44 protein-coding genes and 1 other annotated feature are annotated in these 43,369 nt (G+C 43.0%); of the genes, 33 read left to right on the top strand and 11 right to left on the bottom strand.

What is annotated here, in order from left to right:
- Window positions 1–302 precede the first annotated feature (302 nt).
- The 7 genes from J7E32_RS16080 (at window position 303) to J7E32_RS16050 (ending at window position 7,258) form a co-directional block, all read left to right on the top strand.
- Complete coding sequence (locus J7E32_RS16080; RefSeq protein WP_214909228.1) at window positions 303–992, top strand: response regulator transcription factor; 690 nt, start codon at window positions 303–305, stop codon at window positions 990–992.
- A complete protein-coding gene (locus J7E32_RS16075; RefSeq protein WP_214909226.1) occupies window positions 992–1,993 on the top strand; it encodes a sensor histidine kinase in 1,002 nt (333 codons plus the stop codon). The genes J7E32_RS16080 and J7E32_RS16075 overlap by 1 nt, the downstream gene beginning before the upstream one ends.
- Window positions 1,994–2,092: 99 nt before the next feature.
- Window positions 2,093–2,854 (top strand): ABC transporter ATP-binding protein, encoded by a 762-nt coding sequence (locus J7E32_RS16070; RefSeq protein WP_214909217.1) that lies wholly within the window; start codon window positions 2,093–2,095, stop codon window positions 2,852–2,854.
- Window positions 2,844–4,784 carry an FtsX-like permease family protein gene (locus tag J7E32_RS16065; protein WP_214909216.1) on the top strand — a complete coding sequence of 647 codons (1,941 nt, stop codon included), beginning with the start codon at window positions 2,844–2,846 and terminating at the stop codon, window positions 4,782–4,784. Before J7E32_RS16070 ends, J7E32_RS16065 begins: the two co-directional genes overlap by 11 nt.
- A gap of 126 nt (window positions 4,785–4,910) precedes the next feature.
- Entirely contained in the window at window positions 4,911–5,573 is a 663-nt protein-coding gene (locus J7E32_RS16060; RefSeq protein ID WP_214909214.1) for a TetR/AcrR family transcriptional regulator, read from the top strand.
- Window positions 5,548–6,483: an ABC transporter ATP-binding protein gene (locus J7E32_RS16055; RefSeq protein WP_214909212.1), complete on the top strand. Its 936-nt coding sequence runs from the start codon at window positions 5,548–5,550 to the stop codon at window positions 6,481–6,483. The genes J7E32_RS16060 and J7E32_RS16055 overlap by 26 nt, the downstream gene beginning before the upstream one ends.
- Window positions 6,461–7,258 (top strand): ABC transporter permease, encoded by a 798-nt coding sequence (locus tag J7E32_RS16050; protein ID WP_214909210.1) that lies wholly within the window; start codon window positions 6,461–6,463, stop codon window positions 7,256–7,258. The genes J7E32_RS16055 and J7E32_RS16050 overlap by 23 nt, the downstream gene beginning before the upstream one ends.
- 82 nt (window positions 7,259–7,340) lie before the next feature.
- On the opposite strand, the gene J7E32_RS16045 is transcribed toward J7E32_RS16050, so the two are convergent.
- Window positions 7,341–8,426 (bottom strand): nitric oxide synthase oxygenase, encoded by a 1,086-nt coding sequence (locus J7E32_RS16045; protein WP_214909208.1) that lies wholly within the window; start codon window positions 8,424–8,426, stop codon window positions 7,341–7,343.
- Window positions 8,427–8,636: 210 nt separating this feature from the next.
- On the opposite strand from J7E32_RS16045, the gene J7E32_RS16040 reads away from it, so the two are divergent.
- The 15 genes from J7E32_RS16040 (at window position 8,637) to J7E32_RS15970 (ending at window position 23,026) form a co-directional block, all read left to right on the top strand.
- On the top strand, window positions 8,637–8,807 hold the full coding sequence (locus tag J7E32_RS16040; RefSeq protein ID WP_214909206.1) for a hypothetical protein: 171 nt from the start codon (window positions 8,637–8,639) through the stop codon (window positions 8,805–8,807).
- A 139-nt stretch (window positions 8,808–8,946) separates the two neighbouring features.
- A complete protein-coding gene (locus tag J7E32_RS16035) occupies window positions 8,947–9,165 on the top strand; it encodes a hypothetical protein (protein ID WP_214909204.1) in 219 nt (72 codons plus the stop codon).
- Window positions 9,166–9,365: 200 nt separating this feature from the next.
- Window positions 9,366–10,784 (top strand): hypothetical protein, encoded by a 1,419-nt coding sequence (locus J7E32_RS16030; protein ID WP_214909202.1) that lies wholly within the window; start codon window positions 9,366–9,368, stop codon window positions 10,782–10,784.
- A gap of 119 nt (window positions 10,785–10,903) precedes the next feature.
- Window positions 10,904–11,155 (top strand) — a binding site (T-box leader).
- Between the two features lie 104 nt (window positions 11,156–11,259).
- Window positions 11,260–12,927, top strand: a complete 1,668-nt coding sequence (gene ilvD, locus J7E32_RS16025; protein ID WP_214909200.1) for a dihydroxy-acid dehydratase — start codon at window positions 11,260–11,262, stop codon at window positions 12,925–12,927.
- A gap of 1,057 nt (window positions 12,928–13,984) precedes the next feature.
- Complete coding sequence (locus J7E32_RS16020; protein WP_214909224.1) at window positions 13,985–14,281, top strand: nucleotidyltransferase family protein; 297 nt, start codon at window positions 13,985–13,987, stop codon at window positions 14,279–14,281.
- 201 nt (window positions 14,282–14,482) lie between these two features.
- Window positions 14,483–14,614 carry a HepT-like ribonuclease domain-containing protein gene (locus tag J7E32_RS23220; protein WP_353654061.1) on the top strand — a complete coding sequence of 44 codons (132 nt, stop codon included), beginning with the start codon at window positions 14,483–14,485 and terminating at the stop codon, window positions 14,612–14,614.
- 390 nt (window positions 14,615–15,004) lie between these two features.
- The gene (locus tag J7E32_RS16010) at window positions 15,005–16,585 is read left to right on the top strand and encodes an L-lactate permease (protein WP_214909198.1); all 1,581 of its coding nucleotides are present in this window, start codon (window positions 15,005–15,007) and stop codon (window positions 16,583–16,585) included.
- Window positions 16,586–16,663: 78 nt separating this feature from the next.
- Window positions 16,664–17,371: a FadR/GntR family transcriptional regulator gene (locus tag J7E32_RS16005; RefSeq protein ID WP_214909196.1), complete on the top strand. Its 708-nt coding sequence runs from the start codon at window positions 16,664–16,666 to the stop codon at window positions 17,369–17,371.
- 38 nt (window positions 17,372–17,409) lie between these two features.
- The gene (locus J7E32_RS16000) at window positions 17,410–18,126 is read left to right on the top strand and encodes a (Fe-S)-binding protein (RefSeq protein WP_214909194.1); all 717 of its coding nucleotides are present in this window, start codon (window positions 17,410–17,412) and stop codon (window positions 18,124–18,126) included.
- An 18-nt stretch (window positions 18,127–18,144) separates the two neighbouring features.
- Entirely contained in the window at window positions 18,145–19,569 is a 1,425-nt protein-coding gene (locus J7E32_RS15995) for a LutB/LldF family L-lactate oxidation iron-sulfur protein (RefSeq protein ID WP_214909192.1), read from the top strand.
- Complete coding sequence (locus J7E32_RS15990) at window positions 19,566–20,267, top strand: LutC/YkgG family protein (RefSeq protein ID WP_214909190.1); 702 nt, start codon at window positions 19,566–19,568, stop codon at window positions 20,265–20,267. Before J7E32_RS15995 ends, J7E32_RS15990 begins: the two co-directional genes overlap by 4 nt.
- Before the next feature lie 233 nt (window positions 20,268–20,500).
- A complete protein-coding gene (locus tag J7E32_RS15985) occupies window positions 20,501–20,749 on the top strand; it encodes a type II toxin-antitoxin system prevent-host-death family antitoxin (protein ID WP_214909188.1) in 249 nt (82 codons plus the stop codon).
- A 5-nt stretch (window positions 20,750–20,754) separates the two neighbouring features.
- The gene (locus J7E32_RS15980) at window positions 20,755–21,081 is read left to right on the top strand and encodes a type II toxin-antitoxin system RelE/ParE family toxin (RefSeq protein WP_214909186.1); all 327 of its coding nucleotides are present in this window, start codon (window positions 20,755–20,757) and stop codon (window positions 21,079–21,081) included.
- Window positions 21,082–21,206: 125 nt separating this feature from the next.
- Complete coding sequence (locus tag J7E32_RS15975; RefSeq protein ID WP_214909185.1) at window positions 21,207–22,442, top strand: YecA family protein; 1,236 nt, start codon at window positions 21,207–21,209, stop codon at window positions 22,440–22,442.
- Between the two features lie 158 nt (window positions 22,443–22,600).
- Window positions 22,601–23,026, top strand: coding sequence for an ASCH domain-containing protein (locus J7E32_RS15970; protein WP_214909222.1), 426 nt, complete (start codon window positions 22,601–22,603; stop codon window positions 23,024–23,026).
- A gap of 9 nt (window positions 23,027–23,035) precedes the next feature.
- On the opposite strand, the gene J7E32_RS15965 is transcribed toward J7E32_RS15970, so the two are convergent.
- The gene (locus J7E32_RS15965; RefSeq protein WP_214909183.1) at window positions 23,036–23,983 is read right to left on the bottom strand and encodes a DMT family transporter; all 948 of its coding nucleotides are present in this window, start codon (window positions 23,981–23,983) and stop codon (window positions 23,036–23,038) included.
- 207 nt (window positions 23,984–24,190) lie between these two features.
- Between J7E32_RS15965 and J7E32_RS15960 the strand changes: the two genes are divergently transcribed.
- The gene (locus J7E32_RS15960) at window positions 24,191–24,667 is read left to right on the top strand and encodes an Lrp/AsnC family transcriptional regulator (RefSeq protein ID WP_214909181.1); all 477 of its coding nucleotides are present in this window, start codon (window positions 24,191–24,193) and stop codon (window positions 24,665–24,667) included.
- 78 nt (window positions 24,668–24,745) lie between these two features.
- Here J7E32_RS15960 and J7E32_RS15955 read toward each other — a convergent pair whose 3' ends face one another.
- Window positions 24,746–25,150, bottom strand: coding sequence for a hypothetical protein (locus J7E32_RS15955; protein ID WP_286183330.1), 405 nt, complete (start codon window positions 25,148–25,150; stop codon window positions 24,746–24,748).
- Between the two features lie 199 nt (window positions 25,151–25,349).
- Here J7E32_RS15955 and ilvA point away from each other — a divergent pair, with 199 nt between their 5' ends.
- On the top strand, window positions 25,350–26,555 hold the full coding sequence (ilvA, locus tag J7E32_RS15950) for a threonine ammonia-lyase (protein WP_214909177.1): 1,206 nt from the start codon (window positions 25,350–25,352) through the stop codon (window positions 26,553–26,555).
- Window positions 26,556–26,825: 270 nt separating this feature from the next.
- Entirely contained in the window at window positions 26,826–26,972 is a 147-nt protein-coding gene (locus tag J7E32_RS15945) for a hypothetical protein (RefSeq protein ID WP_214909175.1), read from the top strand.
- A gap of 128 nt (window positions 26,973–27,100) precedes the next feature.
- Here J7E32_RS15945 and J7E32_RS15940 read toward each other — a convergent pair whose 3' ends face one another.
- Entirely contained in the window at window positions 27,101–29,452 is a 2,352-nt protein-coding gene (locus J7E32_RS15940; RefSeq protein ID WP_214909173.1) for a TOTE conflict system archaeo-eukaryotic primase domain-containing protein, read from the bottom strand.
- Window positions 29,453–29,800: 348 nt separating this feature from the next.
- Here J7E32_RS15940 and J7E32_RS15935 point away from each other — a divergent pair, with 348 nt between their 5' ends.
- Window positions 29,801–30,787 carry a Gfo/Idh/MocA family protein gene (locus J7E32_RS15935; RefSeq protein WP_214909171.1) on the top strand — a complete coding sequence of 329 codons (987 nt, stop codon included), beginning with the start codon at window positions 29,801–29,803 and terminating at the stop codon, window positions 30,785–30,787.
- 104 nt (window positions 30,788–30,891) lie between these two features.
- On the opposite strand, the gene J7E32_RS15930 is transcribed toward J7E32_RS15935, so the two are convergent.
- Both J7E32_RS15930 and J7E32_RS15925 read right to left on the bottom strand, forming a co-directional pair.
- The gene (locus J7E32_RS15930) at window positions 30,892–31,752 is read right to left on the bottom strand and encodes a TVP38/TMEM64 family protein (RefSeq protein WP_286183329.1); all 861 of its coding nucleotides are present in this window, start codon (window positions 31,750–31,752) and stop codon (window positions 30,892–30,894) included.
- A 231-nt stretch (window positions 31,753–31,983) separates the two neighbouring features.
- Window positions 31,984–32,343, bottom strand: coding sequence for a winged helix-turn-helix transcriptional regulator (locus J7E32_RS15925; protein ID WP_214909168.1), 360 nt, complete (start codon window positions 32,341–32,343; stop codon window positions 31,984–31,986).
- A gap of 232 nt (window positions 32,344–32,575) precedes the next feature.
- Here J7E32_RS15925 and J7E32_RS15920 point away from each other — a divergent pair, with 232 nt between their 5' ends.
- Window positions 32,576–33,769, top strand: coding sequence for an MFS transporter (locus J7E32_RS15920; protein WP_214909166.1), 1,194 nt, complete (start codon window positions 32,576–32,578; stop codon window positions 33,767–33,769).
- On the opposite strand, the gene J7E32_RS15915 is transcribed toward J7E32_RS15920, so the two are convergent.
- A complete protein-coding gene (locus tag J7E32_RS15915; protein WP_214909165.1) occupies window positions 33,725–34,018 on the bottom strand; it encodes a hypothetical protein in 294 nt (97 codons plus the stop codon). The genes J7E32_RS15920 and J7E32_RS15915 overlap by 45 nt on opposite strands.
- Before the next feature lie 122 nt (window positions 34,019–34,140).
- On the opposite strand from J7E32_RS15915, the gene J7E32_RS15910 reads away from it, so the two are divergent.
- On the top strand, window positions 34,141–35,811 hold the full coding sequence (locus J7E32_RS15910; protein WP_214909163.1) for a hypothetical protein: 1,671 nt from the start codon (window positions 34,141–34,143) through the stop codon (window positions 35,809–35,811).
- Window positions 35,812–35,962: 151 nt separating this feature from the next.
- Here the strand turns inward: J7E32_RS15910 and J7E32_RS15905 are convergent, their stop codons facing one another.
- Window positions 35,963–36,322, bottom strand: coding sequence for a hypothetical protein (locus tag J7E32_RS15905; protein WP_214909161.1), 360 nt, complete (start codon window positions 36,320–36,322; stop codon window positions 35,963–35,965).
- Between the two features lie 349 nt (window positions 36,323–36,671).
- Between J7E32_RS15905 and J7E32_RS15900 the strand changes: the two genes are divergently transcribed.
- From J7E32_RS15900 to J7E32_RS15890, 3 genes are all read left to right on the top strand, one after another.
- Complete coding sequence (locus tag J7E32_RS15900) at window positions 36,672–37,748, top strand: GGDEF domain-containing protein (protein WP_214909159.1); 1,077 nt, start codon at window positions 36,672–36,674, stop codon at window positions 37,746–37,748.
- Window positions 37,749–38,083: 335 nt separating this feature from the next.
- Entirely contained in the window at window positions 38,084–40,141 is a 2,058-nt protein-coding gene (locus J7E32_RS15895) for a DUF4179 domain-containing protein (protein WP_286183328.1), read from the top strand.
- Between the two features lie 38 nt (window positions 40,142–40,179).
- Window positions 40,180–40,413 carry a hypothetical protein gene (locus tag J7E32_RS15890; RefSeq protein WP_214909152.1) on the top strand — a complete coding sequence of 78 codons (234 nt, stop codon included), beginning with the start codon at window positions 40,180–40,182 and terminating at the stop codon, window positions 40,411–40,413.
- On the opposite strand, the gene J7E32_RS22985 is transcribed toward J7E32_RS15890, so the two are convergent.
- The 3 genes from J7E32_RS22985 to J7E32_RS15880 form a co-directional block, all read right to left on the bottom strand.
- Entirely contained in the window at window positions 40,385–40,519 is a 135-nt protein-coding gene (locus J7E32_RS22985; RefSeq protein ID WP_286183327.1) for a hypothetical protein, read from the bottom strand. The two genes, J7E32_RS15890 and J7E32_RS22985, sit on opposite strands and share 29 nt — an antisense overlap.
- Before the next feature lie 133 nt (window positions 40,520–40,652).
- The gene (locus J7E32_RS15885; protein ID WP_214909151.1) at window positions 40,653–41,327 is read right to left on the bottom strand and encodes a DNA alkylation repair protein; all 675 of its coding nucleotides are present in this window, start codon (window positions 41,325–41,327) and stop codon (window positions 40,653–40,655) included.
- 152 nt (window positions 41,328–41,479) lie between these two features.
- Window positions 41,480–41,635: a hypothetical protein gene (locus tag J7E32_RS15880; RefSeq protein WP_214909149.1), complete on the bottom strand. Its 156-nt coding sequence runs from the start codon at window positions 41,633–41,635 to the stop codon at window positions 41,480–41,482.
- A gap of 153 nt (window positions 41,636–41,788) precedes the next feature.
- Between J7E32_RS15880 and yiaA the strand changes: the two genes are divergently transcribed.
- Together yiaA and J7E32_RS15870 are read left to right on the top strand one after the other, a co-directional pair.
- Entirely contained in the window at window positions 41,789–42,259 is a 471-nt protein-coding gene (gene yiaA / locus J7E32_RS15875) for an inner membrane protein YiaA (RefSeq protein WP_214909219.1), read from the top strand.
- A 127-nt stretch (window positions 42,260–42,386) separates the two neighbouring features.
- Entirely contained in the window at window positions 42,387–43,337 is a 951-nt protein-coding gene (locus J7E32_RS15870; RefSeq protein ID WP_214909147.1) for a S41 family peptidase, read from the top strand.
- The last annotated feature ends 32 nt before the right edge of the window (window positions 43,338–43,369 follow it).

Genomic DNA, 43,369 nt, shown 5'->3' with positions numbered 1-43,369 from the left:
CCAAAAAACTCAGAAACTGAAAAAAGAGGTCACCAATAAAGCCGATTGGTGCCCGAAAAACTCAGAAACTGAAAAAAGAGGTCACCAATAAAGCCGATTGGTGCCCGAAAAATCCAGAAACTGAAAAAAGAGGTCACCAATAAGGCCGATTGGTGCCCGAAAAACCCAGAAACTAAGAAAAAAGGTAACCAATAAGCCCGCTCCTAAACTATCTGCTCCTGTCACACCCCCTACTAATTCTGGTATATAGAAAATACTTCCTTTAAAATAAAGGTGATAGATGTGGAAGTGTGGTGGTAATGGTGTTGAAGCTTTTGCTGATTGAGGATGATGCGTCGTTGTTCAATGAGATCCGTGAGCGTCTGACGCAATGGTCTTATGAGGTGTATGGGGTTACGGATTTTGGTGATGTGATGAGTGATTTTAGCAAAATAAAGCCGGATCTGGTGATTATTGATATCCAGCTGCCGAGGTTTGATGGTTTTCATTGGTGCCGGATGATTCGGTCGCATTCGAATGTGCCGATTATTTTCCTTTCCTCACGGGACCACCCAACCGACATGGTGATGTCGATGCAGCTGGGGGCAGATGATTTTATCCAGAAGCCGTTCCATTTTGATGTGCTGATTGCCAAGATTCAGGCAATGCTGCGCCGTGCCTATAATTACAATTCGACGCAGAATCAGCTAAAAACCTGGTGCCGGGCGACGATTGATTATGATAAAAATACGGTTGAAAATGAAAATGGCCGGATTGAATTGACGAAGAATGAGATATTCATATTAAAATTGCTGATTGAGCAGAAAAACAAGATTGTCAGCCGTGATGAGGTGATGAACAGCTTGTGGGATGATAAGCGGTTCATCAGCGACAACACGCTGACGGTGAACGTCAATCGACTGCGGAAAAAGCTGGATGAACTCGGGCTGGGTCATAAAATTGAAACGAAGGTCGGGCAGGGATATATGGCTGTCGAAGAGGACAATGGATGATGTTCATGACATACCTAAAGGAACGGCGGAGCTGGATCCTGTTATTCTTGCTGCTTCAGTTCCTTGCTGTTTTCATCGCGTCCATAGATTCCGCAGTAGCGCTCACGTCGATTCTGTATTACATTTTTCTATCCCTGATCATTTTTGTGATTTTTTTAGTGATGCGTTATCAAAAGGAAATGAAATTTTATCAGGAGCTTGAAGAAGCAGAGGATATTCTGGATTTTTCAAACAGGGAATTCCTCAGTCCTTTTGAAAAAATAACTGCAGATAGCATTGCCCGCCATTTCAAGGGGCTGAAAAAATCAGTTTCCGAGAATGAACGGATACTGGACGAGGAAAAGGATGAATTGCTTTCCTGGATCCATGAGGTGAAAACACCGCTGACGGCTTTGAGTTTGATGATTGACCGGCTTGAGGACCTGACACTGAAAAAAGAAATGACCTATGAATGGCTGCGGATTCACCTTTTACTGGACCAGCAGCTGCATCAAAGACGGATTCCTTTCATGGAAAATGACTTATACATAGAGCAGGCCGATTTGGAGAGTGTGATTTTTGGCGAGGTCAAAACGCTGCAGTCGTGGTGCATCCAAAAAGGGATCGGCTTTGATATCGATCTGCAATCGACAGAGGTGATGACGGATGCCAAATGGCTTGCGTTTATCATCAGGCAGCTGCTGACGAATGCCGTGAAATACAGTGAAGCATCGGATATTCAAATAAAAAGCGCTCAGCAGGATGGGCAAACCACCCTCGAAATTGCCGACACCGGCAGGGGAATCGATTCCAGGGACCTCCCGCGCATTTTTGAAAAGGGATTTACCTCAACAGTCCATCACCAGGACCATGCAGCAACCGGAATGGGACTGTATCTGGCCAGGAAAGCGGCGCACACACTGAAAATCAGGATTGATGTGGAATCGGCACCAGGCAAAGGAAGCACGTTCAAGCTGACCTTCCCTAAAAGCAACGATTTTGTCCGGATAACAGGCATGTGACAAAAATGTCACAGGCCTTTGCTGATTTGTTACCTGAATCGAAGGAAGGAAAACAGGCAGGATTTTATAATGAATCTATCATAGAAAGGATGTGTGAACATGATTTTATTAGAAGCGGCCAAACTTCATAAAACATATGGAAACAAGTTCAATAAACAGGAAGTGCTGAAAGGGCTCGACCTGAAAATTTTCAAAGGGGAGTTCGTGAGCATCATGGGTGCCTCTGGATCAGGCAAAACGACGCTCTTGAATGTCCTCTCTTCGATCGATAAAGTCACCAATGGTTCGATCAAGATTGAAGGAAATGAGATTACCGGGATGAAGGAAAAGCAGCTGGCAGAATTCCGCAAGGAGCACCTGGGCTTTTTATTCCAGGATTACAATCTGCTCGATACGCTGACAGTGAAGGAAAATATCCTTTTGCCGCTTTCCGTCAGCAAGACGCCTAAGAAGGAAGCGGATCAAAAGTTTGAAGCGATTGCTACTGAACTCGGAATCCTGGAGTTGAAGAATAAATATCCAAATGAAATTTCTGGTGGGCAAAAGCAGCGTACGTCCGCTGCACGAGCTTTTATCCATGACCCGAGCATCATTTTCGCGGATGAACCGACTGGCGCGCTGGATTCGAAATCGGCTTCAGACCTGTTGAATAAACTGCGTGACTTGAATCAAAGACGGCAGGCGACGATTCTGATGGTCACTCATGATCCAGTTGCGGCAAGCTACTGCGGCCGGGTTATTTTTATAAAGGATGGTCTTATTTACACCGAATTGAATAAAGGTGACCAGACGAGACAGGAATTTTTCAAGGACATCATGAAGACCCAGAGCGTATTGGGCGGTGTGCATAATGAGCGTTAATCAGCTGATTCTTCGCAATTTGAAAAAGAACCTTAAAAATTACTATCTGTATGTTTTTGCCTTGATGTTCAGTGTCGCCCTGTATTTCGCCTTTGTCACGCTTCAATATGACCCGTCCATGCATGAAACGAAGGGTTCGATTAAAGGCGGGGCGGCCATTAAATCGGCATCTGTTCTGCTCGTCGGCATTGTAGCGATATTTCTCACCTACGCCAATAACATTTTTATCAAAAGAAGAAGCAAGGAGATCGGCTTATTCCAGCTGGTCGGGATGACGAAGGGCAAAATCTTCAGGATCCTGAGTGTGGAAAACTTCCTCCTTTACTATGGCTCCTTACTGGCGGGCGTTTTCCTTGGCTTTTCAGTTTCCAAGCTAATCATCATGATTTTGTTCAAAGTCACCCAGGTTGAAGGGATTGCCAGGCTACATTTTTCCGGAAAAGCCCTCGTGCAGACACTGGTCGTTTTTACGGTCATCTATGTGTTGATGCTGCTGTTAAACTATCTTTTCATCAAACGGCAAAGCATTCTATCATTGTTCAGGGTCGTTTCAAAGGCTGAAGGCCGGGCAAAAAAGATCTCTTTTTGGGAGATGTTGATCGGAATTCTTGGCATTACACTAATCGGGATCGGGTATTATGTATCATCCAAGTTGTTCGAAGGGGACTTCACTACAATGAACGAACTCTTCATCGCGATGGTGTTCATTTTAGCATCGGTCATCATCGGGACGTATCTGTTTTACAAAGGATCTGTCAGCTTCATTGCCAACCTCATCCGGAAAAAGAAAGATGGGTATTTGAATATTAATGAAGTGCTGTCGTTATCCTCCATCATGTTCAGGATGAAGTCGAATGCGTTGGTGTTAACGATCATCACGACGGTATCCGCGCTTGCGATTGGCTTATTGTCGTTAAGCTATATCTCCTATTATTCCGCAGAACAGAGTGCGAAAAATATAGTTCCCGAAAACTTTGCCTTTGTTGATGAAGGGTCTGCTGCTGACTTTATGGAAAAATTGGAGTCAAAGAAGATCGAGTATACGGAGAAAAGGATCGAGGTTCTTCAGGCGGTGATGAATGCAGAAGAAATCATCGGATTGAAGATGGAGGAGTACACCCAGGATCCTAAATCGATGGGCGTTTCGGTCATTAGCGAAAAGTCTGAAGGTCAAAGGGAAGTGAGCAAGGATGAAGCTTATCTGACTGGCTACAGTGATATTATGATGAAATTCATCTCCATGAAAGATTCGGGTCCGATTGAGATCATCGGAAAGGAACGTGGTATTCCTTTGCAGTACATTGGAATGGAAAAGGAATATCCGGTATCCCGTTATTTCGGCGGTTCTCCGGTTGCTGTAGTCGATGAGTCCGTATTCACGAAACTAAAAAGTGATCTGGACCCTTCCATCCAAATAGATCCTTCATTGTATATTGGAATTAATATTGAAAACGAGAATGAGTTAGTGAAGGCGAATGAACTGTTCAATGAAAACAAGTATCATGAAGCGGCTAGGAACGAATCACGCCTGGACAATGAAAATATCCAAAAGAAAAAGATGGGTCTTGTCATGTTCATTGTCGGTTTCCTCGGGCTGACCTTTCTCGTCACGTCTGGGTGCATCCTTTATTTTAAACAAATGGATCAGACAGAAGACGAGAAGCCGAATTATACAATCTTAAGGAAACTCGGTTTCACCCAGGGAGATTTGCTAAAAGGGATCCAGGCAAAACAGGCATTCAATTTCGGCATCCCCTTAGCAATCGGCCTTCTGCACAGCTACTTCGCCGTCAAATCCGGCTGGTTCTTCTTCGGCACCGAACTGTGGTGGCCAATGCTGATTGTCATGGGGCTTTATACAGCATTGTATTCGATTTTTGCGGTCCTTTCAGTCGTTCATTCGAAGAAAGTGATCCGGGAATCTCTTTAAGGAAGCACGGGGCACGCTCCCGTGCTTTTGTTTGTTAATCTGGTGTTTGTCTGGACAAGGGTTGATTCATACCGGAAAGTACAAATTGCATTCTTTATTGAGGATTGAACAACTCTGTGTTAATCTATGACTATAAAAACAAATTCAGTCATACAGTTTGGAGAGGTGGATATGGCGACTGCTTTTACCGAGAGTGAGAAGGAACAGATTAGGAAGAGGCTAATGGAAGCGGCGGCGGATTGTCTTGGCAGGTATGGTGTGAAGAAAACGACGGTTGATCAGCTTGTACAGCTGGCGGGTATTTCCAAGGGGGCTTTTTATCAGTTTTTTGCTTCGAAGGAACTGTTGTTCTTTCATGTTCTTGAGGATTTTCAGGGTTCTCTGATGGAAGAGGGAATGAGTGCCCTCGATGGATCAGGTGCAACGGATTCGGATGCTTTTACTGAATTTATCTTTGATCTGTTTCAGCGGGTGAGGCATTCTTTCATGATGAATCTCATCCAGAATGGGGAGTTAGAAGTGTTGATGAGGAAAATTCCCGAGGAGGAGATTGCCCGCCATCACTCGTTCGATGATCGGCTTGCAGAGAAACTGTTCAGTGATTTTTCCATCAAGGGTGATCCGCATGTTGCGGCGGCTACTTTAAGGGCGATTTTCCTGAGTATGCTCCACGTGAAGGAGGTTGGTGAGGAGCAATTCGACCAGGCTTTGAAGATGTTGATCCGTGGTGTTGCATTGCAGTTAATCGGGGAGGATTCAGAGGATGAACGATGTGATTGTCACGTCTGATTTAACGAAGGTGTATGGAAAAACGATTGCGGTCGACTCAGTTCATTTGCAGGTGAAAAAGGGAGAGGTTTTTGGCTTCATCGGCTTGAATGGAGCTGGCAAAACAACGACGATCCGCATGCTGCTTGGCATGATTGCCCCGACCAGAGGAGAATCTTTTATCATGGGCGAGAAGGTGAAGGCGGGAAATGTCGGGCTCTGGAATCATGTTGGCTATATGGTGGAAACGCCTTATTCCTACCCGGAACTGACGGTGAAGGAGAATCTTGAGATTGTCTGGAAGCTGCGAGGCTTGAAGGATCGAAGCCGGATTTCCTGGATCATGGATCTGCTGGAATTGGGTAAGTATGCTTCGGTAAAAGCAAAGCATCTTTCATTGGGCAATGGACAGCGCCTAGGAATCGCGAAGGCGCTGATTCATCGACCGGACATACTGATTCTTGATGAACCGACGAATGGTCTGGATCCGGCGGGCATTGTCGAAGTGAGGGAGCTGCTTAAGAGCCTGGCGGAGAACGAGGGAGTGACGATTTTGGTTTCGAGTCACAATCTTGATGAGGTATCCAGGATGGCGAGCACTATTGGCATAATCCATAACGGCAGGCTGGTCAGGAAGATGGACACCGCTCATCTTGAAGGCGAATTGAGAAAGACGCTGGCTGTCGACGGAAGGCAGCGGGAAGTGATGAAAGAGGTCCTGTTGAAAAGTGGATACAAACCTAAGGTGACTTCGACTTTGGAGGGGAGTTACCTGGAGTTGATGGAGGATGTGGCGGTCTTGCATCCTGACCGGGTCGCTGAGAGGCTCGTTGAGGCAGGATGTCCACCCACGCTTTTAAAAGTGAACAAAGAGAATCTGGAGGCCTATTTTTTAAGAATGATCGAGAATGGGGAGAAAAACCATGCGTGAATTGGCGATCGCTGTTTCGGTTGAGAGCAAGAAGTTCTTTCGGTCTAAGGTTCCGCTCATTACCATGCTTGCGCTCCTGATGATCCCATTTGTCGGCGGGCTGTTCATGTATATTTTAAAGGATCCCGACAATGCCCGGAATATGGGGATCATTTCTGCAAAAGCACAGCTGGCGGGGGCAGCAGATTGGCCATCGTTTTTTGGACTGATTGCCCAGGCTATTTCGATTGGCGGACTGATGGCTTTCGGCTTTGTGACCAGCTGGATTTTTGGGCGGGAGTTTTCCGACCGGACGATTAAGGATCTGCTGGCTTTGCCGATCTTGCGTGAGTATATCGTGATGGCAAAATTCATTGTGGTATTTATTTGGTGCCTGCTGCTTTCTGTTTTGGTCTTTCTTTTAGCATTGGGTGTTGGCTATCTGGTCGACATCCCCGGCTATTCAGCTGAGATCCTGAAGCAGGGCGCAAACGTCTTCTTTGTCTGCTCGGTTATGACCCTGCTGCTCTCTGCTCCAGTCGGATTCTTCGCGACGATTGGGAAAGGCTATCTCTCCCCTCTAGGGTATATCATCATCACGATGATGATCGCGCAAATCATCGCCACCACCGGCTACGGCCAATATGTGCCATGGTCCATTCCGGCGCTGGCAAGCGGGATCGATGGAAGCGGTGAAATCGCGGTCGAGCCCGTCAGCTATGCGATTGTCCTGGTAACGAGTGTGGCAGGTTTGCTCGCAACAGCATTGTGGTGGCGCTGGGCGGATCAGGGTTAGAAGGGGACATCGGTAAGTCATAATGTATAAAAAAGAACCACAAGCGGCTGAAAACTCCAGCTAGTGGTTCTCTTCTATCTCCCTAGTCATAAGGCTTCTCCTGATAAAAATAATTCGGCTTTATGATCTCATTTTCATATGATTTATGAAAAATATGCGTAGTAGCAGGAGATACTGGCGGAATCAGCCAGGTCCAGTCTCCAGTCAAATTCCTTCCAGCGTTCTTTTCCTTCTCTTCAAAAACCTTGAACTGCATTCCAGCAGTATGGTGGTCGACAATTGCCACTCTGTCTTCATTAAATGAATAGAGCACACTAGCATTAAGTTCAATAAGGGCTCGATCTTTCCATAGGGAAGCATTTTTCTTCATATTCAATCCCATGTGATCAGCGATTCTTGGCAAAAGATTATAGCGGTTTTCATCTGCCAGATTCCGTGCACCTATTTCTGTTCCCATATACCAGCCGTTGAATGGTGCTGCTGAATATTCAATTCCGCCAATTTCAAGCTTCATATCGGATATAAACGGGACGGCATACCATTTTAATCCCAAATCTTCGAACCATTCAAATTCCTCATGACGCAACGGGACCTCAAGCACTATGCTTTCGGGGATGCTATAGCATTTCGGCGGATTGCCGTCGACTTGAATAACCAATGGAAGGAGATCAAAATCTGTTCCCCCTCTTTTCCAGCCAAGTTGTTCACACACTTTTGTAAAATCAATAGAGCTAGAATCACCGAGAATCCCCAATTCCGTTTCATACCCAGCATACCGTACGAGCTGATGGTTCCAGATACGGACAAAATCCTTCTCGTTCTTTTTTTGCTTAAAAATGGTGATTGCCGGTCTGATTTTCCCCTGATTCGTTGCAAATTCTATATGATGGAACAGGGCATGGATTATTTCGTCTTCTTTTTGCAGACCGCGAGCATCAAACACCGTCAAGCTGTCCCAAAAAAGACGGCCGATACAGCGGTTGCTATTCCTCCAAGCCATCTTCGCTCCATGTTCAAGTTCCTCAAATGTATGCTCATAAATCCCGGTTTCAGAAATCTCCCGCTTTATTAAATCGATCCTTGCTTCGATTTCCTGCTCCGATTTTTGCAATTCTCCATAACAGTTCCGTATAAATCTTTCCGCTTCAATGACCAACTGATTAACCAAGTCTGAATCCTCCTGTTACTGTCATCTCATTATCATTTTAGCATGAGGGTCGCATGATCAATAATTAGAGTTAAATCGATCATTCCTCTCCACTTTGGGAGCATGGTGGAGCATTCGAACGCACTCTGTGGGCGTCGCCCCATTGACTTACCTGAATTCGAATAACCATTCACCCCCGAGAGAATACTACAAAATAAACTCTGGAGGCAAATGATGAAAGATAACAAAAAGGCACATCAAGATCCGCGAAATAAAAACGAGGTCCTCAACGAAGAGTTGCTGGAAATCAGCCAAACGGATCATGGACTGGAAGCAGTTGAAAAAGGCATGGATTACATGGAGGGAGATCAAAATAATTCGCCAAACTGTGGCGGGTTGTAGCGGAATCAATTTATATCAGACAAATGAGAGTCCATCTTGTATTAATAGATGGATTTTTCTTTTTAAAAGATGAAACGGTGAACAGCTTGTCATTATTAGATAATATGATTCATAAACTCTATCAAAAGGGGGTGTAGAATTGAACCGAGCACCAAACAGAGTCGATTATTATCTGAAAGACAAGTGTCTCTTAAGTGCCAATGTAAAGCATTGGGAGCAGTATGTTGCAGCATTGAGGGCCAGTAATACGGTCACGATCTACAAGAAAGAATATGTGGTGGATAAAATAAATATGGTTCATGATCCCGCAACCGTAGTCTTAAAAATCAACATTGAACCGCTTAAAATATATAAATAAGTATCCTTAGGGGTGCTTTTTTTATGTAATTGCAAATATATTCGAAGATTGTTCTGCCGATTGTAGGAATAGAATTTGAGTGGGACAGCATCACCGTCCCCATGTCCCCGCCATTCGAGTGTCGTAGCTTTTTTAAAAAGGGTAACGTATAATTAAACTATAGAAAACAATATACGATTCAATAGGAGGCTCAATTTTTCATGGGAAATGAACTAACAATGCCGACAAAAATATCGTTCAAATCTAATAGGGTCATGGTAAATGGAGAAATTGTGCGGGCAGCGATTTTTGCCAGATTCATGGTCGCCGAGGTCCAGAAGGAATTAACCGAAAAATACTATTTGATTTTCTACAAAAATGACCTGATCTATGGTGAACAACTCGAAAAGATTCAAAAAGGTTCATTTCTTGATAAAGTGCTGAATGAAGGGATCGTCTTAGAGCAAAAGCACCCGCTCTTGCCTGTACTCATTCCCGCGACAGCTTTAGCCATACCAGCAAAAAACAAGCTCTTCCATCATCTCCAGCGCAACTATTCCCTCCTTGAAATACCATGTATTGCCGCAGCGCTTGACTCGTTTTTCTCAACTGAACAGCTCTCCAAACTCATCGAAAAAATCTTTTTCCACTACAGAAGAAACGGCAGTTTTTCCAAAGCATATCAATCGGTCCATCTTTTGTCCGACATATCTCCTTCTTTGGAAAAAATCAGTGATCTCCTCCATTCAAGGGAATACAGCTCATATTCCAGTTTTTACACTACTTCAGCTTTACCGGCAATCCAAAAGAAGGACCCCATATTTGCAGAGTTCCGTTGCTTTATGAATCGAAAAAACCCCGAACATTATCAAATACTTTCAAAGATATTAAAAAACGAAGAAAGATACGCAGAAGGCCTGCTGCTTTGGATGGAAGACGAAAGGAACCTGACTTCTGAGTCCGTTAAGAGCCAGACAGAGTTGGCCTTGAAGTACATCCCCCTTGAAAATTGGATTCTGACCTTATCCTATGCAAAAATAAATCCATATAAATGGGTACCGGAATCCCGAACTTTCATTGAAGAATTGATGAGAGAAAAGCAATATGAGAAAGCAGCCGTTTATTTATTCCCATTCATAGAGGATCTGCCTGAGGAGTTTCATCAGATTCTTAATGAAATTTGGAAGCAGATGGATGCAGAATTTGTGGCATCTCACATGGATGAGTTTTTGCTGCTCCATCAGCAAGTTGCTCAGGAAAATGACCCGAAGCAATCTGAGCAAAGAATTCTGCAGCTGACAGCAAAGCTAATGGAGAGGTATGAGCTGCCAGTTGTTTGTAAAAAACTGAGACCGATTCAGAAAAACTTTCCGCATTCTATCACCCTCCGAAAACTCAATGAAATGGCCACTCTTATGGAGAATCCTGACAGAATGATGGAATTGGGGCAATTTTACGCAGATTTCCATCAATATGATCAAGCAATCGAATGCTTCTTCTGGGAAATGGAACTCAACCCGGCGGACCCAGCTCCGGTCAGGCAGCTGTGCAAAATGTACCAGCACAAGGGCATGGTCAACGAGGCGTCAGCTTATCAGCAAATTTATACACAATTAAGGAGCGACCAGGAGACAGGCTAATGACGGGATCTGGAGATGATTTCGACTTCTGATCAAGCAAATGAATTAATAAAAATTTTAAAAATAGTTTGACAAATTATTTGCCAGCTGATAGTTTTATAATTAATAATTTTTTGATAACAAAGTCGATGACGAGAAGAGTAAGATGAGTGCCCTGTTCTACAGAGAGTCGGTAAATGGTGCAAGCCGATGTTCAGAACTGATCCGAAAATCATCTCCGAGATGCGATGCTGAATCTTTTAGTAAGTATTGCCGGGTAGTCCGCCGTTAAAAGGAATGCGTATGATTGTACGTTGATGGAGTGCCGTAAAGTGGATTTTTCTTTCCATGACGGAACTAGGGTGGTATCGCGAGTTAAACTCGTCCCTATTTTAGGGGCGATTTTTTTATTTTTTTAACCGGAAACGAGAAATGGATGACGAAGACTTTTTGAATGGTCAGTTCGTCATAGAGATGAAAACTAGGGGGAATTCGTATGCGCAGTGACATGATTAAAAAGGGAGTCGATCGCGCTCCACATAGAAGCTTGCTTTATGCAACCGGCGTAAAATTAGAGGATCTTGAAAAGCCGTTTATTGGCGTTTGCAATTCGTATATCGATATTATTCCGGGACATGTTCATTTGAGGCAGTTCGCTGATGTTGTCAAGGACGCGATCAGAGAGGCCGGCGGAATTCCGTTTGAGTTCAATACCATCGGGGTCGATGATGGGATTGCGATGGGACATATCGGCATGAGATATTCTTTGCCAAGCAGGGAGCTGATCGCAGATTCGGCTGAAACCGTGATTAATGCCCACTGGTTCGATGGAGTTTTCTACATCCCGAACTGTGACAAGATCACACCCGGGATGCTGATGGCGGCAGTAAGGACGAATGTTCCTTCTGTATTTGTTTCTGGCGGTCCAATGGAGGCGGGTGTGTCCAGCAAAGGGGATCCTTTATCCCTCGTGTCAGTATTTGAAGGCGTCGGTGCCTATCAATCTGGAAGAATGTCTGAAGAGGAATTGCTGGATATCGAAAAGAACGCCTGTCCTACCTGTGGCTCTTGCTCGGGCATGTTCACTGCCAACTCGATGAATTCACTTATGGAAATGCTCGGAGTCGCGCTACCTGGTAACGGAACGCTGGTTGCGACCTCTGAAGAACGCCATAAATTAATCTATGAGGCAGCTCGTCATTTGGTCGATTTAGTAAAAAAGGATATTAAGCCGAGAGACATTATCACCAAGGAAACGATTGATGATGCCTTTGCGCTTGATATGGCGATGGGCGGATCGACAAATACGGTGCTCCACACGCTGGCAATCGCGAACGAAGCGGAAATTGACTATGATTTGAGCCGGATTAATGAAGTGGCTAAACGGATTCCTTATTTGTCTAAAATCAGCCCGGCTTCCCATTATTCGATGCAGGATGTCCATAATGCCGGCGGTGTCAGCGCGATTATCAAACAGCTTTGTGAAATGGAAGGAGCTGTACACCCGGACCGGATCACCATCACCGGTAAGTCCCTTTACGAGAATGTAAAGGATGCGGAAGTGTTAAATGGTGACGTCATCCGCAACAAGGAAACGGCGTATAGCCCTGTCGGCGGATTATCGATTCTGTTTGGAAATATCGCACCAGATGGAGGGGTCATCAAGGTAGGAGCGGTGGACCCGTCCATCAAGACTTTTAAAGGTGAAGCGATTGTCTACGAATCTCAGGATGAGGCTTTGGCTGGAATCGAAAGTGGCGATGTACGTGAAGGGCATGTGGTTGTCATTCGCTATGAAGGACCAAAAGGCGGTCCGGGAATGCCGGAAATGTTGGCGCCAACAGCCGCCATTGCCGGAAGAGGACTGGAAAAGAAGGTCGCCCTGATTACGGATGGCAGATTCTCAGGTGCCTCAAGGGGCATTTCCATCGGCCATATTTCCCCGGAAGCGGCCGAAGGAGGACCAATCGCGTTTGTGGGGAATGGAGACCCTATTTTCATTGATTTAGAGGAAAGAACCATTTCACTGGAGGTTCCTGAAGCAGAGTTGAATGATCGGAAAGCTCAATGGACACAGCCAGAGCCGAAAATCAAGAAAGGCTATCTGGCTCGATATTCAAAGCTGGTCACCTCAGCAAGCACAGGTGGCATACTGAAAATTTAATAGATCACTCGATGACGAGGTTCCTGGAAATTTAGTAGATAACTCGATGACGAGGTAGAGGAATGGGATTCCGTATTCACAGAGAGCTGGTCACGCGCGCTGGAAGCCAGCGTAAAGAGGCAAAAGCTATCAAGATTCCTCAATTATTTTGACAGCTTTTAAGGTTAAGAGCCCAAAGCTGTCAAGAAACAATCGTTATTTTGACAGGTTTGAGGGAGAAGAGGGTAAAGCTGTCAAGATTCCCACGTTATTTTGACAGGTTTGATGGAGAAGAGGTCAAAGCTGTCAAGAAACCATCGTTATTTTGACAGCTTTTAAGGTTAAGAGCCCAAAGCTGTCAAGAAACCATCGTTATTTTGACAGGTTTGAGGGAGAAGAGGGCAAAGCTGTCAAGATTCCATCGTTATTGTGACAGGTTTGAAGGAGAAGAGCCTAAAGCTGTCAAGATTCCTACGTTATTTTGACAGCTTTTAAGGTTAAGAGGCCAAAGTTGTCAAGAAACCACCGTTATTTTGACAGGTTTGAAGGAGAAGAGGTCAAAGCTGTCAAGAAACCATCGTTATTTTGACAGGTTTCAAGGTTAAGAGGCCAAAGCTGTCAAGAAAGCATCGTTATTTTGACAGGTTTGAAGGAGAAGAGGCCAAAGCTGTCAAGATTCCTACGTTATTTTGACAGGTTTTAGGGTGAAGAGGTCAAAGCTGTCAAGAAACCCTCGTTATTTTGACAGCTTTTAAGGTTAAGAGGTCAAAGCTGTCAAGAAACCACCGTTATTTTGACAGCTTTTAAGGTTAAGAGGTCAAAGCTGTCAAGAAACCATCGTTATTTTGACAGGTTTTAAGGTTAAGAGGCCAAAGCTGTCAAGAAACCCACGTTATTGTGACAGCTTTTAAGGTTAAGGGGCCAAAGCTGTCAAGAATAACAAAAGTGATTGAATGGCTTTAATTTTTTTAAAAAAGTCTTGCCATAGAGCAAGGCTTTTTTCTTCCTCTGGAGAATAAATAAAATGAGGGATGTTATAATGTAAGTAATTGAAAAAAGTAAAGATGGCGGTGATATGATGGTATCCCAACAAGAAATCCTTGATGTATTCTCTGAAAATTTAAGTTCATGGAGTGAAAAATACGGTGTTAAGCGTATTGGCCTGTTTGGATCGTATAGCCGTGAAGAGCAAAAAGCTGACAGTGATATTGATGTGATTGTTGAATTTAGTGATTCTCATTTATCCTTTGATAACTATATGGACCTAAAGTTTTATCTTGAAGATACCTTCCAAAAACCTGTGGATTTAGTTATTATCAACGATATCAAGCCTGCACTGAAGCCTAGCATCCTAAGGAGTGCTAAGTATGCATAGAGAGCCAAAAGTCTTCCTGGAAGATATAAAAGTCGCTGCTAATAAGGTGTTAAAGTATACAGAAGGATTAACTTATGACGACTTAATAGATAACGAATTAGTCTCCGATGCGGTGAAAATAATATTTTAGTGATCGGAGAAGCAACAAAGAATATCCCAGATGAAATTAGAAATGCCAATCCGCATATTGAGTAGAGATAGATGGCTGGAATGAGAGATATGATGATACATGGGTACTTCTCAATCAATTATCGTATTGTATGGGATGTTGTCCAAAATAAGATACCTGAATTAAAAAAACAAGTGGAACGATTATTAAAAGAAATCGAATAGGTATTGGTCCATGGGAAGATTTAAGTGTCCCTTAAAACGTAATAATGTGTTGTTTTGTGGGTTAACAAAACCTTCCCTTTGTCTCTCGTGACCGGCAACTGTTGTGCTAAAACCACTATTAATCAATTAGAATGTACGAATCCAGTATCCTGCGGGATGCTTTTTTTATTAGGGGGAAAAGATTTGCTCCTTTCCCGGAAGGTTTGTTCTTGTTTTAATATTTTAATGGGGCAAAATCACATCTTTCTGCCAATTTGTGATTTTTGTTATTGAATTCTTCTAAAATGTGTGAAAAAATAGTGAGGTCATCTGATGACCAGATATCTGTCAAAGTGTGTATGAAAACTATGAAACTATCAAGCTTATGAGCAACTAGGGGGAAGGAATCAAATGTTATTGTTGATTGCGTTAAGTGCGATTATCGCTCCGTTTTTATTCCTTGTGATCATGCGGATGCCGGCGGCCAAGGGGATGGCCTTGAGTTCTTTGATCGTCATTTTGTTAGCGCTTACTACTTGGGGGATGGAAGGACAAGTGGTGTTGGCGTCGATTTTTCAAGGGGTACATAAAACGCTGACTATTCTTTGGATTTTATTTGGTGCTTTGGTGTTGTTGAACACGCTCCGGAATACGGGAGCGGTTGTGCGGATTAACCAGGGATTTCAAAGTATTTCTGGTGACATGCGTGTGCAGGTCATTATCGTTGCCTTTTTATTTGGGTCACTGATTGAAGGAGCGGCAGGCTTTGGAACGCCGGCGATGGTTACCGGGCCGTTAATGCTGGCTCTAGGATTCCAACCGATCGCGGCTGCGACGATTGCGTTGATTGCTGACAGTACGGCGGTCATGTTTGGAGCGGTGGGAACACCGGTGGCAGTGGGATTGAGTAATATTCCAGGTGCTGACACTCCGTTTTTTCATGATATTGCCGTTACCGTGACGAGTCTTGATCTATTAGCGGGTTCGTTCATTCCATTCATTTTAATGGTCGTGTTAACGGTCTTCTTTGGAAGCGGTATCAAAGATGCGTTGCCGATGCTTCCATGGACACTGATGATTGGATTTATTTACACAGGCAGTGCGTTTCTGGTAGCTAGCCTTTTCGGGCATGAATTTGTTTCGATTCTTGCAGCGCTCATCACTCTGGCGGTAGCGACGGTTACTGCAAAAAAAGGATTCTTGCTTCCGAAGACTGAATGGAAAGCTGCGATGCGAAAAGACTTTGTTGTTTCGACGGAAAAGTCAAAGATGAGCATTGTCACAGCTTGGTCGCCATATGTTGTCGTTGTCCTTTTATTGCTGCTCACACGAATTGTTCCGGCGCTGAAAGAGTTTACGAGGACAGCGATTGATTTTACCTGGAAGAATATTTTAGGAGTAGAGGGCGTGACATCAGCCTGGGAATTCTTGTATTCTCCAGGAACCATCCTTACTGCTGCAGCAGTTTTAGCGTTCTTATTCCAGCGAAAATCGTACCAGACCTTTACCAATGCGTCGAAAGAATCGTTATCGACGATGAAAATGACATCAGTTGCCTTGATTGCGACGCTTTCAATGGTTCAAGTGTTTGTTAACTCGGGGATGAATCTCAATGAACTAGTCAGTATGCCGCAGTATATTGCGGAATCCTTTGCTGGCTCGCTGGGATCTGTCTGGATCTTCGTTGCTCCATTCCTTGGTGAGTTAGGAGCGTTCATAACTGGAAGTGCAACGGTTTCAACGCTAACGTTCTCGCCAATCCAATTCAATGTCGCGGATGCCGTTGGCCTTGAGTCGAATATCGTGTTGGCCGTCCAGCTCATTGGGGCAGCTGCAGGAAACATGATTTGTGTGCATAATGTCGTTGCGGCGAGTGCGGTTGTTGGAGTGTCCGGTAAAGAGGGAGAAATCATTCGCAAAACATTGGCGCCTGCGATTCTGTATGGAATTCTTGCGGGAGTGTCTGGTTTTATCTTCTTAAATTTTCTTTAAGCTGCCAAAAGGTCCCACTATCTTTCGGAGAGCTAAATTCTCTGTATAATAAAAAGGAATAGATGGGAGATGAAGGATATGCCATATAAACGAGTGCAAGCAAGAAAGGTTTATGAACAAGTTGCTGACTCGATCATTGAGTTGATTAAAACTGGTGAGTTAAAACCAGGTGATAAATTAGATTCAGTCGAAAAGCTGGCGAAAAGCTTCGACGTTGGGAGTTCCACGATCAGGGAAGCGTTAAGTGGTTTGCGGACAATGGGGCTGGTGAAAATGCGCCAGGGCGAAGGGACGTTTGTGAACTCCTTTGATCCTTCAAAATTCCAGTTGCCTGTTACCAGCGCTTTCTTAATGAAGCTTGAAGACGTAAAGGAACTATACGAAGTCCGTAAGATCTTAGAAATCGGCACCGCAGCACAGGCAGCTGCTGTGCACGAAGAAGAAGATTTGCTTGATATGGAAAAAGCATTGATCGTAATGGAACATGCCAATGGAAATGAAGACCTCGCTTCGCAAGCAGACCTTGATTTCCACGTGGCGATCGCGAATGCGACACATAACAAATTGTTGATTAATCTGATGAGCAGCGTTTCAGCGCTGAATTCACAAACGATACAGGAAACCCGAAAGGTGCTCTTGTATTCGGAAAATATCGTTGATGACTTGCAGTCCGAGCATCGGCGAATCTTTGAAGCAATTAAAAACCGACAGCCAAACGAAGCGCGGCAAGCCATGCTTGAGCATTTACAAAATGTCCAGGACCGACTTTTTAAATACATTGAGTAAAGCGCGCGTTTGCTGATTTTTACATGAGGTGAACAAACATGAAAGTTTCATTATTCAGTACGTGTCTAAGTGATATTCTCTTTGCGGATGTGGCGAGAAATACGCTTGAGATTCTGGAGAGAGTTGGCTGTGAAGTGGATTATCCGATGGAGCAGACATGCTGCGGACAGCCTGCTTATAACAGTGGGTATCTGGAAGAGGCGAAAGCATCGATGAAGCAAATGATGAAGGCTTTTCGTCATTCGGAATATATCGTTGGACCTTCAGGATCTTGCGTGAGCATGCTGAAGGAATATCCGCATATCTTTGCCGGAGACCCTCAGTGGGAAGAAGAAGCGAAAGCTTTTGCGGCTAAATGTTACGAAATTACCGAGTTCCTTGTCGATGTGTTAGACATTAACGATTTGGGCTCGACTTTTAAAGGAAGAGTGACCTTCCATTCTTCCTGCCATATGAAACGCCTTCTTGGTGTAAAAGAACAACCGAAAATCCTGTTGCGCAATGTTAAAGGTGTTGAGCTGGTTGACCTGCCATGGGAAGAGGATTGCTGTGGCTTCGGCGGAACGTTTGCAGTCAAAAACCCGGTGATTTCTCAGGAGATGGTGAGTGAAAAGTCTCGACACGTGGCAGAAACACAAGCTGAATACTTGGTGGGTGCGGATATGGGATGCTTGATGAATATCGGGGGCCGCATGGAGCGCGAAGGCAAAAAGGTAAAGATCATTCATATCACGGAGATTTTAAATACTCACTAAGAAACGGAGGGAAAAAAGATGAGCATCAAAATTGGCGAGGTTCCTTATAAAGAGCGTATCCAAAAAGGAATAAAAGATGATTTTATGCGGCAGGCTGTTTCCTCCGCGCAAGGGAGATTCCGAACTGGCCGGATCACTCAGGCTGAGGAGCTTGGCAACTGGGAGGACTGGCGCAACCTGGGTGAAGAAATCCGTACCCATACGTTGGAAAACCTCGATTACTATCTGCAGCAATTAAGCGAGCAAGTATCCAGACGCGGCGGCCATGTGTTTTTTGCTGAGACAGCGGAAGAAGCAAACCAGTACGTAAAAGACATTATTATAAAGAAGCAAGCGAAAAAAGTCGTGAAAGCGAAATCGATGGTAACCGAGGAAATCGGTTTGAATAAAGCGCTTGAGGAAGTCGGCGCTGAAGTGGTTGAATCGGACCTTGGCGAGTGGATTCTGCAATTGGATGAAGATCCGCCATCCCATATCGTAACGCCTGCGCTGCATAAAAATAAACAGCAAATCCGCGAGACTTTTGCGAAGAAAAAAGGTTATACCGGATCTGATACGCCGGAAGAACTGGCTGCCTTTGCCCGTGAACAGCTACGTCAGGACTTTTTAGCGGCTGATGTCGGCGTGACAGGCTGTAACTTTGCGATTGCAGAATCAGGGTCGATCACGCTGGTCACAAATGAAGGAAACGCCGAAATGGTAACCGCTCTTCCGGATACCGTGATTACGGTGATGGGAATGGAGCGAATCGTGCCGACATGGGAAGAGATGGAGGTCCTTGTCAGCTTATTGACACGTGCGGCAGTTGGCCAGAAGCTAACAAGCTATATTACCGCGCTTACCGGAGCACGCCTTGATGAAGAGGTTGATGGACCGGAAGAATTCCACCTGGTTGTTGTTGACAATGGCCGCTCTAAAATCCTCGGCACGGAATTCCAGTCTGCCTTGCATTGCATACGCTGTGCGGCTTGTATCAATGCTTGTCCGGTTTATCGTCATATCGGCGGACATGCGTATAACTCGATTTATCCAGGCCCGATCGGTGCGGTCATCACTCCGCTATTGGAGGGTTATGAGGATCATAAAGAGCTTCCATATGCATCGACATTGTGTGCGGCGTGTACCGAAGCTTGTCCGGTTAAAATTCCATTGCATGAGCATCTGATCCGCCATCGCCAAATCATTGTGGAAAAAAATATGGCCCCAACAGCTGAAAAGTTGATGATGAAAGGTTTTGCAGCGTGGGCTTCTAACCCGTCGATTTATAATATGAGTGCGAAAATGGCAAAACCAGCTCTTGGTCCATGGACAAAAGACGGGATGATTGAAAACGGACCGGGACCATTGAAAGCGTGGACGGATGTACGCGATTTTTATGCGCCACAGGGACAATCGTTTCGTTCATGGTTCAAGCAAAGACAGAAAGACGGTGAATCCAAATGAGCATCCAAAATCGAGAAGCCTTTTTAGATAAGCTGGCGTCCAGACTTGGGCGGGAGCGAAGGACAGCAGGAGTTGAGCGGCCTCAGTGGAGTGTCACCCCGCAGGATGAAGTGTTCAAAGGCATGAGCCAGGATGAATTGGTCGAGGTGCTTGAAAAACATTGCAAAGTCATCCATACCGATTTTAAACGGACGGACCGAGACGGGTTGGCAAAGGTGTTGAACGAAACGCTGGAGGCTTATGAAGGCAAATTAATCATCACGTCCAAAGATGCGCGTTATCAGGAATATGGAGTGACTGAGTTTTTTGAAGAACAGAAAGATCAGCTCGATGTCCATGTTTGGGAAGCAGCACTAGGCAAGGAAAATCAGAAGATTGCAGAACGAGCTGATGTTGGGATTGTATTCAGTGACATCACACTTGCCGAGTCTGGCACCGTGACATCGTTCAACACAAAAGACAATGGACGCTCGATCAGCTTGCTGCCGAGGACATTCATTGCCATCATACCGAAAAGCACCCTAGTGCCTCGGATGACCCAGGCGGCCAGACATATCCATCAAGCACAGTCCAATGGCGAAGACGTCCCATCCTACGTCAGCTTCATCACCGGCCCAAGCAACAGCGCCGACATCGAGATGAACCTGATCGTCGGCGTCCACGGACCGGTTAAAGCCACTTATATTTTGGTGGATTAGGAGAGTCGGGACGTGAAGACTGTTCTTGTGTCCCGTAAATCGTAAAATATGTAATCTTGTAAGACAGCGAAAAAGTTTCGCTGTCTTTTTGAAATGTCATTTGGAAAGCAGTCATTTTTTGTGCTTTAAATTGTAGTGCGCTGAATAGTCTTTTTGTCTAGAGTGTCGTAAAATTCACGGTATAATTTTAAGTAAAATAATGGTATAATAACATCAACTAAGGAGTTGATATTATGCCAAATATTAAACCTGTTTCTGATTTGAGAAATTACAATGAAGTCTTAAAAGATATTTCTATAGGTGAACCTGTTTTTTTAACGAAGAATGGCCGAGGGAAATATGCTATCATTGATATAGAAGAATATGAGAAAAGTAAAGCGACTATTCAATTGCTTTCAAAGCTAATGGAAGCTGAAAAAGCAATTAAAACTGGAGATGAATGGCTAACGGAAGATCAGGTCAGATTTGATTTGGGAGTATAGTTTCTATGTATAAGTTGAGAATTAACCCTGTCGCTAAAAAAGACATGCAGGAAATTAAAGAATATATATCTAAGGAACTCCTCAACCCAGATGCTGCTATAAACGTGATATCAAAAATTATAATGGGTTATGAACAGCTTAAAGAATTCCCGCGACTTGGTTTGGAGTTATCATCAAAGCTGAATATTATAACAGATTACAGATTTTTAATACTTGGGGACTATATTGTTTTTTACAAAATAGACGATGAATATGTTTCAATCTACAGAATTATTTATGCCAGAAGAGATTACCTAAAGTTGTTATTCACAGAAGAAGAGAACATTGAGTAAAAGCGCATCTCAAACGAGGTGGGCTTTTACTAGTTTATGGCTTCAAAACAGAATTTGAAATCGTTATAGTATTATTAATGAATAAGCTGCCCTTTTGCAAGAAAAATGGGGCAAAGGAGTTAGTTATGGACCAAAAAACAGTGAATCAATTGATCAATGCAATGGAACGTGCGAAGCAGCATCACCAGGGGCTAAAAATGAAACAGGATGAAAGACTCTGGAAACAGGTTGACCAACCGTACCGGCTGATTGATGCTTTGCCTATGCTGACAAAAATCGAATTAGACGATATCCGTAAGCAACTTGGACTGAGCGGAATGAGTTCTTTGAAAAAAGCGGAACTGGCTGTGGAGCTGGCCCGTATAATTCCTTCACGGCTCGACAAGATAATGTCAACTTACGACAAGGAAAGATACGATTTAATTAAAATGATCATCAAAAATGCCGGTTTGATGCCAGTGGATGATGGGTTCCCGATCTCCAAGATTACATCTCTCAGGGACGCTGGAGTGGTGTTTCCTGTTTTAAAGGATGGGGAAAAGCATTTAATGGTGCCGGTAGAAATTATTGATGTGTTCTCAGAAATTGACGAAGTGAAGTTGCAAGACACTATACGCAAAAATACAGAATGGGTTAAGCTGGTCCACGGAATGATTTATTACTATGGAGTAATGAAGTCTTCGGAAATGCTTGAAAAGGTTGAAGCATTTACGGAGGGTGATGTTGATATCAGGAAATATTATGCCGTCATTGCCTCAGCTGAAGACTATTATCAAAAAATAAGAATTTTGCCTTATTCATATGGTGGATATATCACCAATGACAGCATTCTTAAGTCAGGAGATATCATAAAGGAACACGAGGCGAGACCGGATTTAGATTACTATCCTTTTACAAAAAAACAGCTATTAAAAGCAGGAGAACCTGGTTTTATTGATCAATCTCCGGAAATGGTGAAGTTCTTGCGGTTCTTGTCGGAGTGCTATAACCTGACCGAAGAAGTACTTGAAGAAATCGCGTTACAACTTATCAATATCATCAATTCGGATGCCGACCCTTCAATGATGACGGATTATTTACAAAGCATGCTTGAGATTCCCTCCATGAAATTCATGCAGGAGTTAACCGGATACGTATTGAACGTCCACAACAATACACGCATGTGGATATTGAAGGGTTATACCCCGACAGAGTTACGAAGGAAAGAGAAAAAGCACCTAAATCCATTACCGGCTATGCCGTTCAATCACCCACAGATTCCGTCGAATGTCATTGATATGAACACTAGGAAAAAAGCCGGAAGAAACGATCCCTGCCCTTGTGGAAGCGGGAAGAAGTATAAAAAATGCTGCGGAAAATAGCTATTGGGGCATGGGAGGGGATTTCTGTATCACTCGAAACAATCTACCACCGACCCATAAATAGCTGAAATAGACATAGGAGAAACGTCCTGTGTTTTTTTGCGATTGCGGTGGAACGCTATAGAGAAAAAGTTGTTCTGAGGCAGGTGGTGATTGGAGTGAAGGTGTTATCGATGATTCAGCCCTGGGCGAGTCTGTTTGTCCTGCGCGAAGCTCAATATGAAACGAGGTCCTGGAGTACGAAGTATCGCGGTCCTTTTGCGATTCACACCAGCAAAAAGATCGATAAGGGAGTCTGCAGCCATGTGGCCATCAAGTCGCTGCTTTTAAAGCATGGCTACAAGACAGAGGATCTCCCAACTGGCGTCATCATTGCTGTCTGCGAGCTTAAAAATTGTTTGAGAGTAATGGAAAACAATGAGACATGGGCTGTGTTGGAGGATGGAAGGACGGTATCAGGCAATGACTACTTCCTCGGTGATTATAAAGTGGGAGGGTATGTCTGGGAAGTCCGCGATATGAAGATGCTGGACAGCTTCATTCCGGCAAAAGGAAGGCTTGGGCTATGGGAGTATGAGGTATAGAGTGCCTGTTCATCGGGGAACAGGCACTTTTTTCGTTTTGCTATTTTCACCGGATAAAATACGGACAGAAGCCGGAACCCTGAACCTGACAGGCTTGTTTTTCAAAAGTGTAAATAACAAGCAGCCTGCAATTACAATGACGCTGCCAGCGGCCTGGATCCAGGTCATGTTCTCTCCTAAAAAAGCAAATGCCAGGACAGCGGTAAAGATGGGGTTGAAATTAAGGAATAACCCGGAAGTGCTTGGTCCCAGTTTATTGACTCCGATATTCCAGAGAACCATACAAAGCACGGTCGAGACAAGGCCTGTGTATAAAATGCCTTGCATAAAGGAGGAATTCAAGTTGGTTACCGTGAAATCATCGATGGAAAAAGGCAGCAAGACGAGCAGGCCGAAAATACCGGAGTAGAGGATGGACATCATCGGTGTAACGGTCGCCATCGCCCACTTGCTGCTGACCGAATAAATCCCCCACATTCCCACAGCTGCCATCATATAAAGGTCGCCTTTATTAAACTGCAAGGAAAACAATACATCCAAATTCCCCTTTGAAAGGACGAGCAGAACCCCAAATAGGGAGAGAATCATTGAAAGGAATTGAAGTTTATTGATCTTTTCTTTTAAAAAAAAGAAAGAGAATGCCGCAATCGAAAACATATTCAATGTCGAGATCAAGCCAACGTTCGTTGCCGAAGTCTTTTCGAGTGCCATGAATTGCAATGCCTGAAATAAGGCAACCCCGGTGACTCCCATTATAAACAGTGGCAGAAGGGATTCTTTTGGCGGGATCAGCTTTTTTTCTTTCCACCAGACAAGCGGAATCAGACAGATGATCGCGATGGCCCATCGTAAAATAGTCAAGGTAATTGGAGAAGCATGGTCTACAAGCGTCTTCCCCACGATAAAATTTCCGCCCCAAAGAAAGCTCGTTAAAAGTAATAGTAAATAATATTTCATGTCATTTGGCCCCCTGATCAGAGCCATTGTGCACAATGACTTACGCTATATGAATTATTTTAACATTTTCCGCAAATGACAAAAGATAATTTTGTATAATTGATTTAATTCAAAATAAATAAAAGTATAATAGAAATATAATTTAATATATTCAAATTCTGGTCGTTGTTTCGCTGGGTTTTTAATTTTTAAAAAGGGGGTTCAACCGTGGAATCAGTGGTAAGCAAGGTTTTGGATCATGTGGATATTAAAATCCTGGATTTATTGCAAAAGGATGCTCAGTTAAGCAATCTGGAACTCTCGAAGCGAGTGAATTTATCTGCGCCGGCCGTTCACGCCAGAATCAAGCGGCTCGAAGGTGAAGGATATATCAAAAAGCAGGTCGCGATTTTGAATCACGAGAAGCTCGGCTTTGATTTACTGTGCTTTGTTTTTATGAGCACCAATATGCATCAGTTAGAAAAGCTGGAATCATTGGAAGAGACCCTCGATGGAATGGAAGAGGTCTTAGAGTGCCATTGCCTCACCGGGGAGTATGATTATCTGTTAAAGGTGGCCTGCAAAGATCGCAAAGGGCTGGAGATGTTCATCAGGGGGCTGAATGAACTGGGGATCACCAAGATCCAGACAAGTCTGGCTTTAAGGGGAATCAAAGACTCCACCGTGCTGCCTATTAGTGGGTAAATGTGAGACGTGGGGCGTTCTTTAGTAAACCTTAAAAAAGACAGCGAATCCGTTTCGCTGTCTTTTTACATATTATAGTTAGTCTTCCTTGGACATGGCATTATACTGCTTGAGGCTTTTAAACCGCTTTTTCTTTTTCAGATACTTTTCGTTCAGTACGAGTACTTTCCCGTTCTCTGCGGCTGAAAATTTGCGGTAGACGGCTTTGTATTTTTCAAAGGCTAAGTGACCGGAAATATAAACAGGTAAAATGATGGCGATGAGGATCAGTACATCCCTGATGATATGAAATGGCTGCTCGAAAACATATCTTATCATAACCGCCTGAGAAGCAAATGCCACCATCAAGATGATCAGCCCATTGCAGATGTGAAAAGCGAAAAACTCCTTTCCGCTAAGGAACATCCGCTCCAGTTCATTTTTAAAAATGAGGGAAATGAATACCGAAATCACAATGAATATAAAGGAAATGAAAAATGCCACTTTACCCGTCCTCCTCCATGGATGAACCCTTTTCAGCATTGTACCATACTGTTTGCGGTCAGTAATTGAGGAGAGGATTCTTGTTTAAAGCATATGAGGACTTGTGAGACAGTGGGTGATCCCGCGATTCCCCATTTACATACTTTTCCTCTCCCTGAGCAACATAAAAAGAAATTAAAGGGAATTAGGGGGACTGGAAATGAGCTTGGATGATGTCATTTTAGCGCGGGAAAAAATGAAGGGAATTGTACATACGACTCCTCTTGATTACTCTAAAACGTTCAGCAATCTCTCGAATAATGAAGTATATTTGAAGCTTGAAAACCTGCAAAAGACAGGGTCCTTCAAGGTTAGGGGTTCTTATAATAAACTAATATCTTTGCCTCCTGAACAGCTTCAAAATGGGGTTGTGGCAGCTTCAGCCGGGAACCATGCCCAGGGTGTGGCGTATTCCTGCCAGATGCTTGGCATTCGGTGCACAATTGTCATGCCGAAAGGTGCGCCTCTCAGCAAGGTGCTGGCAACACGGCAATACGGAGCTGAAGTCATACTCGAAGGGGCAGTTTTTGATGAAGCCCTTGCCTTTGCATTGGAGCTGAAAGAAAAAGTTGGCGCCACTTTTATCCATGCCTTTGATGATGAAGCAGTCATTGCCGGACAAGGAACAGTAGGTTTGGAAATACTTGATCAGCTGCCGGATGTCGAGGCGATTGTCTGCCCTGTTGGCGGGGGAGGGCTTATTGCAGGTGTCGCGTTAGCGGTGAAAGAGAAGAAACCGGACATTAAGGTATATGGAGTCCAGACGCTTGCATGTCCAAGCATGAAACAGTCGTTAACAGAGAACAGACCAGTCGCTGTTGAAGCAGCCCCAACGATGGCAGATGGAATCGCTGTTCAGAAGCCCGGATTAAAGACTTTTGAGATCATTAGAAATTATGTTGATGACATTTTCTGTGTGGACGAGATGGAAATAGCCCGAACCATGCTTCTTGTCCTGGAGCGAAATAAGCTGCTGGTCGAGGGATCCGGTGCAAGCCCGCTTGCTGCACTGCTTTACGATAAAGTGAAGCTTAGCGGTAAGAAGGTTGCCGTTATTTTAACCGGGGGAAATGTGGATGTCAATTTTATCTCCCGGATCATTGAGCGCGGACTCGTTGAATCAGGGAGATTCGCCCATTTTACGATCACTTTAAAAGATAAGCCAGGAGAGCTGCAAAGAGTGCTGAGCTCTGTAACTGAACTGAACGCAAACATCCAATCCGTCAACCTTAACCGGATCGGCAAGCATATCTATCCAGGGTTTGCTCAGCTGGAGTTATCAGTTGAAACGAAGGACCATGAACATATAGAGCAGCTGGAGAAGAAGTTAAGAGTTCAGGGATTTCAGCTGGAGATGGAAGAATGACCACATGAGCATGGGGATGTAGCGTATGCTTTCATTCTTTGTTGAAGAAGATTCGTCAATTCTTTCTTGAAATTCAGCCTGACTAATGAATTAAAAAAGTAGAGAAAGAGGAGGACAGCCCCTTATACGATTAGCGTCTTTATACGAAATTTGTCGAACAATGATAAAATTTCAGAGCGGTATATAGTGATAGAATATAAATGCAGCTGAATATTGTATGGGTGGTTGGTTGTCATTCTCCTCTCCTTAAAGGATAAGGAGGTGATAACTATGGAGACAATTCTCGATCTTCTCAAGGAAGTTTTAAAGGGGGTTGTGCGTGAGCTTAGTGCGCATGTCTATCGGAGAAAAGTTCTTGAGAAAGAGAAAACCACCCGCGGCCGTCGAAAGCAAAAGGGTGGTTCTCATCGAAGATAATTATGACAACCACCACCCTGACGGTAGAGGTTGCAGGGAGAAGTGTTGAAGCACTTCTCTCTTTATTTATATATCCATTATATAGGAAAATATTCTAAATGAGAAGGATATATGGTGTATTGAGTTTATTAAAACAACCTCATCTGCTCGTTATTCTCTTTATTTTGATCTGCTGTAACATATCCCATCGTTTTATATCCACTCTGTCTCTTGGCGAACATCCTTTCAAGTGTGGGGACTTTTTTATCTACATAATCATATACTCGTACTTCCTGCTTTTGATCATGTAGCCTGTGGAGGCGGCCTACATATTGTTGCAATGTGCCTTTCCAAGAAATTGGCATAGCAAGAAATAAGGTATCAAGCCGTGCATCATCAAATCCCTCACCAATATATTTTCCAGTTGCGATGACAAGGCGTTCTTCTGTATCAGAAGTGTTTACAAGCCTATCTAAAGCGACTTTTTGCTCCTTTTTAGATACATTTCCTGAGAGCATGATTATATTTTTAGCAAAGCCTTTGAACTTATCATGTAAATATTCCAGGTGTTCGATTCTCTCAGTCAAAATGATAGGAGAACGCTTTTCTTCAAGAGCATGTAACACATCATCAAATAACATCTGGTTACGCTTTTCATCCTTTGAGAGAAGTTTATAAAGCTCCTGGATGTTTTCTGATTTAGAACTGAATCTTGTAGTCCTGACGATAAGTTTATGGACAAAAGGACGAACTTTTGCCTGGCTTCTGGCATCGACTTTATATCGGATTGGTCCGCATTGCATAAAGATAATCGGATGCAAGCCATCTTTTCTGGTAGGGGTAGCTGTTAGCCCATAAACATATCTTGCTCGTACATGCTTTAAAACTCGCTCGAAAGTAAAGGCTGAAATATGGTGGCATTCATCGACTATGATTTGTCCGTACTGGGTGATAAAGCTCTTCACTTCCCCTTTGTAGGCGAGGCTTTGGAGTGTTACCACATCAACCTTACCAGTAATCCTCCGTTTCCCTCCTCCCACTTCGCCAATCTCCTTTTCAGGTAAGGTTAAGAAGGATTTAAGTTGATTGATCCATTGTTGTTTCAGTTGAGTTTTATCGACAATGATTAGTGTATTTACCTTGCGTTCTGCAATCAACGCAGCCGCAGTAACTGTTTTTCCAAAGCCGGTAGTGGCTGACAGCACACCGTTGTCGTGTAACAGAAGTTGAGAAACGGCATCAGATTGTTGGGATGTCAGTTGACCAGTGAATCGAGTTTCGAGAGGCTCTCCTTCAAATGCTTCATCTTTGTATAGAACCTCAATTCCTGAATCCTCTAGCAACTTGTCTAAATCAGCCTTACTGCCACGTGGGAGGATAAGAAATTTTTCATTCTCTGTATAACATTTGATTACCCTTGGGATGGATGATGTCGGCAGTCTCCTAGACTGAGCCTTATAGAACTCGGGATTTTTAATAGTAACAGTTGTCATTATTTTTTCTAAAAGGGACGAAGGCAGATATTGCTTATTAATATAAAGGCCGTTTTTTATATGTACCGTTATGCTCTCTGGAAAGGCTTCCAGTGGTTTGACGAGGTCAATTGTCTTGACTGAGAAAGGGCTTGGTGATTTTCTATCATCGGTGAATTTCATCAATTCTCTTTTAGAAAGCTTCTTTACAGAGGATAAATAAATCCACTGGTCAGGATAAGGATTGAAATTCTCATCGACAAACAGGCTATTGCCTTGCAGACCTGCCTGTCTTTGTAATGGAAGGGCAATTAAATTACCGAATCCACCTTTAGGAAGAGTATCCTGGTTGGGAAACATACGATCGAATGATGACATGCCAATTTCGTGGTGATGCTCCAATGTTTTTGTCAGAAGGGTATAGCCTAGCTTTCGAGCAAGACTAGACTCGATTTTCTCAGAAAAGAAAAACCAAACATGAGCACCATTTCCTGATCTTGATCGCTCGATACTAAACGGCAATCCTAAATTGGTACAGACTTGGATGAATGCTTGGACATCCTTTTGCCAGTTAGCTTTGTCAAAATCTACAGCCAAAAATGAACACGTGCCATCCTTCTGCATGGGATACAAACCAATTGTATGCTCACCGTTTAGATGGGAAATAACAACCTGGTTAGTAAGAGGCAATAAAGTACGATTCAGGCATTCAGAACATTTTATTTCTGGCTTTTGACAAATCGGTCGATCCCATTCATGGGCGCAAGCAGGCAAATAACCTGCTCTGCCATCTTTTGCTTCCCAACGAAGGGCATATACGTCCGGTCTCCCTTTGAAAAGACTTCTGTATAGCTGTACTTTTGCCTCAAGAGGGGATTGTTTCGTAATGAAATAAGGTTCATTTATAATATTAAGTTTTGGATTTTCCTTTTGTAAAAGACTAGCAATTTGCCTTTTAAGGTAGGCATTCTCATTTCTCAATTGAATGCACTCTGCAATCCAGTCTTCGAGAGATTTGTTATGGTTCATGGGCAGACCTCTTCAAATAATTTAATCTTATTTTAATTGATGAATAGGAGAGAGACAAACATGGAATAGAATGTTTATGTCTTCAATAGCTTATTTAAATACTCAAAGCTTTAACTAGGATAATCGTTTTATTCATCTTTTATACTCCTATTCTATTGAACTACGGGGACGATGGAACTTATATTTAAACTCAATAGGTGGTTAGCAAGTTTATTATTATTTCTCCTCCAGAGTGGGAGATGAAACCATCCCTTTCTTCCAAGGTACATTCAAACAAAAAATAATAATAGTATAATGGATTAACAAGGTGTTTTTCTTACTATTGCTAATTAAGGAGAGGGTTAATACATGGGTGAAAAAACTATTAAATGGGGAATTTTAGGGACAGGCGGCATAGCAAGTGCTTTCGCTAGGGATTTGAACTTTGCTGTAAATACCGAAAAACTTGCTGTGGGGTCACGTACAAAAGAGAGCGCTGCAAAGTTTGCGGAAGAGCATGGCGTTTCCCGTGCATATGGTAGCTACGAGGAACTGGTGCAGGATCCGGATGTGGATGCGATTTATGTTGCGACGCCACACCCTTTTCATAAGGAAAATGTATTGGCTTGTCTTCGTGCTGGTAAGGCTGTGCTTTGCGAGAAGCCTTTTACCATCAATAGCGGGGAACTAGAAGAAATCATTCAATTTGCCAGAGATCAAAAGCTTTTCTTGATGGAGGCGATGTGGACACGTTTTCTGCCTCCGATTATTAAAGTTAAAGAATGGATTGACAGTGGGGAAATTGGCGACGTCCTTTTGGTAAAAGCAGAATTTGGCTTCCGAGCATCATGGGATCCTGAGGGAAGATTATTTAATCCGGCACTTGGAGGAGGCGCGCTGCTCGATGTAGGGATTTATCCAGTTACATTTGCATCAATGATTTTCGGAACAAACCCGGAGAGGATTCTGAGTACTGCTCATATTGGTGAAACAGGCGTTGATGAACAATTTTCCATCATCATGTCCTATCCTTCTGGAAAGACCGCTACCCTTAATGGTTCATTTCGAGTGGGTTTAACGGACGAAGCTTACATCCATGGAACAGAAGGATCTATTCGGATTCCAGCATTCTTTCGGGCAACATCCGCAACCTTATATAAAGATGGTGCGGAAGTAGAGACATTTAACGATGACAGAAAATCGGCTGGTTATGCGTTTGAAATAGAAGAAGTAGGAAGATGTCTCAGTCAGGGGCTTTTAGAGAGTCCTGTCGTTCCGTTGGATGAATCATTGAAAATTATGAACCTGATGGATGAAATTCGCGAACAATGGGGATTGAAATATCCGTTTGAGTGATTTTTTATGAGAAGCACAGGGGACGTACCCTGTGCTTTTCTTATGGGATGAGGGATATTGAGACATTGAGTGCTAATCCAAATCAATCCTACTTCTACTTTGTTTTAAATCCCTCGCTCCTTGTTAAATGCTTTTTTTGATAAATACGATATACCAATGAAGATTAAAACAGTAGCCAAGAACCCAATCAATAATTGTGAACCGGATATCGGTAACGCTGCTGCTAGTTGTACTGAGTATGCCAGTAAGGTTGCGGTGATCAACTTTGAGACTGAGGCAATCAGCAAAAACCTTTTTGGTAATACTTGCCCTATGCCTGCTCCTACACAAATGATTTCATCTGGAAGAATGGGTACGATGAATAATAAAAACATGATCAATGTTTCATTTTTAGAGACATACTTATCGTATTTTTGCAGCTGCTCTTCCTTAATCAGTTTTGAAATAAATTTCCTTCCTCCGTATCTGGCGGCAAAAAACATGGCTGTTATCCCCAATATTGTTCCAAGAAAAGAAATTGCCGCAGCAGTAGCTGGCCCGAATACAGCACTCGCACCTGGAACGGTAACAGCTTCAGGAATCGGAAGGATGATTGGTTGGGCAAAGCTGATGAAAAAGAAAATATATTTGGCTGTTTTTAGATGTTCTTTTAACATTCCTTCAAATCCGTACGTATCAGTAAGAACAACGATTTTTGTCATATAAAAAATTGCCAGAACAAGAATCAAAAGAGCTGTCAAATAAAATAATGCCATCCTGTTGAACTTCAGAAGGTTTCCCTGTTTCGTAATCAGGAAATAACCATCGATTAACAAAACAGTCATAACAGCGCTTATGTAAAGCCATTTATATATTGGCAGAACAGTAGGCAATAACACAATCAATAAAAATAATGACAGGATACTGAGGGCTAAGTGTAGAATGATTTCCATTTTTTCATTGTAGCTTTCTTTATGTGATAACAAGTTGGTATTCCCCTTCATTACAATGTCAGTCTGCTTTTTTGCTTGTGTTTACATTATAGTGAAGGCCGTGATTTGATTCGACGCGCTTAGGGTTGAAATTATGCTAGGACCTGAGGCTTATGGAGCGGAGAGGCACCTTGCAGGAAAAGGTGGTGGTTCGGGTGAATCTTGGATTGGAAAAATTGACACTTTATGAGACAGCGGAATATCCCGCTGTCTCGCTTAATAACATTATCTTTCATCTGTTTCAGGTATGGTCAAGACATCCTCTTTATTCGGATGATTTTTCTCAATATGCTGCTCTCCCCAGGTGCAGAGAGAATCCAAGATCCCTTTTAATGACCATCCATATTCGGTCAATGAATATTCGACTTTAGGAGGGACCTGGTTATAGACTTCTCGTAAAATGACATTATCTTCTTCCAGCTCACGCAATTGCTGTGTGAGCATTTTTTGCGTGATGCCGGGCATGAGTTTTTTTAATTCGCTTGTCCGTTTCTTGCCTTCGATCAAATGGCAAAGAATGACGACTTTCCATTTCCCGCCGATGACCTCGAGGGCTGCTTCGACTGGTATATTATATTTCTTCAAAAATACACCCTCCTTATCTTTCCGATTGTTTGTAGTGTCATTATAACCCTACATTTCTATAAGTAGTATAGGGCACTTTTTGGTGCCTATATCACCTGGGGGTGCCTACGGAACTTTAAAGTGCGTACTTCTCAAGCGATCAGGTATCCTTCATAATTGCATTCATGTTGGTCAAACGTGAAAGGCGCCTTCACTGGTCAACTTAAAAAACTGCAATGGAGGATACCTTTTTATGAGTTCACATACACGAAACAATAATAAGGGATCACTATCCCTTTTGGCTTTGGCAATTAGTGCTTTTGGAATCGGTACGACTGAATTTGTACCTGTTGGATTATTGTCGACGATTTCAGATGATCTCAATATCTCGATCACTTTAGCTGGTTTGTTAATATCCGGATATGCGATGGGTGTAGCATTTGGAGCACCGATTTTAACAGCTTTGACCAATAAAATGAGCCGCAAAACCTTGCTTATGGCTTTAATGGTCATTTTCATCATCGGAAATTCCATCGCAGCCATTTCGACCAGCTTCGGTCTGCTGTTGGCAGCAAGGATCATCACGGCCTTTTCTCATGGAGTCTTCTTTTCAATAGGCTCGACGATTGCCGCTGACCTTGTCCCTGAGGATAAAAGGGCAAGCGCGATCGCCTTTATGTTCACGGGATTGACCGTCGCCACCGTAACTGGTGTGCCGCTTGGGACCTTCATCGGCCAACTGTTCGGCTGGAGAGCGACATTTGGGGGAGTGGCATTATTAGGTGTAGTAGGAATTATCGCAAGTGCAATCCTTATACCAAAAAATATTAAGCCTGCGCCGCCGGCAAAATTCAGTGATCAACTAAAAATATTGGGCAATGGGCCTTTGCTGCTGGCATTTGCGATTACAGCTCTTGGATATGGCGGAACCTTTGTCGCATTCACTTATCTGACTCCAATTCTTCAGGAGATAACCGGCTTTGCCCCGAAAGTCGTGAGCATAATCCTGTTGGTATATGGGATTGCTGTAGCGATTGGGAATGCCATCGGAGGGAAAGCCGCTGATCGAAATCCATTAAAGGCATTATTATGGATGTTCATTGTCCAGGCCATCATTCTCGTCATTTTATCTTTCACAGCACCCTTCAAGGTGGCTGGAGTCATTACTATTTTCTTGCTGGGAATGTTTGCGTTCATGAATGTACCAGGCTTGCAGGTATTGGTTGTTAGATTAGCAGAACGCTATGTTCCAGCAGCTGTTAACGTAGCATCAGCAATGAATATAGCAGCTTTCAATCTCGGAATCGCAATCGGTGCGTTTGTCGGAGGAGTAATTGTTGACTCGATTGGATTGATCCACACACCGTGGATTGGAGCAGTAATGGTATTGGGGGCTATCCTGTTAACGATATGGAGTATTTCTATTGAAAAAAAGGAAAATGAGTAACTGTTGGTGATGAGTTGAAGCACGGACTGATCCGTGCTTCTTAACTAGTTCTACTAAATATGGATATATCCCGATTGGAGTTGCATATTGCTGAAAATCGAAGCTGAAAAATAAGCTGGAAAAATTATTCTGTTCGTTCCACTCGATAATTGCACGGTCATCTTTAATATTTGCGCTGTGGTGTAGGATAATTGCACCAATATAAGCTATAATTGCACGCTCAGACATGTTAATTGCACGTTCGCCCAAGTTTTACCATCCTGAAGGTCATCAAATTTTTTACGTACGCTTTCCTTGCAACATAATCCTCATGAAACTTTACCTCAGTTGATTCGTATATGTAGAGGACAAAAATAAAAGGGGATTTTTCTATGGGAAATATCATTCTGTTTGCTCTTTTGGTTGGATTGGCTTCTGCTCTGATTCTTACTCCTTTTTCTAAAGGGGTAGAGAAGGACAGGAAAATGACATCTGCCTTTTTGATTGCTGTGATTGTCCTGTTTACGGTTGGGACTTTTGCGTTTTATTATGCGTTTAATTTGGACCGCAACCTGTCTTCTCTGTGGCCGTTTGCGATTGTGATCACGTTTGCCGGCACTTTTTTTGCGGCTGGCAAGGAAAGGATGATTAAGGGGAGCTTGTTTTTGCTTACCCTGCTATTGGGCGCGTATTTTATGATCGCTTTTCTTTTTAACGCAGAGGAAAAATATGAGTCTGCGAAAATGGCGGAGAAGATGGAAATCTCGACTTTTGATGAAAAGGAAACACCAGCGAGTGTCCCTCCGCATTTTGCACGAAATAAAATGAAAAAGGCATTCGGCCAGGTTCCGAATACGAGTTATTATGAGCTCGGAAATCTGCAGATCCAGAAGGTCAATGGAGAGTACGTCTATATTGCTCCGGTTGAATTCTCAGGCTTTTTCAAATGGTGGAACGGCAAGTCCACACCGGGTTATTTTACAATCAGCGCTACCGATTCATCAGCAAATCCAAAATTCAAGAAAACAGACATGGTTTATACACCTTCTTCGTTCTTCAATAAAAATGTCGAACGCCATATCCGTTTGCAGTATCCAGAGGCAATTTTCTATGGAGACACTCAGCTTGAGATCGATGATGAAGGCAAACCTTTTTATATCAGGACCTTCGGTGAATTCATCTCAGCCAGGAATGGTTTTGATGTAAAAGGGGTTGTCGTAGTGGATCCTGATTCTGGGAAAACGGAATCCTATGCGCAGGCCGATGTTCCAGAATTCATTGACGGCGCTGTTTCTCCCGAGGCTGTGAGTCTGCAGAACAGCTATTATGGTAATTACATTCATGGCTATTGGAACAGCGTGTTTGGCAAGACGGATATAAAACTTCCGTCAGATGAAGGAACCGAAGCCCAGGTCAGTCCAATTTTTGATGAAAATGGCGATATGTATTATTTCACCGATTTTACCAGTCCGAAAGAAGGGGTAGACTCCATGCTTGGGTATGCCTTGACGAACGCAAGGACTGGGAAGGCGACCTTCTATACTGGCAATCTTGAAGAGTCCTATATGGATTCTGAAGGGGCGCTGCAAATTATTGAGAAGAAGTTCATCGAGAAAAAATGGCATGGCGAGATGCCGATTCTCTACAATTTCTATGGAGAAGCAAGCTGGCTGACGCCTGTTCTTGATTCGAATGGCTTCCTGCAAAATTACTTTATCGTATCGGCAGCAAACCCGGAAATTTCGGTGTTTGGCAATACTCCTAATGAAGCATTGAAAAAGTATAAAACCGCATTGCAGCATGGCGGCGGAACAGTGGATGGAAGTTCGAAGGCAGAGGAAAAGCAAACGAGCGGAACCGTGCTGCGCGTCTACAAAGAAAAAACAGGCGACTTCACGATTGTTTCGATCCTGCTGGATAACAAAAAGAACTACCTCATTTCATCAGAAACGAACCCGCTGGCGATCTATGTAAAAGAAGGCGACCAGCTCAATCTCAAATACATGGATACCGGCGAAACCTTCCTGCCAGTGAAAGAGTTAGTGATCCAAGGGTTAGAGTAAGGACATAAAAAGTGCCTGTCCCCGGAGTGATGATGCACCTGGGGACAGGCACTTTTTGGTTTTGGATAAAATAAGGAAAGCAAATGTATTCTCGAGGATTCTTAAGAAGTATTATGTGAGAAGGATATTAAAGAGAGCGCATTGAACAATCTTACTGCTGTTTTTCATTCAGTATCTCTAAAACATCCTGATGCTGTTTCTGAACATTGGAGACATGCTTGATTTCACTCGATAGTTCTGATTTCGTTTCATCAAGCTTCTTCATCAAGGTACCATAATAAAATCCCATTTCCCTCCGCATTTCACTCTGTTCGGAAAGGATAGTTTGCTGGCCATTTTCTAAATTGTCCAACCTGCTCTCCATAGACCCAAACCGGCTCTCCATAGACCCAAACCGGCTCTCCATAGACCCCAACCGATTCTCCATAGACTCAAAACGTGCATCAACAGAATCAAAGCGCTTGTCGAACGAATCCAAACGGTCTAGAATTTTATTCAATATTTTCTCCATCTCATTTCACCTCCTTCTTTATGAATTTATTATACCCAGTCCAGTAAAATAAGTCACCACAAATGACAAGCTCTTTTAGAACCGATCACTCCACTCCAAGTGTATTACTTTTACATAAGAATTCTGCTAACTGGAAATTATCGCTAGTTAAATTGAAAGTGAAGAAGACCACATTCTTAAAAGGTTGTTTCAGGTAAAATTGTACCTTACCGTCCCTCTGTTTATATTGATGGCCTTCCTATACTTTAGTTAGCGGTATCAGGAAAACTCCGGAAACTTATAGTAAAATTGTCCTTTATCTCGTATTCTATAAAAGGAAGTCGAAATTCACGTTTTAGGTGGTATTACCTTGCTGAAAGATTTTTTTATACATGCTAGTTTTGTTATTACATTTTTGTTTATAGGCGGTAGTTTATTTAAAAGCAATCCGGAGATAGATACAACTCTTCAAAAGTTGAAACTTGGAGCATTGGCGGGAATACTTGGTTCAGTGTTAATGGCTTTTAGTATCCAGATTACTCCTGTCATCATGATGGACTTGCGTCATATCGCGATCCTGCTGTCTGCTTTTTATGGAGGGTTCGTGCCGGCTTTCGTAGCCACGAGTATAATCAATATCAGCAGACTAGTATTTTTTGATGGGAGTTTGGAAACGTTTCTAGTCACTGTGCTCATAATGTTTATTATTGCAGTGTTTGCCGCACTGGTCCAAAAAAAGGTGAAGAGTTCGGACTTTTTTAAGTGGTCGGTTATGGGATTAATTAGCTTAATTACGATTTCATGCGGCTTTTTGTATCTGATGGGATTTTCAGATCAAGTGTATCAAATTTTGGTTAACTATTGGGTTATTACAACCATATCGGGAGTTTTGGTGTATTTTTTGGCAGGGTATATCGTTCAGTCGAACCAAATGTTTATGCAGCTGAAAAACCAATCGGCAACAGATTTCCTTACGGGGTTAAATAATGTCAGGCAGTTCGATTCGTCATTGAATGAAAGTATAGAAAGTGCCCAGGAGCTTAATGAAAAATTATCGTTGCTAATGATTGATATCGACCACTTCAAAAAGGTCAATGATACGTATGGTCATCAAGCAGGGGATGAAGTTTTAAGGCAATTAGGAGGACTGTTAATCAGCTGCTCACGCCCAAGTGATATTGTCTCAAGAAATGGCGGTGAAGAATTTTCACTGTTATTAAAGAATTGTTCCTATGCTCAAGCGCTGGAAATTGCAGAACGCCTCCGGGGAATAGTGGAAAATCATCGATTCTCCTTACCAAATGGCAAGGAAATCAAGATCACCATCTCCCTTGGTGCCTCAACCTATCTAGAAACAACTCAATGCTTAGAAGAATTCATCAAACAAGCAGACGACACCTTATATACATCAAAACGGACAGGAAGAAATAAAATTTCAACATTATAAAGATTTGAAAGCACGGGGGCATACCCTAGTGCTTTTTTGGGTTAAATAAGGAATTATCATCCGTAAGATGCCCTTATGCAAGCAACTTGAGATCCATAAGGGTCCCATTCAATCGGAAAGAGACCCTTATGCAAGAGATTCCCCCTCTCTAAGGGTCCCGTTCAATCGGAAAGAGACCCTTATGCAAGAGATTCCTCCTCTATAAGGGTTCCGTTCAATCCGAAAGGCACCACAATCTCGGCAGCATTCCCTTTTTAAAAAGATCACTAGCATAATAGGTAATTAAAGGTAAAATAGAATTAGAGATAGAGCGTGTTAAAAGGGGGGAACAAATTATGGTCCCAGCGATGGACTCCATTACGATCACAACTTTTCAGGAAAAAGGGATAGATTCTGTCGTGGATTGGTTCGAGCGCCATCAGCAATCGTTTTATGCGTTAGGCTGGTTTTACCTTCGAAATCAACAGCAAATGGAGGAGTTATTTTACCGGTCGATCGTTAAGGTGCATAAGGAATTGCCTTCATATAAAAGGGAAACCTCATTCGAATTATGGGTGGCTTCGATTTTTATCGATATCTGCCGGGAGCTTTCGGGCGAAGAGATGCCGGCATTGGATGACAATGCATCACATCAGAATTTATTTAATGCACTTGATCAGCTTCCAATAGAGGAAAAGGAAGCGATGGTCCTTACATATGGCATAGGGTTCTCTCAGGAGGAAGCTGCGCATATTTTACGAGTTTCAGTAGATAGAATGAAAGACCTGTTGTTATCAGGAACTCAGTCGGTCAGGAAACAACTGTTTGGAACATCTTTTAATGGCTGTAAGAAATATAAGAAGAACTACATTAATTATCTGGAAAAAACGATGGAACGGCCGGAGAAGATAGAGTTCGAGATTCATCTTTACAAGTGCGCAGAATGCCAGGAGGATTTAGCTGCCTTTCAGGATGTCACGATGTTGTTGCATCATGCTGAGTGGATGAATGATTTGCCTGTGCCGGATAATTTTATCGCGAAAATCAAAGAGCGTCTGGCGGAAAAGGAGAAGCATAGGAAGCAGAAGAGTAAAAAGCGCAAGAGGATGGCACTTATTTTTGCAAGTGTGTTTGCCTTCGTGATCGGAATCGGTTTCGTTACTGGCACTTTTGCCAATGTCTATTATGGATGGACAGAAGAAAATGAGCAATTGCGAGCCTTCCTGCAAAAGGACCTTGGCGAGAGGATGAACCTGGAAGCGGAAAGCGATGGTGTGAAAATCAGAATCAAAGGCGTCGTTGCTGATGACTATCAGACACTTGTTTTTTATGAAATTGAAGATACAAACGAGGATAAACAATATGTTATGTTTTCGGAAGATGGAATTTCTATAGAAAATGAGAGTGAACTCATGAAACACGATATATACCCGCGTTATCATCCTCCTGACCTTAAAGCGGAGATGAATAAAAAGGAAAAGCATATTTTTTACGGAGTGGTTGGACTGCGGCCGCTTGAGGAAGATAGCGGCGTTCTTAAACTGAATATTGAAAGGATTCAGGAGCTTGCTCTCGATGAACAAGAGCCAAGGCTGGGATTTGGTTATAGAAGCAATGGATTTAAGACAGGTGATTGGAAATTCGAAGTCCCGGTAACTAAGCAGCCTTCCATCGAATATGACTTGAATGAAAAGGCAGAAATCGAAGGAGTTCCGGTTCGCCTCGATAAATTAATCATGGCCCCAACAGCAACGCTTTTGGAATATGGTATTCCTATGGATAGGCAAGAAAAGAGAATCGATCGGATTCATTTTGCCGATTTGGAAGTGGACGATGTAAAAGTGAAACCGGACCAGTTTGGCGGTGGCTATAACTATTTACAGCCTGAAGCCAATTGGCAAATACTCCAAATGTATTACGATCCATTTTTGGGAGAAGAACCGGAAGACGTTACCGTTCAATTTGAATCTGTCTATTTTTCATTCCAAGATCATAAAAGCATCGAACTGGATGTGAGTCAATCTTTTCCCCAGACATTTGAATATGCAGGAAGTACGAACAGCATTGATAAAATAGAAATTGGCCAGCCCACAACCATGGTCATCAGCAATCATGAAGTTGAAAACCGGAAATTTGAAACACTTCATCTTAATGTTGTAAGAGAAGGTGAAAATGAACATGAACCAATATCGATAGGGATGGAAACGGAAGGTGTGATCGTGGATAAGAATGGGGTTCAATACGATATGAAATCACCCACATTCGATTATGATAAAATTGAACAGCCACGTCATTTCGTTACCGACATAATCTTAATGTTAGATGGCAACAAAGTCATCCCTACCAGACTCGATCTTTACGGGTATACCTCGATGAAATATTTGGATGATGTGGTGAAGATTTCGCTGGACTGATACGCAAAAAGTTCCTTTTATAACAGGGAGGCCATAAAATGAAGCTATTTATTCATACAGCAATTGTTTCGATGGCCATTCATGTGATCTATTTTGTGGGCATGCTGCTGATTGGCTACATTAAAACAATGAACTATACACCAGATATCGAAGGCTCATGGGAAAGTATTGATACACTTCAGAATGAGGTAGCTTTTGGCATGACGGGTTCTCCGTTTTTCTTCCTTTTTACCTTTATCGGAGTCACTTTATTTTTGTTAAGGAAATTATAAAATTATTTAGGTGTGGATAACTGCATGTAGTTTTCTTAATCCAGCTCCAGCGCCTAGCCCCTCGAGTCGCTTCGATCCGTCCATTGAAGTCAAAGAACGACTTCATTGGGCGGCTCTCCAGCGCTTGTCGGGGCTGAACGAGGCGCTTGCGCTTTTTGTTCTTCGAACTGGTCATTGTTTTATATAGAAAAGTGAGAGGAGCACAGGGATAAAATGCCCTGTGCTCCTTTAATCTGTCTTCACTTTTTGCCAATATGCTTCAAGGCTTCTCTTCGGCTTAAGTTCGAAAGAGGAAGTCTGTTCGTAATCTCAAATACTTTCTCAGGGTTTTGCTTAGCGTATTCTCTCAGAGCCCAGCCGATGGCTTTATTGATGAAAAATTCGTTTGTATGGCAGGTTCTTGAAATAATGTCCTTGAGCATGGCCACGTCGGTTCTTTCTTTGTAGCCTAATTGAAATAATATGCAGGAACGGATCAGCCAGATGTTATCCGAGGCGATCCAACTGTCGATAATAGGCTGCCGATGCTGCGGGAATTTTTCAAGATAATAACCGAAATGCTTTTTCGCAATATGGTCGACCGTGTCCCACCACGGCTTGGTCGTGATGATATATTTGAGAAGCGGGAGATCCTCTTCGGTGAACTGTTTTTTCATTAAATCTAACAGGTATGCCCCGCTAATCTGCATCTCTCGTTCTTCCAGCTCCCAGAGGGAAGTGATGACCTCATGCAAATCCTCCTTTGCAGGGAGGCCATGAGTCTTCACATGCTGTTTGAAAAGCTCCTGCATCTGCGGAGCCCTCAAACCGATATATTCAAATTGATTCCTCATGTATTTAGACAGCCTGGCTGCTTCCGAGCTATTCCGATGTTTTAATGCTTCCTCATATAATGCTTTAACGTAGTTGTTCATCAGATACTCCTCACCATTTCATTCAATTAAATTGCATCCTTTAATGTTAAAACAAATAGTCCAGAGCAGCAAATCATGGAAAATCCGGATACAGCTGAGGTTATTGTCCTGCGATAATTTTGCCAAAGAAAAAGCCACTCAAAGTGGTTTTTTTAATCCCGCATGGAGCCTGCCTCTCGGGACGTCATGGCCCCTTGGCCAGCAGCCACATCTTTCTGGATCTGCTGTTTTACTTGTTCAGCATCTGTCCCTGAATTAGATTGCATAATAGAATCTGGCTTTCCTTTTGCTTGTAAATTTTTCTTCATAAGTTCTCTCCTTTTTTTAAAAAATAGACCATATTCCAACTGCAGTTTTTTGAAAAAATAACAATTTTATCTATTATTTGTAAACAACTTATATATAATGTATTTAGGAAAATGTAGCGCTTTTATATTCGTTTAAGTTGGGGGAGAGACATGATGTCTAATGAGCATGAGGTGTCATTGGATAAAGCTTTAGAAAGAAAGCCAAAGGCGAAGGTGGAAAGGAAAGAAGGAGAACCTACTGCAGCGTTTAAGGGAGCTTCATGGGGAGCTCTGTTAGTTGGCGTTTCCGGTTATCTGATTGGTTTATTCAATGCAGGGATGGAACTGAACGAAAAAGGCTATTATTTTGCCGTCTTGGTATTTGGTCTCTATGCACCGGTATCCTTGCAAAAGGCAGTAAGAGATAAGGAAGAGGACATACCAGTTACGAATATTTATTATGGCATTAGCTGGTTTGCGCTTATCGTATCTATTTCCTTAATGGCGATCGGTCTATACAATGCCGGAAGTATTATCTTAAGTGAAAAGGGATTCTATGGTATGTCATTCGTACTTAGTATCTTTGCAGCGATAACCGTTCAGAAGAATATCAGGGATACACAGAGAGCAAAAGAAAGAGATTGATGGAATACAGAGGGTGCGTGGGTCTGGATAAGATTCACGCACTTTTTTGTTTGTGTTCGAAAACCAAAGGATTTTCAGCGATCTTATTGAACTTTAAATACTAGTACTGTTTTAGGGAGGACTTCCAGTGGATGTTTTGAGTTTGAAGAGCGAGTTTCATCATTTTGTGATCAAGAGTATGGAATTGTTGAGGGCAAATTATATTTATCCTGAGGTAGCGGAGGACATTTGTGGCTATTTGGAGCACCGGATGAGGGATGGTTATTATTTTGATGCTGAGACCTATGAAGAATTCAAGGAACTTTTTGATCAAGATATTCAGTGCATTAATGGTGATAACCATCTGCATATATGGCTTCAGGATGAGGGGGCTGATGAGTCTGAGGAGATGATGGATGAGTATAAGCGGGTCGCTGAGAAAAATAACTTTGGCTTCCATAAGGTAGAGCGATTGGCTGGAAATATCGGCTATATTGATTTGCGGGTTTTTTACGATATGAATGCTGTGACGGAAGCTTCTGAGACGGCCATTTCTGTGATGAATTTTGTCGCTCACACAGATGCCCTGATCATTGATTTGCGAAAGAATATTGGCGGGAGTGCTTATATGGTTGCACTGATTGCCTCTTATCTTTTAAAAGAGCCGACCCACATCGAGAGCTTTTACAATCGCAGCGAAAATAAGACGTCCCAGGTCTGGACACAGCCCTATGTGCCAGGGAAGCTTTATCTGGATAAACCGGTATTCATCTTGACGAGTATGAAGACATTTTCAGCGGGAGAATTATTTGCATACGCACTCAAACACTCAGGCAGGGCGACCATTATCGGGGAAAGTACTGGTGGCGGGGCTCAGCCAGGGAACTATCATCAGGTTACACCTAAATTACGGTTGTTCATTCCCTCTGGAAAATCGATCAGCCCGTTCACTGGTGGAAATTGGGAGGGACAAGGCGTCCTGCCGGATTATGAGACCAGTGCAGAAGAAGCACTGCCGATTGCTCACGAGAAAGCGCTGAAAAAAATAAAAGAAAAATATGCAGGGCGGACAGAATATCAGTTTTTATTTGAAGATTAGAACGGCAGAAAAGGGACGGTTCTTAAAGCGGA

The organism is Bacillus sp. ISL-55, assembly GCF_018613155.1.
Taxonomy (GTDB): domain Bacteria; phylum Bacillota; class Bacilli; order Bacillales; family Cytobacillaceae; genus Mesobacillus.
Note: the sequence above shows the minus strand (reverse complement) of the source record. Positions and strands in the feature narration are given on the sequence as shown.

Excerpts from the sequence above, each read along its gene's own strand:
- J7E32_RS16075 (WP_214909226.1), top strand. The coding sequence starts at position 992 with ATGTTCATGACATACCTAAAGGAACGGCGGAGCTGGATCCTGTTATTC.
- J7E32_RS16070 (WP_214909217.1), top strand. The coding sequence starts at position 2,093 with ATGATTTTATTAGAAGCGGCCAAACTTCATAAAACATATGGAAACAAG.
- J7E32_RS16065 (WP_214909216.1), top strand. The coding sequence starts at position 2,844 with ATGAGCGTTAATCAGCTGATTCTTCGCAATTTGAAAAAGAACCTTAAA.
- J7E32_RS16060 (WP_214909214.1), top strand. The coding sequence starts at position 4,911 with ATGACTATAAAAACAAATTCAGTCATACAGTTTGGAGAGGTGGATATG.
- J7E32_RS16055 (WP_214909212.1), top strand. The coding sequence starts at position 5,548 with ATGAACGATGTGATTGTCACGTCTGATTTAACGAAGGTGTATGGAAAA.
- J7E32_RS16050 (WP_214909210.1), top strand. The coding sequence starts at position 6,461 with ATGGGGAGAAAAACCATGCGTGAATTGGCGATCGCTGTTTCGGTTGAG.
- J7E32_RS16040 (WP_214909206.1), top strand. The coding sequence starts at position 8,637 with ATGATGAAAGATAACAAAAAGGCACATCAAGATCCGCGAAATAAAAAC.
- J7E32_RS16030 (WP_214909202.1), top strand. The coding sequence starts at position 9,366 with ATGGGAAATGAACTAACAATGCCGACAAAAATATCGTTCAAATCTAAT.
- ilvD (WP_214909200.1), top strand. The coding sequence starts at position 11,260 with ATGCGCAGTGACATGATTAAAAAGGGAGTCGATCGCGCTCCACATAGA.
- J7E32_RS16020 (WP_214909224.1), top strand. The coding sequence starts at position 13,985 with ATGGTATCCCAACAAGAAATCCTTGATGTATTCTCTGAAAATTTAAGT.
- J7E32_RS23220 (WP_353654061.1), top strand. The coding sequence starts at position 14,483 with ATGGCTGGAATGAGAGATATGATGATACATGGGTACTTCTCAATCAAT.
- J7E32_RS16010 (WP_214909198.1), top strand. The coding sequence starts at position 15,005 with ATGTTATTGTTGATTGCGTTAAGTGCGATTATCGCTCCGTTTTTATTC.
- J7E32_RS16005 (WP_214909196.1), top strand. The coding sequence starts at position 16,664 with ATGCCATATAAACGAGTGCAAGCAAGAAAGGTTTATGAACAAGTTGCT.
- J7E32_RS16000 (WP_214909194.1), top strand. The coding sequence starts at position 17,410 with ATGAAAGTTTCATTATTCAGTACGTGTCTAAGTGATATTCTCTTTGCG.
- J7E32_RS15995 (WP_214909192.1), top strand. The coding sequence starts at position 18,145 with ATGAGCATCAAAATTGGCGAGGTTCCTTATAAAGAGCGTATCCAAAAA.
- J7E32_RS15990 (WP_214909190.1), top strand. The coding sequence starts at position 19,566 with ATGAGCATCCAAAATCGAGAAGCCTTTTTAGATAAGCTGGCGTCCAGA.
- J7E32_RS15985 (WP_214909188.1), top strand. The coding sequence starts at position 20,501 with ATGCCAAATATTAAACCTGTTTCTGATTTGAGAAATTACAATGAAGTC.
- J7E32_RS15980 (WP_214909186.1), top strand. The coding sequence starts at position 20,755 with ATGTATAAGTTGAGAATTAACCCTGTCGCTAAAAAAGACATGCAGGAA.
- J7E32_RS15975 (WP_214909185.1), top strand. The coding sequence starts at position 21,207 with ATGGACCAAAAAACAGTGAATCAATTGATCAATGCAATGGAACGTGCG.
- J7E32_RS15965 (WP_214909183.1), bottom strand. The coding sequence starts at position 23,983 with ATGAAATATTATTTACTATTACTTTTAACGAGCTTTCTTTGGGGCGGA.
- ilvA (WP_214909177.1), top strand. The coding sequence starts at position 25,350 with ATGAGCTTGGATGATGTCATTTTAGCGCGGGAAAAAATGAAGGGAATT.
- J7E32_RS15945 (WP_214909175.1), top strand. The coding sequence starts at position 26,826 with ATGGAGACAATTCTCGATCTTCTCAAGGAAGTTTTAAAGGGGGTTGTG.
- J7E32_RS15940 (WP_214909173.1), bottom strand. The coding sequence starts at position 29,452 with ATGAACCATAACAAATCTCTCGAAGACTGGATTGCAGAGTGCATTCAA.
- J7E32_RS15935 (WP_214909171.1), top strand. The coding sequence starts at position 29,801 with ATGGGTGAAAAAACTATTAAATGGGGAATTTTAGGGACAGGCGGCATA.
- J7E32_RS15920 (WP_214909166.1), top strand. The coding sequence starts at position 32,576 with ATGAGTTCACATACACGAAACAATAATAAGGGATCACTATCCCTTTTG.
- J7E32_RS15910 (WP_214909163.1), top strand. The coding sequence starts at position 34,141 with ATGGGAAATATCATTCTGTTTGCTCTTTTGGTTGGATTGGCTTCTGCT.
- J7E32_RS15905 (WP_214909161.1), bottom strand. The coding sequence starts at position 36,322 with ATGGAGAAAATATTGAATAAAATTCTAGACCGTTTGGATTCGTTCGAC.
- J7E32_RS15895 (WP_286183328.1), top strand. The coding sequence starts at position 38,084 with ATGGTCCCAGCGATGGACTCCATTACGATCACAACTTTTCAGGAAAAA.
- J7E32_RS15890 (WP_214909152.1), top strand. The coding sequence starts at position 40,180 with ATGAAGCTATTTATTCATACAGCAATTGTTTCGATGGCCATTCATGTG.
- J7E32_RS22985 (WP_286183327.1), bottom strand. The coding sequence starts at position 40,519 with ATGAAGTCGTTCTTTGACTTCAATGGACGGATCGAAGCGACTCGAGGG.
- J7E32_RS15885 (WP_214909151.1), bottom strand. The coding sequence starts at position 41,327 with ATGAACAACTACGTTAAAGCATTATATGAGGAAGCATTAAAACATCGG.
- J7E32_RS15880 (WP_214909149.1), bottom strand. The coding sequence starts at position 41,635 with ATGAAGAAAAATTTACAAGCAAAAGGAAAGCCAGATTCTATTATGCAA.
- yiaA (WP_214909219.1), top strand. The coding sequence starts at position 41,789 with ATGTCTAATGAGCATGAGGTGTCATTGGATAAAGCTTTAGAAAGAAAG.